Here is a 57,671-nt window from a genome sequence, read left to right on the forward strand (position 1 = left end):
CAGTTCGCCGCCCGGCTTCAGCACACGCACAAAGTCGTCAAGCGTCGCTTCCGGTTCGGGCACGGCGGTGACGACATATTGTGCGACCACGGCGTCGAACGTGCCGTCGGCGAACGCCAGATGCTTGGCGTCCATCACCGACAGCGCTTCCACATTGGTCAGATTGAGCGTGCGTGCACGTTCGCGGGCCTTGCGCAGCATCGGCTCCGAGATATCGACCCCGCAGATTTTCGTGGTCCGTGAATAGTCGGTGAGCGACAGTCCGGTGCCGATGCCGACATCGAGGATGCGTCCGCCGATCTGGTCGGCCAGCGCGATCGTGGCTTTGCGTCCGGCATCGAAAACCTGACCGAAGACGAGATCGTAGATCGGTGCCCAGGCGGCATAAGCCTTCGCCACTCCGGCGCGATCGATGTCGTTGCCCACGATGTGTTGAAATCCTAGATCGCGGCCGAGGCCGCAAGATTATGGGAATCTATTTTGTCGCCGTGATTGAAAGCGTGCGTGATGAAGCCTCCGCCGAGCACGCGCGCCTGTCCGGCGGGTGCATCGTAGAACACGCAGGCCTGCCCGGGCGAGATGCCTTCCTCGCCGGCGAGAAGCTCGACCTCGCACTGGTCGCCGTTCATTCGCAGATGAGCGGGTTGAGGCGGACGGGTCGAGCGCACCTTGATGTAGAGATCACGGCCTTCGGTTGCCGCGCGCTCGAACGAGCCGTCGCCTATCCAGTTGATGTCGCGAAGCGTGATGACGCTCTTGCGCAGCGCAGTGCGCGGGCCGACGATGACCCTGCGCGACGCTGCATCAAGTGCAACGACATATAATGGTTCGGCAGCAGCGATACCGATGCCACGCCGCTGGCCGACCGTGAAATTCACGATGCCCTGATGATGGCCGAGGACGCGGCCGCGCAGATCGACGATGTCGCCCGGCTGCAGTGCGTTTGGCTTCATGCGCTCGATCACGTCGGTGTAGCGTCCGGTCGGCACGAAGCAGATGTCCTGGCTGTCGTGCTTCTCGGCGACCGGCAGATCGAAGCGGCGCGCCAGCTCGCGGGTCTGGGCCTTGGTCATGTCGCCAAGCGGAAAACGCAAATCGTTGAGTTGATCCTGCGTCGTCGCAAACAGGAAATAGCTTTGGTCGCGGTCTGCGTCGGCGGCGCAGACCATGGCGCGCGTGCCGTCCGGCTGTCGGCGCGAGGCGACATAATGGCCGGTGGCCAGAGCTTTGGCGCCGAGCTCGCGGGCAGTGGTGAGCAGGTCACGGAATTTGACCGAACGGTTGCACTCGATGCACGGCACCGGCGTTTCGCCGAGCACATAGCTTTCGGCGAAACGGTCGATCACCGATTCCCGGAAGCGACTCTCGTAATCGAGGACGTAATGCGGAATGCCGATGCGTTCGGCAACATCGCGTGCGTCGTGAATGTCTTGTCCCGCACAGCAGGCGCCCTTGCGGTGGGTCGCGGCGCCATGATCGTAAAGTTGCAGCGTGATGCCGATGACATCGTAGCCCTCGGCCTTCAACAGGGCAGCCGTGGTCGACGAGTCGACGCCACCGGACATGGCGACGACCACACGCGTGCCGGACGGCGGCCCTTCGAGGTCGAGACTGTTGAACATCACATTGATCCAAAGGTGCGAAAGCCGCACCCTTTCCGTACTTTATTATAGTTGGGGAGGATGGGTGGCAATTAGAACGGTTTTGTCCGGCAAAACTTGCCCGGAGGGCAGAAAGGGAAGGGTAAAACGGCGCGGCGGAGGGCTGTTGTTTGACGTAAGATACTGTTTTTACTTGATATATTTGAGTTATGAGATTGGCCCGGTCCTTGCTCAGAGTGATGCAGGTACCTTTGCGAGAACCAGTCCGTGTTGAACGTCGCGCACGATCCAGCCGTCAATTCCCCGGTTTACAGCCACCGTGCTCCGCCCAAGGCGGATCAGGGAGGGTCTGCGGACGATTTCGGTTCCCTGGTCGATAGCAATACGACGGCGGCCGACCGCGATGTTCCAGCGCCGTCGCCTCAAGACAAGCCGGTTCGGCAGGCCGACAATAATGATCGTTCTGCCAGGCGCGACGACAGGAACGATGCCGACAATGCCGCGGATGCGCAGCAGGCTGCGCCGCGCACGGGCGTCGTTACTCAAAAGCCGAAGAAGTCATCCGGGCACGCAGAGGCCGGTACAACAAAAGCCGGCCTGACCGAAGGAAAATCGAAGCTCAAGGCGAAAGACGAACCAACTGACGGCGCGTCGGTCGATCCAAGCCAGTCTCAGCAGGCGGCTGGCGATGTGACCAATCCGAACGTGGTGGTCACGACGTCTGCGGCGGCGGCGATGACGGCAACCAAGTCTGATGGTGCATCCGATACGCCCGCCGAGACGGCGACGCCTGCCACGGGCATCTCCGTTGCGGTTGCGATGGCTTCGACTCAAGACGCCGCAGCCGGCACGGACGCAAAGGCGGTCGCGCTCGCCACCCAGACGGCCGCAGATCCTGCAGCCGGACAGGCTTTCTCCGAAAAATCGAAAACCGGTCAGGCACAGATTGCCGCCGATGGCGCAGCGTCGGCGACAGCAGGCGGCGGCGCGGACGAGACTGCGCTTTCCACCGGCATCGTCGTGCCGCAACAGGTCGCCGCAGCCGGTATGTCTGCAACCTCGACCGGCGTTGTGAAGACGGACGCGGTTGACGGCGTCGCCAAAGGCAAGTCCGCAAAAGCTCCGGCCACAACGACCGAGACAGACGGGACAGGTGTGAAGCCGGGCGGGGATATCAAACCCGACCCAAGCAAAAGCGACGCGTCTTCCTCGGCTGAGGTGGCGGACAACAATGGCCGCGCTGGTGTAGCTTCGGCGAAGACGGATGCGCCATCCGCCGTTCCAAGTCATGAGCGGCAGGGGACCGACACCCAGACTCTGAAGCCGGACGTCAGCTTCCAGGCGGCACTCGACCTGCAGACGCCTGTCTCGCAGCAGCCGCAGGCACAGCAGCAGTTCACGGTGACGGTGGCGGGACCGACCGCGTCCACGCAAGCCGCCAGCGTTCCCGTGCCGGTCAATGCGCTTGCGGTTGATATCGCGACACGCGCGGCAGCCGGCAACACCAGCTTCCAGATCCGTCTCGATCCGGCTGAGCTTGGCCGCATCGATGTGCGGCTCGACGTGGATAAGCATGGTCGGGTGACCTCGCACCTCACGGTGGAGCAGCCCGCGACGCTCGACATGCTGCGCAAGGACGCGCCGCAACTGCAGCGCGCGCTGGAGGATGCCGGCCTTAAGACCGGCGATGGCGGATTGCAGTTCAGTCTGCGTGATCAATCGCCGCAGGGTGGGCAAGGCGACGGCGGGCAGGGCCGCCATTCGCAGCGCCTGGTCGTCTCAGAAGAGGTTTCAACCACGCCGCAGGCTGTGGGCGCGAGCTATGGCCGGTCATCCGGTTCGAGTTCCGGCGTCGATATCAGCATTTGAGGACAAGCCATGTCGGTTGACGCAACAACGCCAAACCCCGTTACATCGGCTCCCGCGTCGGGGACGAATAACAGTTCGTCGTCGAGCAGTAGTTCGAGTTCGAGCTCCACGACGGGTATCGCGGATAACTTTCAGACGTTCCTGACGCTGCTGACCACGCAGTTGCAGAACCAGAACCCGCTCGATCCGCTCGATACCAACCAGTTTACCGCGCAGCTCGTGCAGTTCGCGCAGGTCGAGCAACAGTTGAAGGCGAACGATCAGCTGAGCTCGCTGGTGGCGCTGCAGAAGACGGCGCAATCCACGCAGGCACTGAGTTTCGTTGGTCAGACCATTTCGGTCGACGGTTCGACCGCTGCATTCAACGGCTCGGCGACCTGGAATTTCAATGCCGCCGCCAACTGCAATGCCGTCGTCACGATTTCGGCCCCGAACGGTCAAACTGCTTATACCGGCAGTTATTCGCTGACGGCAGGCAATGCGAGTTTCGTGTGGGACGGCAAGGGCAATGACGGCACGCAATGGCCGGCGGGCAATTACAAGCTGACCGTGACCGGCAAGGACACATCGGGCAAGGATGTCACGGTGACGACGGAAGTGCAGGGTGTCGTAGACTCCGTGGATATGACGACCAGCCCGGCGCTACTCTCCATGGGTGGCAACAATTACACCATCGACCAGATCAAACGGGTGGTTCGCGGCAGCACCACTGATACCGGCAGCGGAAACAACAGCAACGGCAACGGAACTACTTAGATACCGATCGCTTTGGGTCGATGAGTCTTTTCCCCGCTTCCTCGGAGGCGGGGCTTTTCATTGGCGAGGGCGGTTTCAGGAGAATGGCATTCGAAGCTTAGGCTTAGGCAAATTTTAAGCGGCGCGGGGTACCTTGTTCCCATAAGTGCAGTTTGAGTTTGTGAGTACGCCATGACAGAACCCCACCGCCCGAGGGTGAAGTATGTCATCGGGCCCGATGGTAGCCCGTTGACGATTGCCGATCTTCCGGCGCCTGGTACTAAACGGTGGGTTATCCGCCGTAAAGCCGAAGTCGTTGCTGCCGTCCGTGGCGGCCTTCTTTCGCTGGAAGAAGCCTGCAGCCGCTATACGCTGACGGTAGACGAGTTCCTGTCCTGGCAGTTCTCGATCGACCAGCATGGTCTAGCCGGGTTGCGCACCACCCGAATCCAGCAATACCGCCAGTAACGTCAACCGCCCGCGGCCGGGATTTTCCGAAAATCCGCTTCATTTCGTGAAGCGGGGCTTGAGGATGTCTCAATTTATGCCAGGCGGTTAACCGGCGTTAACCATATGGAAACCATCCCTAGGCAAATTCTGCCCAGTCGGTCCGATTTGGCCGAATCTTCGGGGTGGGTCTTTGCAAGGGCTGATTTCATTCCTTCGCGGTATGGGTGCAGGGCGGCTCGCGGCGATGTTGGCCGTGACCATGGCCCTATTGGGCTTTTTCGGCTTCGTCATCCTGCGGGTGACGGCGCCGCAGATGGTCACCCTTTATACCGATCTGAGCTACGACGACGCGTCCGGCGTCATGAAGGAGCTCGACCGTCAGGGCATTCCTTATGAACTGAAGAACGACGGCGCCATCATCATGGTGCCGAAGGACAAGGTCACCCGCCTGCGGATGAAGCTCGCCGAGGGCGGGCTGCCGAAGGGCGGCGGCGTCGGCTACGAGATCTTCGACAAGTCCGATACGCTGGGTTCGACCAGCTTCGTCCAGAACGTCAATCATCTTCGCGCGCTCGAGGGCGAGCTCAGCCGCACCATCAAATCTATCGATCGTATCCAGGCGGTACGTGTCCATCTGGTACTGCCGGACCGCCCACTGTTCTCGCGCGAGAAGCCGGAGCCTTCGGCAGCGATCGTGGTTCGTGTCCGCGGGGCACTTGAGCCGCAGCAGGTGCGCGCCATCCGCCATCTCGTCGCGTCGTCCGTCAACGGCTTGAAGCCGCAGCGCGTCTCGATTGTGGACGAGAACGGTCAACTGCTCGCGGACGGCTCGGGTGACGCCAACGGCATGGGCGACGTCGGCGCCGACGAGCGCCGCATCGCCTACGAGAATCGGCTGCGCAAACAGGTCGAAAGCATCATCACCTCGGTCGTCGGCGCCGGGCGCGCCCGCGTCCAGCTCTCGGCCGATTTCGACTACAACAAGGTCACCGAGACGTCAGACAAGTTCGATCCGGAAGGGCGCGTGCTGCGTTCCAGCCAGACGCGCGAGGAATCCTCCGCGACCTCGAACGGGCAGAACGGTCAAGTCACCGTCAATAACGAGATGCCCGGCAACCAGCAGCAGAACGCGGCGAATGCGGGCAAGGACCAGAGCAAGAAGAGCGAAGAGATCAACAATTACGAAATCTCTCGCACCACCAAGACGGAAGTGACCGAAGCAGGCCGCGTGCAGCGTGTGTCGGTCGCCGTGCTGGTGGACGGTACCTATTCCAAGAATGAAAAAGGCGATCTGGTCTACGCGCCGCGCAGCAAGGAAGATCTTGAACGCATCGCCACACTGGTGCGCTCGGCGATTGGTTTCGAGAAGAACCGCGGCGATCAGGTCGATGTGGTGAATCTGAGATTTGCGGATGCGCCTGCGGCGGTGCCGCTGTCGGAGCCGACCGGCTGGCTGAGCGTATTCCAGTTCACCAAGGATGACGTGATGTACTTCATCGAGCTTGGCGTGATGTCGTTGCTCGGCATCGTCGTGGTCTTCATGGTGGTTCGGCCGCTGGTCAAGCGCGTGCTCGCCGAAGACCCGATAGTTCCCGCGCTGCAGCCGGCACTCCCCGAAGCTGAGAAGCCGGCTGCTGTCGCAGGCCCCGTCCACACGGCGGCGACCGCGCAGATGATCGACGTCGCGCAGGTGCAGGGACAGGTGCACGCGCAATCCGTCCACCGTGTCGGCGAACTGGCCGATCGCAATCCGAACGAGACCGTTTCGATCATCCGTCAATGGCTGACAGAGCAACCGGCGTAAAACATGGCATCCGTTCCCGCCCAACAGAAACCGGAAGACATCGCCAGCGTCGTCGCGACGCTCGCCAGCCGTCAGGGCGGCCGTACGGCGGCGGCGGCGCAACTGAGTGGCCCCAAGCGTGCGGCGATCATGATGCTGGCGCTGGGCGAGCAATATGGCAGTAAGGTCTGGTCGCTGCTCGACGACGATGAAGTGCGCGAACTGTCAGCTGTGATGTCGTCGCTCGGTACCATCGAAGCCAATGTTGTCGAGGATCTACTGCTCGAATTCGTTTCGCGGATGTCTGCATCGGGCGCGTTGATGGGCAATTTTGACGCGACCGAGCGGCTGCTGCAGCAATATCTGCCGGCCGAGCGCGTTAACGGGATCATGGACGAAATCCGCGGCCCGGCCGGCCGCAACATGTGGGAGAAGCTCTCCAACGTCCAGGAAGAGGTGCTCGCCAACTATCTCAAGAACGAATACCCGCAGACGGTTGCGGTGGTGCTGTCGAAGCTGAAGCCGGAACATGCCGCCCGCGTGCTGGCGATTTTGCCCGAGGACATGGCGCTCGACGTCGTCAACCGGATGCTGCGTATGGAGGCCGTGCAGAAGGAAGTCATCGAGCGTGTCGAGAGCACGCTGCGCACCGAATTCATGTCCAACCTGTCGCAGACCCGCCGCCGCGATGCTCACGAGGTGATGGCGGAAATCTTCAACAATTTCGACCGCCAGACCGAGACCCGCTTCCTCACCGCTCTGGAAGAGGAAAGCCGCGAGGCGGCCGAGCGCATCAAGTCGCTGATGTTCACGTTCGACGATCTCGTGAAGCTCGATGCAGGCTCGGCGCAGACCCTGATGCGCCATGTCGACAAGGACAAGCTCGGCGTTGCCCTGAAGGGCGCCAACGATGCCGTGCGCGAATTCTTTATGGGCAATATGTCGACCCGCGCGGCCAAGATGCTGCAGGACGATATGGCTGCCGCCGGTCCGGTGCGACTGCGCGACGTGGATGAGGCCCAGGCGCTTCTGGTGAATCTTGCGAAGGATCTCGCCGCCAAGGGTGAGATCATGCTGCAGAAGAACCGTGCTGACGACGAGTTGGTGTACTGATGAGCGCGCCCGCGAAATTCCTGTTCGATATGGACTTTGCCGCTCCGGCACATGCCGAGCGGCAGGCTTCGCGCGCGGAAATCGCCCAGCTGATTGCGGACGCCGAGGCGCGTGCGTTTCGCGACGGATTTCAGGCGGCGCAGAGAGAGGCGAGCGTGGAAAGCGATCGCCGCTCCGCGCTGGCGATGGAGGAAATCGCTATCGCCATGCGTTCGCTCGCCTCGAACTTCAAGGCGGTCGAGGGACGGGTCGAGACCGAAGCCGTGGACGTGGCGGTGGCGGTCGCGCGCAAGCTGTGCAGCGAACTAATCGCAGCCGAACCGCTCACGGAAATGATGGCGCTTGTCGCCGATTGCCTGCGTCATCTCACCTCGACGCCGCATATCGCGATCCGCGTCAACGACACGTTGTATGACCGCGCCCGTGAGCGGATCGAAGATCTTGCGCGCCGTAGCGGATTCGAGGGGCGGTTGGTGATTCTGGCCGAACCGGACATCGGCATTTCGGACTGCAAGATCGAATGGGCGGACGGTGGCTGCACGCTCGACCGTGCTGCGACGAACGACAGAATTGCTGAATTGGTGGAGCGCTATATGGCGGCTCGCAATCAGGCCGGATATTCGGCCGGGAGAGGCTCATGAGTGATACTGATGGACAGGGGCAGGTGCCGTTGCCGGACCTGAACGCGACCGAGGCTCCGCCGCTCGATCAGGCAGCTTATTCGGAAGACGAAGAGCGCGGCGCACGCATCGCCTCCGATCTCGAGGCGGTGTTCGACGTGCCGGTGCAGGTGTCGGCGGTGCTCGGCCGCTCGAAAATGGATGTCAGCAATCTTTTGAAGCTGGGTCCCGGCACCGTGCTCGAACTCGATCGCCGCGTGGGTGAGGCGATCGACATCTACGTCAACAACCGTCTGGTGGCGCGCGGCGAAGTGGTTCTCGTGGAAGACAAGCTCGGCGTCACCATGACGGAAATCATTAAGGCTGAACGCGCGTAGGCCGCGCGGAACATCAAACCGAACGCCGCAAATGGCGCGATACTGACAGGAGCAAATCATGCGGCTTCTCATCGTCGGAACCCTGAAGGGGCAGCTGACAACCGCAACCAAGATTGCGATGGACAACGGCGCGAGCGTGACGCACGCCGAGGACATCGAACTCGCGATGCGGGTGGTGCGCGGCGGCAAGGGTGCGGACCTGCTGCTGGTGGATGTCGCCATTGATATCCGCGATCTGGTAATGCGGCTCGAGGCCGAACACATCCACGTACCGATTGTGGCCTGCGGCATCACCAACGATGCGCGTGCCGCGGTCGCTGCGATCCACGCGGGGGCCAAGGAATACATCCCGTTGCCACCGGATCCGGAGTTGATCGCAGCGGTGCTGGCCGCGGTCGCCAACGACTCGCGCGACCTGATCTATCGCGACGAGGCGATGGTGAAGGTCGTCAAGCTCGCGCAGCAGATAGCGGGCTCCGATGCTTCGGTGATGGTGACGGGCGAGTCCGGTACCGGCAAGGAAGTGCTGGCGCGCTATGTTCACAGCCGTTCAGCGCGGGCGAAGAAGCCGTTTATCTCGGTGAACTGCGCGGCCATTCCGGAGCACCTTCTGGAATCCGAATTGTTCGGCCATGAGAAGGGCGCCTTCACCGGCGCGATCGCGCGACGTATTGGCAAGTTCGAGGAAGCGACTGGCGGCACGCTGCTGCTCGATGAAATCTCGGAAATGGATGTGCGGCTGCAGTCGAAACTGCTGCGCGCCATTCAGGAACGGGTGATCGACCGCGTCGGCGGCACCAAGCCCGTTCCGGTCGATATCCGCATCATCGCCACCTCCAACCGCAACCTTGCGGATGCGGTGCGTGAGGGCACGTTCCGCGAAGACCTGTTGTTCCGTCTCAATGTTGTAAACCTGAAAATTCCGGCCTTGCGCGAACGTCCGGCGGACATCCTGGAACTGTCGCAGCACTTCGCCCAGAAATATGCGAACGCCAACGGCGTGCCGGTGCGTCCCCTGTCGGCCGAAGCCAAGCGCGTGCTCACGGCAAACCGCTGGCAGGGCAATGTGCGCGAGCTGGAAAACACCATCCATCGCTCTGTGCTGATGGCACAGGGTGATGCGATCGGCGCTGAGGCGATCCTGTCGCCGGACGGTGATCGGCTCGATCTTGCCAAGACCGCTCCGGCGGTCGCCCACGCGACGCTCGCCGCCGAGCAGGTGACGCGTGCGCTGGTTGGACGCACGGTGGCTGATGTCGAGCGCGATCTCATTCTCGAGACGCTCAAGCATTGCCTCGGCAACCGCACCCACGCGGCGAATATTCTCGGCATCTCGATCCGCACGTTGCGCAACAAGCTCAACGAATATGCTGACGAAGGACAACCCATCCCGCCGCCAGGCAGCGGCGAAGCGCGCGGCGTGGTCGCGGCCTGAGCGTCGCATCCGACACTCTCAACGGTCCGATCAACGGCGGCCTTGGCCGCCGTTTTTTCGTTGGGTCCGGTCGGGAATGGGCCGCATCCCATGAGTGGGCACCGTTCATTGTGTTGCGGAGGATTGCGGATCTGGCGCATAATCGCTGCGATCTTGGGTGGTCTTTCCGGCGGTCATGATGCCGCGCCTGCCTGCCGGAGATGGCTGATCCAGCCATGATTAAAGTTGGCGGGATCGGATGCGGCAGATATCACACTGGCGACCTTAACGGCGGCTTTGCCTCGGCGGCGATGAAAACCCTCATCATCGATAACTACGATTCTTTCACCTACAACCTCGCCGACCTGATTGCGGACATCAATCAGTGCGCGCCGCGGGTGGTGATGAACGACGCAGCAACCTGGGACGAGATTGCGAGAGAGCCATTCGACAACATCGTGATCTCTCCGGGCCCCGGCCGGCCGGATCGCGCCTCAGATTTCGGATTGTCGCGCGATGTACTGCTCAATGCGAACGTTCCCGTTCTCGGGGTGTGCCTCGGTTTTCAGGGACTCGCGATGGCATCGGGCGGGCGGCTCGCTTACGCGCCGTCGCTGGTGCATGGCGAGGCGTCGCTGGTGCGCCATGATGACGATCCGCTGTTTGCGGGCGTGCCGTCGCCTTTTGCGGCGGGGCGTTATCATTCCTTCATGATCGAGCGGCCGTTGCCGCCGCATCTGAGGGAGATCGCCTGGACCGATGATGGTTTGTTGATGGGGATCGCGCATCGCGACAAGCCGCAATGGGGTGTGCAATTTCATCCCGAATCGATCTTGACGGAACATGGCAGGCGACTGCTCGAGAACTTTCGGGATTTGTCGCGCGGTACCGCACTTGCCCCGAAAATGGAGCGGCTCCCGCGTCAAGCCCCGGCACTCTCTGAAATAAGAAAAGCATTCTGGCGTGAATTGCCGCGCGCGATCGATACCGAGGCCGCGTTCTGCCAGTTATTTGCTTCGTCGCCTCATGCGTTCTGGCTCGACAGCAGCCTTGTTGCACGCAGCCTGTCGCGCTGGTCGTATCTCGGCGATGCTTCCGGGCCGAATGCGGAGATCGTCAGTTACGATTGCGTGGATGGGTTTGTTGTCGTCGAACGTGCAGGTGGACGTCAGCGCCATAACGGCAGCATCTTCGATTATCTAAAGGCTCAGCCACCAAGCGTGCCGCAAACGCCGCCGCCATGTCCGTTCAGGGGCGGATATGTCGGCTGGTTTGGTTACGAATTGCAGCAGGATTGCGGATCGAAAGTCCATCGCGATGTGTCAACCCCCGACAGCCTCCTGATACGCCCCGACCGCTTCATCGCCGTCGATCATGCGGAAGGCAAGAGCTATCTCGTCGCAATCGACGCGCCGGAGCGTGAGGCGCACGCCCGACAGTGGTTGGACGAAATGGAATCCGCGCTCACGCATCTCAGAACGCTCTCGCTTGTTGTGCCCCGTGCGATGCGGCCGCTCGATATCGTCATGGCCAAGGGCGAGCGGGCGTATCGCACCAGCGTCGAGGAATGTCTTCACGCGATCCGGGAAGGCGAGAGTTATCAGGTCTGCCTGACCAATGAGCTGTCATGCGAGGCCGATCTCGATCCGCTTGATGTCTATCGCGTGATGCGGAAAATAAATCCCGCGCCGTTTGCGGCATTCATGCGCTGGCCGGGCGGTGCGGTGCTGAGCGCATCGCCGGAACGGTTTCTGTCGGCGGACACAAAGGGTGAGGTTGAAACCAAACCTATCAAGGGCACGGCGCGGCGCGATGCCGACCCGCGCCGCGATTGCGAATTGCGCGAGACCTTGCGGCAGAGTCGCAAGGACCGCGCCGAGAATGCGATGATCGTCGATCTGCTGCGCAATGATTTTTCCCGTTGTTGTATGCCGGGCAGTGTGCATGTCAGCGAATTGTTTGGCGTGGAAAGCTATGAGACCGTGCACCAGCTTGTCAGCACGGTGCGTGGCGTATTGCAGCCCGATTGCTCGGTGCCCGACCTGTTGCAGGCTGCGTTTCCAGGCGGGTCGATGACGGGTGCGCCGAAATTGCGGACGCTGGAGATCATCGATCGGCTGGAGGAGCGTCCGCGCGGAATCTATTCGGGCGCTCTGGGATGGATCGGGGCAGATGGCGCTGCGGATTTATCGATCGTCATCCGCACCATTGTCGCGCAGCAGGGGCGCTTCACAATCGGTGTCGGTGGCGGCGTTGTCGCGGCGTCAACGCCGCAGGCGGAATATGCCGAAATGCTTTTGAAGGCGCAGGCGTCGATCAAGGCGCTCGTTGTGACAGCGTTCGGTCGCTTTGATGAAAGTCTTTATCGGCTCTCGGAGCGCGCTCAAGTCCAGGTCGAGGAGCACGCGTCGTGACGCAGGTCTGGTACAATGGTGCGTTTCTTGACGCGCAGGACGCGCGTCTGTCGATCGCCGATCGCGGTTTCACGCTGGCGGATGGAATCTTTGAAACGATTCTTGGTATTGGCGAAAAACCTGTCTGGTTTCCTCAACATCTGCATCGTCTGCGCGATGGCGCTTCCCAACTTGGCTTGCACGTCGCGTTCGACGATCAGGCGTTGGAGGCAGCAGTTGTCGGGCTTTTGCGCAAAAACGGATTTGTGCGCAGCGCAGTTCGTATCACGCTGACACGAGGTCCGGCAGCGAAGCGCGGCCTATGGGTGGATGATCAATCGTCACCGACCCTTCTGATGACGTGCGCCCCTTCGGCTCTTGTGACCGAACCGCAACGTCTTATCATCGCGCGCTCGACGCGTCGTAACGAATATTCTCCGTTATCGCGGATCAAGTCTCTCAATTATGGCGACAATATTCTGGCGCGGCGTGAGGCCTTGTCGCGCGGTGCAACCGATGCGCTGATGCTGAACGGGCACGGGTATGTCGTATGCGCGACCGTGGGAAATCTGTTCGTGCGGATCAACGGTGAATGGGTCACACCACCTGTCTCTGACGGCATTCTTCCGGGCATCGCACGCGCTAAAATCATCCCGTGCTTGCGCGCGCAGCAGACCTCGTTATCCGAGGCCGATATGCGCTCTGCGGATGCGGCCTTCATCAGCAACAGTCTCGGTAGCGTCGACATCGTGGAGATCGATGGGGTGAAGCTTCCCCCGTATCTCGCCGAATTGCCGGTTGAGGCACTTTATGAGTGACCAGTAAGTCGAAAGACAAGGAAACAAAAAAGCCGGCCTTAGGGTCAGCTTTTTCGTCTCAGAACTGTTCGCAAGATCAAAGGTTGCGCTTGGCCGCTGCCGCTGCCTTGTCCACGGCTTCCTTGGTGGCTTCCTTGGCATCGCCGACCGCCTTCTGGGCGTGGCCCTTCGCTTCCTGCAGCGCGCCTTCGCCTTGCAGGCGATCCGAGCCCGTGGCTTCGCCGATACCCTGTTTCGCCTTGCCGATAGCTTCGTTCGCGGTGCCTTTAATCTTGTCAGCGGTGCTACCCATTGCAAACTCCTTCATGTTGAGGTTCGTGGAGGAAACAATGGGATGCCGTGCACGTTCCTGCCTAAGAAGCTGAAATAAATGAAAAATCGGGGGAACAGGAAAAGTGCCTTCGGAATTTGCATGCACGACAATGGAGCGACCGCTGTGCTGACGTCGCAGGCAAGGAAGATCACCTGAAAGCGTTTCGGACTTCGTATAATCTCATTCACGATGTTGAGATTCGATGTCGTGTCAGGATCAATTCAGGATTGGTAGTGAGACTTTATAAGGACAGCCCAGTCCATCCTCGCATTGGTATTTTAAAGCCCCGCCTGCTTTCCTGCCGATGGGTCATGCGACCCGCACCGAAAAGGACGCTTCCATGAGCTTCTCTTTCCGCCGCGATGTTTTGACGCGTCCGATATTTGCGTGGGCTCACAAGGCGCTTCCAGCGATGTCTGACACCGAGCGCGAGGCACTGGAAGCGGGCGACGTGTGGTGGGACGCGGATCTGTTCACCGGCAATCCGGATTGGTCGAAGCTGCGGGCCTTCGCTCCGGCGAAGTTGACGGACGAGGAGCAGGCGTTTCTTGTGGGGCCGGTCGAAGAGCTCTGCGCCATGATCGACGACTGGAAGGTCAACTGGGAGTGGCGTGATCTGCCGCCGGACGTGTGGGCTTTCATCAAGGCGAACAAGTTTCTCGGCATGATCATTCCGAAGGAGTTCGGCGGGCTGGGTTTCTCGCCGTTCGCGCATTCGGAAGTGATCCGCAAAATCTCCTCACGCTCCATCGCTGCTGCGGTCACTGTGATGGTGCCGAATTCGCTCGGGCCGGGCGAACTGCTGATGAAATTCGGCACTCGCGCGCAGCAGGATAAGTGGTTGCCGGGGCTGGCAGCGGGCCGCGAAATTCCCTGCTTCGGCCTCACCAGCCCGGATGCGGGCTCAGATGCTGCGTCGATGACTGACACCGGCGTGATCTGCAAGGGCGTGTTCGAGGGGCAGGAGGTGCTCGGCATCCGCCTGAACTGGCACAAGCGCTATATTACATTGGGACCAGTGGCTACGTTGCTCGGCCTCGCCTTCAAGGCGCGCGATCCCGATCATCTGATCGGCAATCAGAATGAACTCGGTATCACGGTGGCGCTCATCCCAACCGATCTGCCCGGCGTCACCATCGGTCATCGTCATCTGCCTGCGATGCAGGTGTTTCAGAATGGCCCGAACTGGGGCAAGGACGTTTTCATTCCGATGGACTATGTCATCGGCGGGCAGGCCCGGATCGGCCAGGGCTGGAAGATGCTGATGAGCGCGCTCGCGGCGGGGCGCGGCATTTCGCTGCCGTCGCAGTCCGCATCCGGCGCAGCCTATTGCGCGCGCAGCGCGGGCGCTTATGCGCGTGTCCGTGAGCAGTTCAAGGTGCCGATCGGCAAGTTTGAAGGCATCGAGGAGCCGCTCGCGCGTATCGCGGGCACGGCCTATCAGCTCGACGCGGCACGACGCCTGACCTGCGCGGCGCTCAATCAGGGCAAACACCCCGCCGTGATCTCGGGTATCATGAAGCTGCATGCGACGGAGCGGCTGCGGATCGTTGTCGACGACGCGATGGATATTCACGGCGGCAAAGCGATCATCGACGGCCCGCAGAATTATATGGGCAATCTCTACCGCTCGGTGCCGGTCGCGATCACAGTGGAAGGCGCCAACATTCTGACGCGCAACCTGATCGTGTTCGGGCAGGGCGCGACGCGTGCGCACCCGTATCTGCTGCAGGAGATCAATGCCATTGGCAACCCGGACAAACAGGCTGGGCTGGAGGCATTCGATCAGTCGTTCTGGAAGCATGTCGGCCATGCCTTTACCAATCTGTTCCGTGCTTGGGGTCGAAGCTGGAGCGGCGGTCTGTTCGCGCCCGCGCCTGACGCGGGGATCGTGGCAGGCTACTATCGCCAGCTCTCCCGTTATTCCTCTGCATTTGCGCTATGCGCAGACATGGCGCTCCTCACGCTCGGCGGCGCGCTCAAGCGCAAGGAGATGCTCTCGGCGCGGTTCGGTGACATCCTCTCCGAGCTTTATCTTTTGTCGGCAGCGCTGAAGCGTTGGGAAGACGATGGCCAGCAGGACGCGGACTTGCCCGCGCTGCGCTGGGTGATGGCCAATGGCATTCGCACCATGGAGCAGCGCTTTGCCGAAGTGCTGGCGAATTTGCCGAACCGCCCCGTTGCGTGGCTTCTGAAATTTGTCGTTCAGCCGCTGGGCGCGAAGGCTCTGGGACCCTCCGACAAGGTCGTACATCAATGCGCGCAGATGATCTTGTCGCCATCCCCCGAGCGCGATCGTCTGACCGCAGGCCTTTATCACGCCGGCGCCAATGACGATGGGCCACTGTCCCGCCTTGAACGGGCCTTCCGTCTCGTCGTGGCAAACGAGCCGATTGAAAAGAAAATGCGCGCCGCTCATATTCGCGACTGGCAGGAAGCCGCTTCGCGCGGCATCATCACGGCGGCGGATGTGGAAGCGATCAAGACAGCGCAAGAGGCCGTGGCGAAGGTGATCGAGGTCGACGACTTCGCGCCGGAAGCCCTGTCTCCGATCTACCGTCAGAACCATCCTGCCACCGCAACCGCGGAAAGGGCCGCAAGCTGATGTCCCGTCCTGTCTATATTATCGATGGCAGCCGTACGCCGTTCCTGAAGGCGCAGGGCGGTCCGGGGCCGTTCACGCCGGTCGATCTCGCGGTGCAGGCCGGGCGTCCACTGCTCGCGCGGCAACCGTTCAAGTCGTCTGAATTCGATCAGGTCATTCTCGGCTGCGTCAATGTGATTGCCGACGAGGTTAATCCCGCGCGTGTTGCCGCGCTGCGGCTCGGCATGGGCGAGGACATGGTGGCCTTCGGCGTGCAGATCAATTGCGGCTCCGGCATGCAGTCGATCGACACGGCTTACCGCTACATTCAGGCCGGGCAGGCGGACATGATCCTTGCTGGTGGCGCGGAAGCGTTGAGCTATTCGCCGCTGGTGTTTCCGCAGGCCGGCGTGCGCTGGTTCGCGGGGATGGCGACGGCGCGCACCACGCTCGCGAAACTTGCGGCGTTCTTCAAATTGCGGCCCTCTTATTTCAAGCCGATCATCGGATTGGAGCGCGGGCTGACCGACCCAGTCACCGACCTCAATATGGGCCAGACCGCTGAAGTGATCGCGCATCTGATGGGTGTCACGCGCGAGCAGGCCGACGCCTATGCGGTGGAGAGCCACAGGCGGTTGGCCAATGCGCAGGCGCAAGGCTTTCTCAAGGGTGAAGTCGAGACGGCGTTCGACCGCAAGGGCAAATTCTACGATCACGATGACGGCGTGCGTCCCGATTCCTCGATGGACAAGCTCGCCAAGCTCAAGCCTGCGTTCGAGCGTCCGTGGGGACAGGTGACGCCGGGCAATTCATCGCAAATCACCGATGGTGCCTGCTGGACCATTCTGGCCTCGGAAGACGCCGTGAATAAATATGGCCTGAAGCCGAAAGCGCGCATCGTCGACAGCGCATGGTCGGGACTCGATCCGACCGTGATGGGTTTCGGTCCGGTACTGTCGTCGAACCGGCTATTGAAGCGCAACAACATGACGGTCCATGATGTCGAGACGTGGGAAATCAACGAGGCCTTTGCCTCGCAGGTACTCGCCTGTCTTGCGGCGTGGAAGGACGACAAATTCTGCCGCGACATCCTCGGCCTCGACGGTGCGGCAGGCGAAATCGACCAGACCAAACTCAATGTGGATGGCGGTGCGATCAGCCTCGGCCACCCGGTCGGCACCAGCGGCAACCGCATCGTGCTGCATCTGGTCAATGCAATGCATCGCCTTGGCACCAAGCGCGGCGTTGCGACGGAATGCATCGGCGGCGGCCTTGGCGGCGCCATGTTGATCGAGACGGTTTAGGAAACGGCGATGGACAGCAAAATCCTCAATGCGATGAAGGACCACGTCCTCGAACTCGGACCTGCGCCGTCGTCCGGGCCTTATCGTCATTTCAAGCTGACGCGCGACGAAGACGGCATCGCCTGGCTTTTGTTCGACCGTGAAGGCGCGAGCGCGAATACGTTGTCGACTGAGGTGCTGGAGGAATTCTCGCAAATTCTCGTGGCGCTGGAGAACGAGCGCCCCACGGGGCTCGTTATTCGCTCGGCGAAACGCTCCGGCTTCATCGCGGGCGCGGACATCAATGAGTTTCGCGGCCTGTCCGATACGAGCCTTGTCGAGCAGCAACTCGGCCGCGGTCATGAAATCCTGAACCGGCTGGAAAACATGAAGCTGCCGACGGTTGCCGTCATTCATGGTTTCTGTCTGGGCGGCGGGCTCGAAGTCGTACTCGCTTGCAACATGCGGATCGCCATCGACGGCGCGCGCTTCGGTTTTCCCGAAGTGCTGCTTGGCCTGCATCCGGGTTTTGGCGGCACAGCGCGCTCGACGCATCTGTTCAATCCGGTCGAAGCAATGACCATGATGCTGACTGGCAAAAATGTCGATGCGCGCAAGGCGAAGTCGCTTGGCCTCGTCGATGCGGTGACGCAGGAGCGTCATGTGCGCGGCGCGGTGAAGGATGCGATCTTCGGCCGTCTCAAGCGTAAGCGCTCGATGCTGACGACGGTGATGAACATCGGTCCGGTGCGCGGTCTGCTGGCCTCGCGCATGCGATCCGAGACACGCAAAAAGGCACCGCAGGAGAATTATCCCGCGCCTTACGCGCTGATCGATCTTTGGGAAAAGCATGGCGGCAACCGCTCGGACATGCTGTCTGCGGAGAAGCCGTCATTCGCTAAATTGATGGTGACGCCGACGGCGCAGAATCTCATTCGCGTATTCTTCCTGCGCGACGAGATGAAGAAGCTTGCCGGCGGCAGAAGCCAGATCAAGCATGTTCACGTCATCGGCGCGGGCGCGATGGGCGGCGACATCGCGTCGTGGTGCGCGCATCAGGGATTGCGCGTGACGCTGGCCGATATGCAGCCAGCGGCCATCGCGGGTGCGATGAAGCGCGCGTCTGACCTGTTTTCGAAGATCACTCGCAGCCGGATCGGTCAGCGCGATGAACTGGATCGCCTGATCCCCGACATGACAGGTGAGGGCGCGAAGCATGCTGACCTCATCATCGAGGCGGTACCTGAAAAGCTGCAGCTCAAGCAGTCGATCTATGCCGGGCTTGAGAAGGTGATGAGGCCGGAGGCGATTCTGGCGACCAACACCTCCAGCATTCCGCTGGAAGAGCTGCGCACATCGTTGCAGCGGCCGGAGCGGCTGCTTGGCATTCACTTCTTCAATCCGGTCTCGCGGCTGCAACTCGTCGAAGTCATCAGCCACGATCAGGTGGACCGCGAGGCGCTCGCGAACGCGATGAAGTTCGTCGGCGGCATCGATCGTCTGCCGTTGCCGGTGAAGAGCTCGCCGGGTTTCCTCGTCAACCGCGCGCTGATGCCGTATCTGATGGAAGCGCTGCTGATGCTCGACGAGAAAATCGACAAGCTCACCATCGACGAGGCGGCGGAAAAATTCGGCATGCCGATGGGGCCCATCGAATTGGCTGATCAGGTCGGTCTCGATATCTGCCTTGCGGTCGGTGACGAATTGCGGTCCAAGCTCGGCGATTCCATTCCATCCGCTCCCGACTGGTTGCGCGAGAAGGTCGCCAAGGGCGAACTTGGGCGCAAGACCGGCCGCGGCTTCTACGAGTGGAAGGACGGCCGTGTGCAGAAGGGGCATGCGCATGTTCATCCCACGCCCGACATGACCGACCGTCTGGTGCTGCCGATGTCGAACGTCTGCGTCGCGTGCCTGCGCGAAGGCATTGTCGACAACCCGGATACGGTGGACGGCGCGATGATCTTTGGCACCGGCTATGCGCCGTTCCGTGGCGGACCGTTGAATTACGCGCGCGAGCGTGGGCCGGAAAATGTCGCCAACGCGTTGGCGGCGCTGGCGGCGAAATATGGCGAACGTTTTAAGCCGGACGCCGGCTGGGCGACGTTTCGCTGATTTTCATGGAACAGAGCATCGCATGACAGACACGCCTGTGACCGGACATGAGACAAGATCGATCGTGCTGGACGATACGGCGCCGCAAGGCGAGTTGTGCGTCCGCACCATTGCAATGCCGGCCGACACCAATCAGAACGGCGATATCTTCGGCGGCTGGCTGCTAAGCCAGATGGACCTCGCGGGCAGCGTGTTCGCCTATAAGGCCACGCTGGCGCGCAACGTCACAGTCGCCATCGAGGCGATGACGTTCCGGAAGCCGGTGTTCGTGGGAGATCTGGTTTCGGTTTATGGCACACAGGTGCGTATGGGACACACTTCGATCACTGTGCGTGTAGAGGCGTGGGTGCAGCGGCGCAACGAGATGGGGATCATTCTCGTCACCGACGGCAACTTCACTTATGTCGCCATCGACGATCAAGGACGGCCGCATCCGATCGAACAGCAAACCACGTCGACATCGACCTGAAGAGGCTCAAGCGCCTCAGCGATGATGACGATGGTGCCGGTGGCGGATATGGCGCTCCGGCGTCAGGTACTGCACCGGGGTGATGTCCAGTGGCGCGCCGAAACCGGCGGTCGGCATCGCAGCGGCATTGGCTTCCATCAGGCGCTGACGCTTCGCGGCGTAGTAATAGCCACCGGCATAATAGGCGACGGCGCGGTTGTGATTACCGCCAGCGGCACGATAGGCACCTGCGAGATACTTCACCGCGTAAGTCAGATTGGTTTCGGGATCGAGCAGGCCTTGTGCGGTGCCGGTGTAGCCGAGGCCGCGTGCGGTCTGCAGCTTGATCTGCATCATGCCGTAATTGCCTGCATGAACGGCGCGCGGATTGTATCGGCTCTCGCGCATGATGACCCGGTGGACCAATTCCGCGGGCACGCCTTCGGCGGCGGCATGGCTTTCCACCATGGCGCGATAGGATTCGCCTTCGGCATGAGCAAACGGAATTGCCGACAGCACCGCAACGGCGGCGAGCGCAAATCTTTTCATGTCAAAATCCTTATTCGATAAATCTGGTTCGGCAGGCCCGCGGCCAAATGCGCGAACGATAGCGTCCCTCAAAGGCGACGCGCGGATGTGGCGTGATTGCTCTGATAATGTGGAAATATCATGTCATCGAAAACGGCTGCGGAGACAGGGATTTAGCTCCCCGGTCGCGATGATGGCAGCGCTACCGCTCAGAGTGACGGTAATTGGATGACGGTGACGTTGAGCGTGCCGGTCGCTTCAGCGACGACGCGCAGCGTCGAGGAATCGAAGGCGATTTCGCCGAGCCTCACGCTGGTCACGCGCGCATTCACCTTGGCGCCGTTCTGCTCGGTCTGAAGATCGCTGATGACGGCGGCAAGTTTTTGCTGCGCTCCGGACGATATCTGCTTCAGATCGATCGTCGCGTGCTCCTGCAGGGCCTGCTGCAGATACGGCGCAGAACGTTGCGCCAGAGCGCCGAACAGGCCGAAGGCGGCATCGGATGTGACGGCGACCGACAGATCGGTGAGGCGCAAGACCTGCGCATCCGCATCAAGCAAGGGGCGGCACCAGATTCGCACGGTGGCATCTGCGCCCAATCCGAACCAACTTGCCTTTTCCTTGGCATGCACCAGCAGCGACACCAGCAGCCGGTCGCCGCTGGCGTCGATGTCGACACTCTTGATGCGGACGGCGATCGCGCCATTGCCATCTTCCGGAAAGGTGCGACCTTTGAGACCGACTTCAGCGATCTTCGCGAGTTGCGCGAAAGGAATGTCGATCGGAACGCCGATGTTGACGCGCCCTTCGTTCAGCGCAGGCTGGATGTCGAGGGCGGCGGGGAAAGGACATTGTGGCGTCGTCTCGCGGTCGACGATCTTCGTTTCGGCCTCGAGGCCAACCGCGAGCCTCACCGCAGCGTTGTCGATCTGTGGTTGTGCCGCGATGGCTTTGACGGGCCGCATTTCGAGGAACAGCGGAGGCGTGCCCGGCGCAGGCGAGGGCAATGCGATCGATTTGCAGGCGCGCGCCCATTGCTGCTGCATCGCGCGGCGGAAGCTCTCATCATTGCGCAGCCGCTGCTGCAGGCGTCCGACCTGTTCGTTTACGGTCTTGTCGATGATCGGCTTTACTTGCGCGGGCACAGCGACCTTCGCGCCAGCAACGGACAGGCTGTTGTTGGTGAGCGCCACCTGGGCGGTGAGCTGCGGATCGAAGTGCCAGTCCGGCGTCAGGCGCGGTCGCGATGTCGCTGTCGCGCTGCCGGTGATTGCCGCGTTGGCATTAACCGACTTGATGGAGATGTTGCCGAGCTTCTGCGCGGTCTTTGCGCCGAACAGATTCCCGAGCGCATTGTTGAGTGGCGTGCCCGCGGCGGTGGAGAGCGAGCCGGTAACGGTGAGCTTTCCGTTCAGCGGCGTGGATATATTCAGCGCATTCTGTTCGCCACTTGCCGTGATGGCGCCACGCGTGATGTGCCAGTCGATATCGGCATTGGTGAGAATTTGACTTGCCGGATTGTCGGCCTTGCCGCCGAAGTCGCGCGGTGCAGAGCGATCGAGCGCAGATGCGATCACGGTGAGTGGAATCGTCACCGGTGCGATGAATTCGGAACGGCGTGTCGCGGGCGGTAGCGGCGGCAGCTTGACGAGCGTGGGTTTTGCTGCACGGGGCGGCCACATCCAGTCCATTGCCTCGAGGCTGATGAAGAATGAGCCAATCAGAATCAGGGTCGCAGCCGCGAGGGATTTGAAGCGCATGATGTTGAAGCCTTGCGGCCGTTGCTGATTGAAAGGATCCGTTCGCAGCGGGCTGCGGAACGCCCATCGTGGTTAAAAGAAAATGAAAAGCAAGGCGTTGATAAGTCCTTAAGTTTATTCACCGACTCTGCGCGCATGGCACGTGGAGTAAGTTTGTATCTCGTCGGCTCCCTTGCCCTCGTCTCTCTAGCAGGTTGCGGCCGTGGTTTCTTTCAAACCGCAGAGCGCGAGCCCTGGCGAGCCGAGGCGGAACAGGCATGCCTGAAGACTGGAGACGTCAAGGAAAGTGCGGAGGTCGTACGCATCAGTCCGATTTCCGGACCCGGAGTTTGTGGCGCGGAATTTCCTCTGAAAGTCAGTGCTCTCGGCGAAGCCAACAGTTCGCTCGGTTATGCCGACGATCTGAGGCCTCCCGGTTCGATCGCAGGTCAGCCGCGATGGCCGGTTTCGCAACCGTCGCCATCGTACCAACAGCCACGCCCGAGCTATTCATCCGCGCCCAACGGCTACGTGCCATCCGGCCAGCCGGTGCCTCTGAATGCGCAGGTGACGTCACCGTCCGATCGTGAGGACGACATGGCGCATGATGAGGGCGTGCACACTCATCCGGCAGGTTCGCCTGCGCCCTATCAGCAGGGTGTGCAACAGCCGCCGCCTTATTCGCAGCCGCGTCTCGGCCCCGTCGGTAATCCGGTATCATCCTTCGGGCCGGTTGGGTTGAAACCTGCCGCGACGCTTGCGTGTCCGATCGTGTCGGCGCTCGATCACTGGATCGCGGAAGCCGTGCAACCGGCTGCGATGCGCTGGTTCGGTGTGCGCGTGGTCGAAATCAAACAGATCTCGGCGTATTCGTGCCGCGGTATGAATGGCAATCCCAACGCGCATATTTCGGAGCATGCGTTTGGCAACGCGCTCGACGTCGCGGGATTCACGCTGGCCGATGGGCGCTACATCTCAGTGCAGAACGGCTGGAAGGGGCTGCCGGAAGAGCAAGGTTTCATGCGCGATGTGCAGGGTGCTGCGTGCCAGCGGTTCAACACCGTGCTCGCGCCGGGCGCCAACGTCTATCACTACAATCACATTCACGTCGATCTGATGCGTCGCGCGAGCGGACGCGTGATCTGCAAACCAGCGGCGGTGTCGGGCGAGGAGATCGCGGCGCGTGTGGGCGGCCGCAGCTACGCCAACCGCGATACCGGAATCACCGGATCGATCGGGCAAAAGGTGCGCCGCGCGTTCGCGCACGGGCCGCTGTCGAAAGAAGATCGCGATACGATCGAGGATGAAAGCCGTATCAGGTAGTGCGGCTCAAGGCCCGAATTGAATCATATTTCGGATCATCATCGTGGTCGGTGGCACGATGACGGGCGCGACCTGTGGCTCGGTCTGCGTCATCTCGGCCTGAGAGTAGCCTCCCAGCATAAGGTTGATGGCTACAGCCGTGATAAATGCCGCCACGAAGATGGCCAGGAATTCTGACCATTTCAGCGGTTTCGTCGGTTCTTCTTGCAAACGTCTGTGAGGCAAATTGTGAGGCATGTTCAATACTAATTCAGGTTCGTGCTCATTTGCAGAGCGGGTATTTTTGAATTCCTAGAAACTAGACAGTGTGACCGGCGCGAGCCGGTCCGGTCAGTGGCGGTAGGCCGCAAGGAACATGCGGACTCCACTGGCCACCACCTCCGCGATGCGCTCGCTGCTTGGCGCGGGCGTCACCTGGAAGATAAAGGGCAGAAACAGGCCGGCCTGGCATGACAGCATGAACTGCGCGGCCGCCAGATCGCAGTCCGGGATTTCAAGCACGCCGTCCGCCACCTGGGTCTTCAGATATTCTGCGAGCTTGCCAAGCCATGATGCCGGGACATGCTCGTAATAGCGACGGCCAAGCTCGGGCATGCGCTCGGCGATAGCCATCATGGTACGGATGGTGGAACCGCCAGTCGGGCGGCACAGCATTTCCATATAGCTTTGGCCGAATTTCTTCAACGTCGTCTCGACATCTTCGGCCGGATCGATGACGAGCTTGGTGATGCCCTGGTCGCGCAACTCGCAAGTGACGATGGCGCCGAAGAGGGCGAGTTTGTCGGCGAAATAGACGTAAAGGGTGCCCTTGGATACGCCGGCCGCCTTGGCGATCTCGCCCATGCTGGCGGCATCGAACCCCAGTTCCCGGAACACCTTGCGCGCACCCTCGACGATCTGGCGGCGCTTGGCGCTGTCCTCGTCGTTGGCGGGAAGGGGCTGGGTCGGAATCATGGGTCCAATTTTATCCATTTAATGGGGCACTCGCAAAAAGTTGTTCTCCTGAGCCTTTCCTACTATTGACCGAACGGTTCGGTCAATAGTAAATAAGCGCTGACCGAACCGTTTGGTCAATGAAAGGCTCCCAGATGGCCCCTCGTGAGCAATCTGCCGTCCGCAAGGCTGAAACCGACGCGAATGACACGGATGAAGGCGCAACGCCTGCATCAGGTTCTCCCGCGCGTCCCCGGTTGGAGGATGTGACCGCACGCCGCACCAAGGAAAGCCCCGACACCGTAGCCGATGCCCCGGCTGCGACGGGCTCTCGTTGGGCGCGGCTTGGCCGCCGTCAGAAAATCTTCGCGGGTTTAGGAGCCGTGGCCGTGATCGCGCTGGCCGCGTTCGGTACCCATTATTTTCTGGTCGGCCGTTACATGATCTCGACCGACGACGCCTATGTCCGCGCCAACAACACGATGCTCGGTGCGCGCGCGTCCGGCTATCTCGCCAAGATTGCGGTGGGCGACAACACCGAAGTGAAGGCCGGCGATCTTTTGTTCCAGATCGATGATGGCGATTACAAAATTGCAGTCGATAACGCCCGCGCCAAGATCGCGACGCAGGAAGCCACCATCAAACGCATTGCTCGTCAGGCGGTCGCGCAACAGAGCGCAGTGGAGCAGGCGCAGGCGCAACTCGAATCCACGCAGGCTGCGGCCAAGCGTGCCGAAGCCGATTATGTTCGCCAGAGCCAGTTGAGCGAGAAGGGTTTCGCCTCGAAGGCGACCTTCGACCAGTCGCTTGCGACCCGCGATCAGAGCAATGCCTCGGTGCAGGGTGCGCAGGCCAATCTTGACGCCGCGCAGGCGCAGATCGACGTCATCAAGGCGCAGCAGGCCGAAGCCGAGGGTCAGCTTGGCGAATTGAAGACCGCATTGGCGAAGGCCGAGCGCGATCTGTCCTTCACCACCATTCGCGCACCGATCGACGGCGTGTTCTCCAACCGTCTCGTCAACGAAGGCGACAATATTTCGGTGGGCCAGCGTCTCGCCAACGTGGTGCCGTTGGACGACGTGTATATCGACGCCAACTTCAAGGAAACACAGCTCGCGCGCATCCGGCCGGGCCAGCCGGTCTATATCAGCGTCGACGCTGTGAAGGGCCGCGACATCGTCGGCACCGTCGAGAGCCTGTCGCCCGCGTCGGGCTCGGTGTTCACGCTGCTGCCGCCGGACAATGCCACCGGCAATTTCACCAAGATCGTGCAGCGCCTGCCGGTGCGCGTGCGCGTACCGAAAGCTATCGCGCATGAAAACCTGCTGCGGGCGGGCATGTCCGTCGTGGTTGACGTCGATACCCGGCAGTCCGCCAAGCAGGCCCTTGCCAAGGTCGAATAAAAGGCGGGGCAATCCCCGCGGAGTTCGCGCATGAGCGCAACAGCTGGCACCGTAGGATCGATACCAGTCGCCACACCCGCTTCGGAGACAGTGGCGCCGCGCCGCATGATCGCGTTCCTGATCATGATCTTCGGCATGTTCATGTCGATCCTGGATATTCAGATCGTTTCGGCGTCGCTCGCAGAAATCCAGGCAGGCCTGTCGGCCTCCGCGACCGAAGTGTCGTGGGTGCAGACCGCCTATCTGATCGCCGAGGTGATCGCGATCCCGCTGTCGGGATTTTTGTCGCGCGCCTTCGGCACGCGGCTGTTGTTCGCGATCTCGGCGGCGGGCTTCACCGTGTCGAGCTTCATGTGCGGCCTGACCTCGACCATCGACGAGATGATCTTGTGGCGCGCGGTGCAGGGCTTTCTCGGCGCGGGCATGATCCCAACCGTGTTCGCCTCCGCCTATACGGTGTTTCCGCGCAGCAAGCTGTCGATCGTCACCCCTGCGATCGGCCTCGTCGCGACGCTCGCGCCGACCATTGGCCCGACTGTCGGCGGCTACATCACCGATGCCGCGTCATGGCACTGGCTGTTCTTCATCAACGTGGTGCCGGGTATCGCGGTGACGCTCGGCGTGCTGGCGCTGGTCGATTTCGACCAGCCGAATTTCGCGCTGCTGGATCATTTTGACTGGTTCGGTTTCGCTGCGATGGCGGGTTTCCTCGGCTCGCTCGAATATGTCCTGGAGGAGGGGCCGCAATATCAGTGGTTCGAAGACGAGTCGGTCGCGATCATGGGCGTCGTCTGCGTCATCTCGACGGTCGCATTCTTCTACCGGGTGCTGACCGCGAAGGAGCCGATCGTTGATATCCGCGCCTTCACCAACCGGAATTTTGCGATCGGCAGTATCTTCTCCTTCTGCGTCGGCATCGGCCTGTACGGCATGACCTATGTCTACCCGCGCTATCTGGCCGAGATTCGCGGCTATAACCCGCTGATGATCGGCGAGACCATGTTCGTCTCGGGCCTTGCGATGTTTCTGACCGCGCCGCTGGTCGGGCGGTTGATGAACAAGGTCGATCCGCGTTACATGATCGGAACGGGTCTGCTCATCTTCGCGCTCAGCACCTGGCAGATGACGTGGATCACCTCGCAATACGACTTCTACGAACTGCTGTGGCCGCAGATTTTCCGCGGGCTCGGCATCATGCTGGCGATGATTCCGGTGAACAACATCGCGCTCGGCACCCTGGCGCCGGAGCGCATGAAGAACGCGTCCGGCCTGTTCAATCTCACCCGCAACCTCGGCGGTGCGGTGGGGCTTGCGCTCATCAACACGGTGCTGAACGATCGTACGGATCTTCACATCTCTCGCCTGCATGACGTGGTGAATTGGGGCAACGCCAGCGCAGTCGACATGCTGAACTCGCTGACGCAACGCTTCCAGGGCTATGGCGATGCGCAATTGATGGCGCTGAAGGTGCTGTGGCAACGGGTGCATCAGCAGGCATCGGTGATGGCCTACGCCGATGCGTTCTATCTGCTGACGATTTTCTATATCGGCTTGAGCCTGCTTGTTGTCATGGTGAAACGGCCAAAACCCGGCGCCGGAGCGGGCGAGGCCCACTAAACGCGACCTGATATGGCGAAAGGTCCGGTGCAATTGTGCCGGACCTTTCCTTTCGGAAGGGATGGATTTTCTGGCTGCGACAACCATCGATGGCCGTGCACAGTTGAAAAATTGCCGCAATTGATTGGCACAAGGTGTGCTCGCTTTATGTTGCCGCATACTCAAACGTGGGAGGATCGCATGGTACGGAATTTCGCTTTGATCGCGCGTCCTCCGCTCATGGGCATTCGCGGTGCAGCCTTCGGTATCCCGCTCGGTTAACCCCGCGGTCCACCGAATGTAGCCGCCCCGTCGGCTTCATTATTGAAGCTAATCGCGGTCGCGGGTGTTCGGGCTCTTCAGCCCGTCTCGTTCGTCTTCAAAACTGAATTTCAGGGCATCGGGTCGCGCACATGCGCGTCGTCGCCTGTTTCCATGGAGCCGGTCTGCGGGAAGCAGCCGGAGTCTGTCATGACTTTACATCGCAAGAATGAAAAGAAATCCGCGCTCGGTGCGGTCCTGCCGTTCGTTTTCGGCCATTGGCGAAACCAGCCGCTGCGCGCAGCTATCGTGTGTGGGGGCCTGATCGGCGAAACGGTTGCGGATGTCTTCATGCCGTTGTTTGCAGGACGTCTGGTCGACGCGGTAACCCTTGGCCTCACCAACCGCGAGGCTGCGCAACAGGGAGCGTGGGTTGCGTTCGGTGCCATCGTGGCACTGGGCCTTGTCGCGCTTCTTTTGCGCTTCATTGGATTGCAGGCCATCGTACCATTCACGCTGCGCATCATGTCCGATGTTGCGCGGGAGGCGTTCCTGCGCGTGCAGCGCTTTTCAACCGATTGGCATGCCAACAGCTTTGCGGGATCGACCGTCCGCAAGGTCACCCGTGGCATGTGGGCGCTCGATCTTCTCAATGACACGTTGCTGATGGCGTTGTTGCCGTCGCTGGTTGTGCTGGTGGGATCGACCATCCTGCTGGGATGGCACTGGCCGGTGCTTGGCGCGGTGATCGCGTTCGGTTCAATCATCTATATCGCGATGACTGCACTCCTCACGACCCGATACATCGCGCCGGCGGGACGATTGTCGAATGCCTGGGACACCAAGGTGGGCGCGACGCTCGCCGATGCTCTGACCAGCAACGCGGTCGTCAAGTCGTTCGGCGCGGAGCAGCGTGAGGACGCGCGCTTGGCAGAGGTCCTGCGCCGCTGGCGCCGCCGTGCCAACAGAACCTGGTTCCGCTACAACTATGTGGGAACGGTGCAGCTTGTCGTGCTGCTTGGCATGCGGGCTTCGGTGATCGGCGGTGCATTGCTGTTGTGGGCGAATGGCCGTGCATCGGCTGGTGACATCACCTATGTGCTGGCCAGCTATTTCGTCATCCACGGTTACCTCGCGGATATCGGCCAGCACATCAACCACCTCCAGCGATCGGTGAACGACATGGAGGAGCTGGTCGCGATCCACAACGAGCCGATCGGTATTGCCGATGCGTCTGATGCTGTGCCGATCAAGGTCAGCGGTGGCGGTATCGTGTTCGACAACGTGACGTTTCACTATCGCGGGCACGATACGCCGCTCTATGACCGGCTGTCGGTCAATATCAGGCCTGGCGAGCGTGTTGGCCTCGTCGGCCGCTCCGGATCGGGCAAGACGACGTTCGTCAAGCTGGTGCAACGTCTTTACGATGCGACCGACGGTCGTATTTTGATCGACGGTCAGGACGTGACAAAGGCGACGCAGCAGTCGTTGCGCAATCAGATCGCGATTGTGCAGCAGGAGCCGATCCTGTTTCACCGCTCGCTCGCGGAGAACATCGCCTATGGCCGGTCCGGCGCTAGTCTGGCTGAAATCGAGGAGGCGGCGCGACTCGCCAATGCGCACGACTTCATCATGCGTTTGCCCAAGCGTTACGAAACGCTGGTTGGTGAGCGTGGTGTCAAGCTGTCGGGCGGCGAGCGTCAGCGTGTGGCGCTGGCACGGGCCTTCCTGGCTGATGCGCCGATTCTGATTCTCGACGAGGCGACATCGAGTCTCGATTCGGAGTCGGAAGCGCTGATCCAGGAGGCGATGGACCGGTTGATCGAAGGGCGCACCGCCATCGTGATCGCACACCGTCTGTCGACCGTGCGCAGCCTGGATCGGATTCTGGTGTTCGATCATGGCCGGATTGTCGAAGAGGGAACGCACGCCACGCTCACGCAGCGTCCCGACGGCATCTATCGTGGCCTGTTCGAACGGCAGGTGCTCGATCTGGATCGCATGGTCGCTGCGGAGTAGGCCTGCAACTGGTGAGGGGCCCGGTGTATTTCACCGGACCCCTCATTGTTCGCGCCAAGTGACGCGACGGATGTCAGCCAGCCTGTAAGCCGGGTTCTGTAGGGCCTGAATGGTTTGCACCACGCAGACGTGACGGCCATTCCTCTGGGACGCGGATTGCTCCGCGCCTCTAGCAACCTACCCGGACGGCGGGCTCGACATCGCCCCGCGGAGTTATCGTCCGGAGACGAACTGTCCGCTACGCCATCCCTATTCGGTCTTGCTCCCGGTGGGGTTTGCCATGCCGTTGCCGTTGCCGGAAACGCGGTGCGCTCTTACCGCACCTTTTCACCCTTACCCGCACCCCCTTGCGGCGGCGGGGCGGTTCGTTCTCTGTGGCACTTTCCCTGAAGTCGCCTTCGCCGGACGTTATCCGGCACCGTATGTCGATGGAGCCCGGACTTTCCTCCCTTGCGACCTTTCGATCCTGCAAGAGCGGCCGTCCGGCCGACTGACACCGACCACATGGCGGTTTCGCCTACCGGCGTCAAGCCGCGCGGTTCGAAGAGGGAGAGGCGCTCGGGCCGGCTCAGGCGACCTTGGAGGTGTCCGGCAGCGTTTCGAGCAGGTTCTGCAGCGTCGTCAGCGTCGACTGATCCGCGATGCCGTCGACGCGCTCGGGCCGGAAATGGCGCTGGAATGCCGCCACCCCATCCATCGTGACGCCATCATACTGGCCGGTCGGCAGCACGTTGTAGCCATAGCGGAGAAGCGCGCGCTGCAGCGCCATGATTTCCTCGCTCCTGGTGCCGAGGAGCTTGCGGTCGCCGTGTGCGATCGGTGCGGGTTCGACCCAGTGGCCGACGCCGGAATCGGCCAGCAACCGCCACGGGAATTTCTCGCCCGGATCCTTCTTGCGTGCGGGCGCAACGTCCGAATGCCCCAGCACGCGATGTTTAGGCACCTTCCGCCGCAACATGATGCCCTTGCATAACGCGATCACGGCGGCGACCTGCCGTAAGGGAAAATCCGGATAGCCGAGGTCATGGCCGGGATTGACGATCTCGATACCGATCGAGGCGGAATTGATGTCGCTGTCACCCGCCCAGGCTGAAGTGCCAGCATGCCAGGCGCGCTGGGATTCCCGGACGCACTGGATGATATTGCCGTCTTCCATCACGATATAATGCGCGGAGACTTCGGTGCCGGCGGTGCACAGTCGCTTCAGCGCGGTCGAAGCATCCGACATGCCCGTGTAGTGCAACAGGATCATATCGGGCTCGCGCCCGGCCTTGCGGTCATTGAAATTCGGAGACGGTCGTACGTCGAAGACGACGGACGAATCCGGAGTAAAGCTCATCATGTCGACTTGCGATCCGAGGGGGGATGCCAGCCGTTCGCGATGTGCGGCGATTCCGGCAGATGCGAACGACTCAAGCGACATGTGACAACCAAACGAGGCAAGACCACGACGTCCTTAACGGTACCGTCCTCGCAACGCGCGGCGCAATCTGCGGGTTCCCCTTATCCACATCCGCGCTGAATTGATGGTGGAACGCCGATCGACGATCATCGTGACGGTCATCAACCATTCCTTAACGATAATTACCGCTACTGAAGGGTGAAGAACCGCGTCCGATTTGTACCCAATCGCGGTTCCCCGGTGCGCTCGACCTATGGCAAATCCCCGCCATCCAGACGGAACTCCGCTCATGACGACGCTTGGCCAGCGCGGGCTTCCGGCGGGCAAACCGTCGCGCGTGTGCATGGAAACACGTGGGCGTTTCGACCGTTATGGTGCAGGAACCAATGGGTTCCGGGTGAGGAGTGCGGCATGAGCAACGCCGATTCCCGCCATATCTCCGTTCTCGGCCGCGAAGCGGTGGAGTTCCTCGCGCCGCACGGCGGCGGCGTTTATGTTGACGCGACGTTCGGTGCAGGCGGCTACAGCAAACGCCTCCTCGACATCGCGGGCACGCGTGTGATCGGCATTGATCGCGATCGCACGGCAATCGCCGAAGCGTTCAATCTGGTTGAACGGGCGGAGGGCCGCCTCACGCTGGTGCAGGATCGTTTTTCCAATCTTGCTGACGTGTGCGCTGCGGAAGGCGTACCGCAGGTCGATGGCATCGTGATGGATATCGGCGTCTCGTCGATGCAACTCGACCGTGCCGAGCGCGGCTTCTCGTTCCGTCATGACGGCCCGCTCGACATGCGCATGGGACAGGATGGAGCGAGCGCCGCCGATGTGGTCGCGGCGGCTTCGGAAAAGGACCTCGCCAACATCATCTATATTTTCGGTGAGGAGCGGCACTCCCGCGCGGTGGCGCGCGCCATCGTCAAGGCGCGGCAGGAGAAACCGATCGCCACCACCAAGGCGTTGGCCGATATCGTATCGAGCGTCGTGCGCGCGCGTCCCAATGAAATTCATCCCGCGACCCGGACGTTTCAGGCGCTGCGGATTTTCGTCAATGAGGAACTCGACGAGCTCCAGACTGCGCTGCATGCCTCCGAGAGCGCGCTCAAGCCGGGCGGACGGCTGGTCGTCGTGACCTTTCATTCGCTGGAAGACCGCATCGTCAAGAATTTCCTCGCGTCGCGCGCGAAGCAAAGCGGCGGCTCGCGCCATCTGCCCGAGGTCGAACAGGCTGCGCCGAGCTTCGAGATTCTGACCAAGCGCCCGGTGGTCGCCAACGACAACGAGACGGCCGTCAACCCGCGCGCCCGCTCGGCCAAGCTGCGCGCGGCTGAGCGTACCGCCAACGCCTCGCACCACGAGGATACGACATTCGACTGGCCGACATTACGCTCGGTGATGAAGGGGGGGCGGTCTTGAGGATCATCCACTTCCTCGTCATCTGCGCGCTGGTGATATCGGCGGCTTACGTCTATCGCATCAAGATGGACTCGACGGTGCGCACCGAGCGCGTGCTGCGGCTGCGTGCCGATATCCGCGAGGAACGCAACAAGATCGCTGCGCTGCGTGCGGAATGGGCCAAGCTGTCCTCGCCTGCACGGTTGCAGGGACTGGTGGAGCGCCACACCCAGCTTCGGCCGGTCGACGCCAATCAATTCGATGCTCTGAAGAACCTGCCGGCGCGGCCGCCGAGCTTCATCAAGCCGAACGATCCCGATCCGATCGGCGCGATGATTGATGTCGTGAGCCCGGACGAGGCGACGGGCTCTATTCCGGCGCCGGTTTCTGCGCCATCCGCACCTGTAGCGACGGAGGGCGCGCAATGAGCGACAGCGCTTCCGCGACACCGGCCGAGCCGTTCCGCCAGCGGCTGATCCGCAAGTTGCTGTATGGCAATGTCGACCGCGCTGCCAAGGCGCGCGCGCGCGTCGGACTTGCGATGCTGGCGTTCACGGCGGTCTTTGCAATCATCGCGCTGCGACTCGTGATGTATGGCGTGATGGGTGACACCCATGGTGGTCGCCGTGGTGGCGCTCAGGATGCGGTTGCGACCGCACGGCCAGACATTCTGGATCGCAACGGCGAAATTCTTGCGACCGACGTCAAGGCTCCTTCGCTTTATGCCGAGCCACGCAAGCTGATCGACAAGGACGAGGCGATCGAACTCCTGACCGCGACACTGCCGGATCTCGATCCCGGCGAAGTGCGCGACCGGCTGTCGTCGCGCAAGGGCTTCGTCTGGCTCAAGCGCGAGCTGACGCCGAAGCAGCAGCATGATGTCTTCAAGCTCGGCCTGCCGGGCGTTGGCTTCCTGCGCGAGAACAAGCGCGTCTATCCGACCGGCCGCGACGTCTCCCACCTGATCGGCATCGTCAATATCGATAATCAGGGTATTGCCGGTATGGAGAAGTGGCTCGATGGCAACGGTCTCGCCGATCTGCATCGGGCGGGCTTTGCTACCGATCGCCAGCAGGAGCCGATCGAACTGGCAGTCGACCTGCGCGTCGAGCACGCGCTGCGCGACGAGCTGATGAAGGCCAAGGAAAAATTCCGCGCCAAGGCGGCGTCAGGCATCGTCAGCAACGTCAGGACCGGCGAGATCGTTGCGATGGTGTCGCTGCCCGATTTCGACCCGAACAATCCGAAGGAAGCCAACGATCCCGATCGCATCAACCGTCTGACCACCGGCGTGTATGAGATGGGCTCGACCTTCAAGGCGTTCACGCTGGCGATGGCGCTGGATTCCGGCAAGACCACGCTGAACTCGATGTGGGATACGCGCACGCCACTGCAGTATGGTCGCTTCCGGATTCACGACGACCATCCGCTTGGCCGTGCGATCAATACCAAGGAGGTCTTTACCTATTCCTCCAACATCGGCGCCGCTCGCATCGCGCTGTCGCAGGGCATCGAGGCACACAAGGCGTTTCTCGCCAAGATGGGCCAGTTGACACGGCTGCGCACCGAACTGCCGGAAAGCGCGTCGCCGATCCTGCCGCGGCATTGGGGCGAGTTGAACACCGTGACCATCGCCTTCGGTCACGGCATCGCGGTCGCGCCGCTGCAGGCGGTGATGGGTATCGATGCGCTGGTCAACGGCGGCTATCTCATTCCGCCGACCTTCCTCAAGCGCACCGAAGCGGACGCGATGAAGCTCGCCAAGCGGGTCATCAAGCCGGAAACCAGCGACAAGATGCGTTTCCTGATGCGCCTCAACGCCGAGGTTGGCACCGCGCGCAAGGCGGACGTGGCGGGCTATTATATCGGTGGTAAGACCGGAACCGCCGAGAAGGTCATCAATGGCCGCTATGCCAAGAAGAAGGTGCTGAACGCGTTCACCGCGATCATGCCCGCCGACAATCCACAATATCAGTTGCTTGTCATGCTGGACGAGCCGCAGGCGCTGCCCGAGACCCATGGATTCATCACTTCGGGCTGGAACGCCGTGCCGACTGGCGGCAAGGTGATCGCGCGAATCGCGCCGCTTCTGGGAATCAAGCCGCGTTTCGATTTGCCGCCGTCCGACCGCCTTATTCTTGCGACATCGAGGGAGAATCGGTAAGCGCATCGGGCTGCCGCCCGTCTTCGGCTGGAGGCGTGGATTTGACATCCGCTACTCTCGGACCACCAGGACCCCATGAGACTACGCGAACTTTTCAGCGGTGATACCACTTTTGACCCGCAAACGGGTGGGCTTGCGGTGGCGGGGCTTGCTGCGGACAGCCGCACGGTGAAGCCGGGCGATGTGTTCTTTGCGCTCGGCGGCAGCAAGACCGACGGTGCGCGTTTCATTGGGGCCGCCGTCGCGGCCGGGGCCATCGCGGTCGTGGCCGGTCATCCTCGTTCTGCCTCTGTCCCTGTCATCGTGACATCAAATCCGCGCCGGGCGCTGGCGCTTGCAGCGGCGGCCTTCTATCCGCGCCAGCCGCAGACCGTTGCGGCCGTGACTGGCACCAGCGGCAAGACCTCGGTTGCTGCCTTCACGCGGCAATTGTGGGAGAGCCTTGGCCATGACGCCGCGAGCCTCGGCACCATCGGCATCGTTTCGCGCCACCGCAATGTCTACGGCTCGCTGACGACGCCCGATCCGGTGGCGCTGCATCGCGTGCTCGATGAACTGGCAGGCGAGGGCGTGACGCATCTTGCGCTTGAAGCCTCATCGCATGGCCTCGACCAGCATCGGCTCGATGGCGTGCGGGTCACTGCGGCTGCCTTCACCAATCTGTCGCGCGACCATATGGATTATCATCCGACCGTCGAGCATTATCTCGCGGCGAAGCTGCGGCTGTTCACGGACCTTGCGCCTGAGGGCGGACCTGCGGTGATTGCCGCCGATCATGAGCATTCCGCTGCAGTGATCGCCGCGGCTCGTGCGCGCAAGCTCGACGTCATGAGTGTCGGGCGGCACGGCGAGGGCATCCGGCTTGTCGACGCTGCGATCGACGGCTTCGGGCAGAGGATGACGATTGAACATCAAGGGCAGACGTATCGGTTACGCCTGCCGCTGGTCGGCGAATTCCAGATCGAGAATGCGCTGGTTGCCGCCGGTCTTGTCATCGCGACCGGTGGCGACGCGGCGAGGGCGTTCGCGGCACTGGAAAAGCTGGAAGGCGCTAAGGGGCGGCTGGAATTGATTGGCGAGCGCAACGGCGCGCCGGTGTTTGTTGACTACGCCCACAAGCCCGATGCGCTGATGAAGGCGCTCGAGGCGCTGCGGCCTTACGCGAGGGGCCGCCTCGTCGTAGTGTTCGGAGCGGGCGGTGATCGCGACGCGGGCAAGCGGCCTCTGATGGGCGCCATCGCTGCGCAACACGCCGATGCGGTGATCGTCACCGATGACAATCCGCGTAGCGAAAAGCCTGCCGCGATCCGTGCCGAGATTTTGACGGCTGCAAAGGGTGCGACAGAGATCGGCGACCGGGCGGAAGCGATCCGCTCCGCTGTCGCCTCGCTCCAGCCCGGCGACGTGTTGCTGATCGCGGGCAAGGGACACGAGACCGGGCAGATCGTGGGAGACAAGGTGTTGCCGTTCAGCGATCACGAAGCAGCGTCCGCTGCGTTGGCGGAGCATGCCGCATGACGAAGCCCCTGTGGACCATTGCCGCGATGGCGGAAGCGATGAAGGCGGAACGCGTCGGTGCCTTGCCGGAGGGCATCACCGGCATTTCCATTGATAGCCGCACCATCGTGCCGGGCGAAGCCTATTTCGCCATCAAGGGCGACGTGCATGACGGTCACGATTTCGTCGAGGCCGCGTTGAAGAACGGCGGCGGGGTCGCGGTGATCGCGCAGTCGCATCGCGCGCATTTTTCCGATGGCCTGCCGTTGCTGGTGGTGCCGGACGTGCTCGAAGGTCTTGTCGATCTCGCGAAAGCCTCGCGGGCCCGCTCGCATGCGAAAATCATCGCGGTGACGGGATCGGTCGGCAAGACCTCGACCAAGGAAGCGCTGCGTACGGTGTTGCAGGGGCAGGGCGAAACCCATGCCTCGGCGGCATCCTTCAATAATCATTGGGGCGTGCCGCTGTCGCTCGCGCGGTGCCCGTCGAGCGCGCAGTTCGCGATCTTCGAGATCGGTATGAACCATGCAGGCGAGATCGAACCGCTGGTGAAACTGGTGCGTCCGCATTTTGCGATCATCACCACGGTCGAGCCGGTGCACCTCGAATTCTTCGCCGGTGTCGAAGCGATTGCCGACGCCAAGGCGGAAATCTTCACGGGACTTGAGCCGGATGGCGCGGCGATCCTCAATATCGACAATTCGCAGTTCGCACGTCTGCGCGACAAGGCGAAGGCCTATGGCGTCTCCCGCATCGTGACGTTCGGCGAGGACGCCAAGGCGGATGCGCGCCTGCTTGATGTCGCGCTGCACGGCGAATGTTCCGCCGTCCATGCGAACCTGCTTGGCCACGATGTCACGTATAAAGTCGGCGTGCCGGGACGACATATGGCGATGAACTCGCTCGCGGTGCTTGCGACGACGACGCTTGCCGGGGCCGATCTCGCTTTGTCGGCGCTGGCGCTTGCAGACTTTCGTCCCGCCGCCGGGCGCGGCGTTCGCCAGATGCTCGAACTTCCGGGCGGAACAGCGACGCTGATCGACGAAAGCTATAACGCCAATCCGGCCTCGATGACTGCGGCCATGACCGTGCTCGGCCAGACCGCTATCGGTCCGCAAGGTCGTCGGATCGCGGTTCTTGGCGACATGCTCGAACTCGGCCCGAAGGGCGAGGAACTTCATGCCGGCCTCGCGACGTCGGTCGCGGCCAATAAAGTCGATCTGGTGTTTTGTTGCGGTCCCCTGATGCGTGCCTTGTGGGATGCCCTTCCCTCGGCGAAGAAGGGGGGCTATGCCGAGACATCGGCAAAGCTGGAATCACAGCTCGTTGCGGGAATTCGCGCGGGCGATGCGATCATGGTGAAGGGGTCGCTCGGCTCGCGCATGAAACTGATTGTGACCGCGCTTGAGAAGAATTTTCCGAGTGGCGCGGATGCTGACGATCTCACGGTATAGGCGGTTTGCATGTTTTATTGGTTGACCGATCTCGCAGGCACGATTCCGGGCATCAACGTCTTTCGCTACATCACCTTCCGCACCGGCGGCGCGATGGTGACCGGCGCGCTGTTCGTGTTCATGTTCGGCCCCTGGATCATCGATCATCTGCGGCTCGCGCAGGGCAAGGGTCAGCCGATCCGTGTCGATGGCCCGCCGACGCACCTCGTCACCAAGAAGGGCACGCCGACCATGGGCGGGCTGATGATCCTCTCAGGTCTCGTGGTCGCGACGCTGTTGTGGGCTAATCTGCGCAACCCCTATGTGTGGGTGGTGCTGATGGTCACGCTCGGCTTCGGTTTTGTCGGCTTCTATGACGACTATCTGAAAGTCACCAAGCAGACCCACGCCGGATTTTCAGGCCGGTCGCGCCTTGCGGTGGAAGGGCTGATTGCTCTGCTCGCCTGCGCCGCCATCGTCTGGTCGGCGCGCGATGCTTCAGTGACGCAACTCGGTATCCCCTTCGCCAAGGATTTCGCCTTCAACCTTGGCTGGTTCTACGTGATCTTCGGCGGCTTCATCATCGTCGGCGCAGGCAACGCGGTGAATCTTACCGATGGTCTTGACGGCCTCGCTATCGTGCCGGTGATGATCGCGGCGGCGAGCTTCGGCATGATCTCCTATCTCGTCGGCAACGCGGTGTTCTCCGAATACCTGCAGATCCGTTACGTCGCGGGCACCGGCGAACTCGCGGTGCTGTGCGGCGCGGTGCTCGGCGCGGGACTGGGCTTTCTGTGGTTCAATGCGCCGCCCGCTTCGATCTTCATGGGCGACACCGGTTCGCTCGCGCTTGGCGGCATGATCGGCAGCATCGCGGTCGCGGTGAAGCACGAGATTGTGCTCGCCGTGATCGGCGGCCTGTTCGTATTCGAGGCGCTGTCGGTGATCGTGCAGGTCGCATCCTTCAAGCTGACCGGCAAGCGCATCTTCCGTATGGCGCCGATCCATCATCATTACGAGCAGAAGGGCTGGACCGAACCGCAGATCGTGATCCGCTTCTGGATCATCGCGGTAATGCTGGCACTCGCCGGTCTGTCCACGCTGAAATTGCGGTGAGCACATGATTCCCGTCACCTGTTTTGAGGGGCAGACCATTGCCGTGTTCGGTCTCGGTGGTTCGGGTCTCGCCAGCTGCCATGCCCTGAAAGCGGGCGGTGCAGAAGTCATCGCAGGTGATGACAGCCCGGAACGGTTGGCGCAGGCCGCGAAGTCGGGTTTCATCACGGCCGATCTGCGCAGCGTCTCGTGGGAGAATTTCGCGGCCCTCGTGCTGACGCCGGGAGTGCCGCTGACTCATCCGGCACCGCACTGGACTGTCGAGATGGCGCACAAGGCGGGCATCGAAGTAATCGGCGATGTAGAACTGTTCTGCCGCGAGCGGCGGCGTCACGCGCCGAGTGCGCCGTTCGTCGCGATCACCGGCACCAACGGCAAGTCCACCACGACGGCGTTGACGGCGCATCTGATGCGCGAGGCGGGATTCGACGTGCAGATGGGCGGCAATATCGGCACCGCGATCCTGTCGCTGGAGCCGCCCGCGGCTCGGCGTGTGCACGTCATCGAGATGTCGTCATACCAGATTGATCTCACGCCATCGCTCGATCCGAGCGTCGGTATCCTGCTCAACGTTACGGAAGATCACATCGATCGCCACGGCACCATCGAGAACTACGCCGAGGTGAAGGAGCGGCTCGTTGTCGGCGTGCAGCGCGGCGGCACGGCGATCGTCGGTGTCGATGACGATTTCAGCGCCAAGGCGGCACGCAATGCGGAGCAGGCGGGCAAGCATGTCGTCACCGTCTCGGTGCAACGCAGGCTTGAGAACGGAGTGTTTCTCGATGGCGAAATCATCGTGCGGGGATCAGCGGGAGGCACCGCCAAGCTGGTCGATCTGCACGGCATCGGTTCGCTGCGGGGGCGACACAATGCGCAGAACGCAGCCTGCGCGGCGAGCGCCGCGCTCGCGCTCGGCGTGCCGTTCGATGTGGTGCAGCGGGGACTGCGCAGCTTTCCCGGTCTCGCTCATCGCATGGAGCAAGTCGGACGCAAGGGCGATGTGCTGTTCGTCAATGATTCCAAGGGCACCAACGCCGATGCGGCGGCCCGTGCGCTGTCCTCCTTCAGCGACATTTACTGGATTGCCGGCGGCAAGCCGAAAACCGGCGGCATCGAATCCCTGCGCGAATTCTTCCCGCGCATTCGCAAGGCCTATCTGATCGGCGAGGCGGCGCAGGAGTTCTCCGAAACGCTCAAAGACGTGCCGCAGGAAATGTCGGGCACGCTCGACGTCGCCGTGCCGCATGCCGCACGCGATGCGGAGGCGGCTGGCGGCAATGCCGTGGTGCTGCTGTCGCCGGCCTGCGCCTCGTTCGACCAGTTCCCCAATTTCGAGGTGCGGGGCGACCATTTCCGCAAGCTGGTGATGGCGCTTCCCGGCATAGCGCCGGTGAAGCCGTAAAAGTTTTTACACCTCGTTAACCCTCCCGAAACCATGATCGGCGACCAATGGCGGATAACCGCCTGAAGGACTGCCGCCATGATGTCACGCGAACAACGCACGCCCCTGAGCGAGTGGTGGTGGACCGTCGACAAGCTGTTGCTGGCGGCGATCATGGCACTCATCCTGGCGGGTGTGATCCTGTCGCTGGCGGCAAGCCCGCCGGTCGCGACCCGCATCGGCCTCGATCCGTTTCATTTTTTTAATCGCCACGTTCTGTTTTTGGTGCCGTCGATTATCGTGATGATCGGGACATCGTTCCTGTCGCCGAAGCATGTTCGCCGTAGTGCGCTGATCGTTCTGGCGCTGAGCATGGCGCTGATTGTGGCGACGCTGCTGTTCGGCCCCGAGGTGAAGGGTGCACGGCGCTGGATCACCATCATCGGCGTCAACATTCAGGCGTCAGAAGCCGCCAAGCCTGCGTTCGTCGTCGTGGTGTCGTGGCTGTTCGCGGAATCGACACGGCGCCCGGAAATGCCCGCGACGTCGATGGCGCTGGCGCTGCTCGTCATGTTGCTGACGCTTCTGGTGCTTGAGCCGGATTTCGGCCAGACCATGCTGATGGCGACCGTGTGGGGCGCGCTGTTCTTCATCGCCGGCATGCGGATGGTGTGGGTGTTCGGCCTTGCCGGCGTCTCTGCTGTGGGACTTTTTACGGCCTACCTCACGGTGCCGCATGTCGCCGCGCGCATTCAGCGATTCATGAATCCGGCCTCCGGCGACACCTTCCAGGTCGATCTCGCGGCCGACTCTTTCATGCAAGGCGGCTGGTTTGGTCAGGGACCGGGCGAGGGTACCGTGAAACGGTTGCTGCCGGATAGCCATACCGACTTCGTGTTTGCGGTCGGCGCGGAGGAATTCGGCATCGTGCTGTGTCTCGCGCTGCTCTCGCTGTTTGCCTTCATCGTGCTGCGCTCGCTGTCGCGCGCCTATGCGAGCGAGGATCTGTTCACGCGCTTCGCCGCGTCCGGACTTGCCATCATGTTCGGCACCCAGGCGTGCATCAACATGGCGGTGAACCTGCATCTGATGCCCGCCAAGGGTATGACATTGCCGTTCATCTCCTATGGTGGCTCATCGATGGTGTCGCTGGCTTATGGCGTCGGGATGTTACTGGCACTGACGCGGCAGCGGCCGACCGTCGGGATAGATTCGATGGGCGCTGCGAACGCGGTGCGCGCCTACGCCTGAGCGCACGATATGATATGATGGCGCGATGACTGAATCCCCCCTCATATTGCTCGCCGCTGGCGGCACCGGCGGACATCTGTTCCCTGCCGAAGCGCTGGGCGCCGTGCTGATGAAGCGCGGCTATCGCGTGCGCCTCGTCACCGACGAACGCGCCATGCGCTACAGCGGCCTGTTTTCCAGTGACATGATCGACGTGGTGCCGAGCGACACCGTGCGCGGGCGTAATCCGCTGTCGCTTGCGCGTACGCTGGCGATGCTGTCGGCGGGCGCGGCCAAGGCGGCATTGCTGATCCGTAAATTGAAGCCAGCCGCCGTCGTGGGCTTCGGTGGTTACCCGACGTTGCCGCCGCTGATGGCGGCAAAGATGCTCGGCGTACCGGCTCTCATTCACGATTCCAACGCGGTGCTTGGCCGCGCCAATCGCCTGCTGTCGTCGCGCGTCAATGCGATTGCGACCTCGCTGCCGGGTGTGCTGGATCGCGATCCCGCACTTGCCGCCAAGGCGACGACCACCGGCACGCCGATGCGTTCGAACATCCTGGCGGCTGCTGCGGTGCCTTATGCTGCGCCGGAGCGCGCGGGATCATTCCGCTTGCTCGTGGTCGGCGGCAGTCAGGGCGCGCGCGTGATGTCGGACATCGTGCCCGGCGCGATCGAGCAGTTGGAGCCTGCGTTATGGAACAGGCTGTCGCTGATCCAGCAGGTGCGCGAGGAGGACATGCCGCGGGTTCGCGCGGTCTATGAGCGCCTCAAGATTCAAGCGGAACTGGCGCCGTTCTTCAGCGACCTGCCGTCCCGGCTGGCGGCGAGCCACCTCGTGGTGTCGCGCTCCGGCGCGGGCACGGTCGCCGAGCTTGCGGCCATCGGCCGGCCTTCGATTCTGGTCCCGCTGCCGGGCGCCATCGATCAGGACCAGTTCGCCAATGCCGGTGTGCTGGTGGACGCAGGCGGCGCGATCCGGATTCCGCAATCCGAATTCACGCCGACACGGCTCGCCGCGGAAATTTCCGCACTGGCGGCGGAACCGCAACGGTTGGCCGAGATGGCCGCGAATGCGCGCAAAACGGGGCGGCTGGACGCCGCCGATCGGCTGGCCGATCTGGTCGTGAAAGTCGCCGGAATCTAGCGTTCCGAGGCCGATTTAACCCTTGTCAGGGACCGCCGAAGCAAGGCATCCAAGAGGGCTATGACAAGGATATTTGCATGAGACTGCCGCGCGAAATCGGGCCTATTCACTTCGTCGGTATCGGCGGCATCGGCATGAGCGGCATCGCCGAGGTGCTGTGTAATCTTGGCTACACCGTGCAGGGCTCGGACGCTGCCGAAAATGCCAACGTCGTGCGGCTGCGCGATAAGGGCATCAAGGTGTCGGTCGGCCACAAGGCGGAGAACGTCAACGGCGCGGATGTGCTGGTCGTCTCCACCGCAATCAAGCGCGCCAATCCCGAATTGATGGCGGCGCGCGCGCAGCGCATTCCCGTGGTGCGCCGTGCGGAAATGCTCGCCGAACTGATGCGGCTGAAAAGCTGCATCGCTATCGCCGGAACCCACGGCAAGACCACCACGACCTCGATGGTTGCGACGCTGCTCGATGCAGGTGCCCTCGATCCGACCGTCATCAACGGCGGCATCATCAACGCGTACGGCACCAACGCGCGGCTCGGCGAGGGCGAGTGGATGGTGGTGGAGGCCGACGAGAGCGACGGCACGTTCCTGAAACTGCCGGTCGATGTCGCCATCGTTACCAATGTCGACCCCGAACATCTCGATCACTTCAAGACGTTTGAGGCCGTGCAGGAAGCCTTCCGGCATTTCGTCGAGGGCGTGCCGTTCTACGGCTTCGCGGTGATGTGCATCGATCACGCCGTGGTGCAGGCGCTGGTCGGCAGGATCGAGGATCGCCGCATCATCACCTACGGCGAAAATCCGCAGGCCGATGCGCGGCTGGTCGATTTGCACCCCTTTACGGGTGGTTCGAAATTCAAGGTCGAAATCCGCCGCCGCAAGGCGGGCCCGGCGCATGTCATTTCCGATCTGGTGCTGCCGATGCCGGGCCGCCACAACGCGCTCAATGCGACGGCGGCGATCGCGGTCGCGCACGAGATCGGCATGACGGACGAGGCCATCCGTAAGGCGCTCGCGGGCTTCGGTGGGGTCAAGCGGCGCTTCACGCGCACCGGCGAATGGAACGGCGTCACGGTCATCGACGATTACGGCCACCATCCGGTGGAGATCGCGGCGGTGCTGAAGGCGGCGCGCGACTCGACCAAGGGTCGGGTGATAGCCGTGGTGCAGCCGCATCGCTTCACGCGGCTGCAATCGCTGTTCGAGGAGTTCTGTACCTGCTTCAACGACGCCGATGCCGTGATCGTCGCCGATGTCTATCCGGCAGGTGAGGCACCGATCCCCGGCATCGATCGCGATTCCTTCGTGCTCGGCCTGCGCGCGCATGGCCATCGCGAGGTGATCCCATTGGAGGGCGCGTCGCAATTGGCCTCCATCGTGCGCCGCATCGCGCAACCGGGCGATTTCGTCGTCTGTCTCGGCGCGGGCAGCATTTCGCAATGGGCCTACGCGCTGCCGGGTGAACTGAAGGCGCTCGACAAGTGAGCTTCCCGGATATCAGCGCCGATCTGAAAGCTGCGATGCCCGATTTGCGCGGGCGTCTGCTTGCCAATGAATCGCTGGGTCCGCTGACATGGTTTCGCGTCGGCGGTCCGGCGCAGGTTCTGTTCACACCGGCGGATGAGGACGATCTCGCATATTTCCTCAATCATCTGCCGGCGGAGATTCCCGTCTACGTCATCGGCGTCGGCTCGAATCTGATCGTGCGCGATGGCGGTGTGGAAGGCGTCGTCATTCGCCTGTCTCCGCGCGGCTTCGGTTCTGTCATGGCGGAAGGTGACACGGTTCGTGCGGGCACCGCGGCGCTCGACAAGCGCGTGGCGGAAGCGGCGGCCGCAGCGAATATCGGCGGGCTCGAATTCTATTTCGGCATTCCCGGCTCGATCGGCGGTGCGTTGCGCATGAATGCGGGCGCCAACGGCGGTGAGACCAAGGACGTCCTGGTCGAGGCGCGTGGTGTCGCGCGCAGCGGCGACAAGGTGACGTTCAGCAATGCAGAGATGAAGTTTGTCTATCGCAGCCACGGCGTCGATCCCTCGATCATCTTCACCTCGGCGCTGTATCGCGGCATCATCACTGACCCAGAAGCGATCCGTGCACGCATGAATGACGTGCAGCAGCATCGCGAAACCGCGCAGCCGATCCGCGAGAAGACCGGCGGTTCGACCTTCAAGAATCCGCCGGGTCACAGCTCATGGAAGCTGATCGATGCGGCAGGCATGCGCGGCTTCCGCGTCGGCGGCGCGCAAGTCTCGGAGATGCACTGCAACTTCCTCATCAATACCGGCGATGCCACGGCCAGCGATATCGAGACGCTGGGCGAGACGGTGCGTGAGCGCGTAAAGGCGCAGTCCGGCATCGAACTGCACTGGGAAATCAAGCGGATCGGCGTTCCTGCGAAGTAACTGCCTATGATCCGCCTATCACGCGGATCGTCTCGACAATCGGCGCGGGCGAGAGATGGAATGCGCCGTAGAACGGATATTCCTGAAATGCCACCAGGCTGAGCGTGATGACCGCGGCGCTCGCAAAGACGATGAGCGCGGTCGTCATCGCGCGCCGCCGCTCGAGATGAACCAGCGCGATGGAGATTTCTGTGATCAGGCCGAGTACGATCACCACGATCCATTTCAGATCATTGGTGTGGTCGGAGGCGATCGCGAGGCGCTCGGTGCGTGCGTTGCCGGCGCGCACCGCCGCGTTCAGAAGTGCGGCATGGACCGCGCCGCCGGAGGATTTCGCAATGCTGGGATCGCTGATCTTTCGCAGCAATTCGTCATAGGCGGCCGAAGTGCGCGCGGAGCCGTGACCCTCCGTCATCGCGGGCCATTCGTCGACGGTCACGGATGTCGCATAGGTTTTCAATGCGTCGCGGATCGCGGCCATGTCGGCGAGTGCTGCGACACTCAACGTATAGACGTTGCGCAGTTCGCCGGCTTCGGTTTGCACCGCCTTGTAAGCTTGGCGGCTGCGGTCGGCGATGTCGTTAGCAAGGAAGCCCGCGAGCAACGCGAACAGGATGGCGGACGCATTGAAGAACGGCGCGACGATGCCGGTCAACGACTGCATCTGGCGACTGAGCGGCGAACTGAAAATGAGGATGCGCAAGGCAATGACAACGCCGAAATACAGCGCGGCGAGCGTCAGGAAAATGCCCAGGGGCGGCAGTTCGAGCCAGGCTCTAATCATGATGACAATCGCTGTTCGGCAAGCTGCGCGGCACGCGCCGCGAGGTGGAATCGGATGGCCGGAATCTACATGCAGAATGCGTTCGCGCGAACCCCTTCGCGCCGGCTTCCACCCCTTGGTCGCTTCCGCAAATCAGCGTAGTGAGGAGCAATCAAGGAGCTAAAATGGCTGCATCCAAACATGTCGCTGTCCTGATGGGCGGATGGTCTTCGGAACGGGAAGTCTCGTTGCGGTCCGGCGCGGCCTGCGCCGCTGCGCTCGAGAGCAGGGGATATCGCGTCACGCGCATCGACGTGCAGCGCGACATCGCAACCGTGCTCGCCGGATTGAAGCCGGATGTCGCGTTCATGGCGCTGCACGGGCGGCCGGGTGAGGACGGCACCATTCAGGGTGTGCTGGAGACGCTTGCGATTCCCTATACCCATTCCGGCGTGCTGGCGTCCTCGCTCGCCATGCAGAAGGATCTCGCCAAGACGGTGATGGCGACGGCCGGCGTGCCGGTTGCGGAAGGATTGACGCTGTCACGTGCCGAAATCGCCAAGGACCACGTAATGAAGCCGCCTTACGTCATCAAGCCGGTGGCGGATGGCTCCAGTGTCGGCGTTTTCATCGTCACCGAGGAGCACGCCCATCCGCCGCAGGAGCTTTTCCGGGACGACTGGCCACACGGCGACCGCCTGCTGGTGGAAAAATACGTCGCCGGGCGGGAACTGACCTGTGCCGTCATCAAGGGCGAGCCCAGCGAGGTCACTGAAATTGTTCCTCTGCTAAAATTCTATGATTACGAGGCAAAGTATTCAAAAGGCGCATCAAAACACGTTCTGCCTGCACCTATTTTACCCTTTGTTTACCAGGAAGTCCGAAGGTTGACGCTGGCCGCGCATGTGTCGCTTGGCTGCCGGGGTGTGAGTAGGGCGGACTTCCGCTACGACGATCGCATCGAGGGGACGGGGGGACTCGTCTGTCTCGAGGTGAATACCCAGCCCGGTATGACCGAGACGTCACTTGTTCCAGAGCTTGCAGGATATGCGGGCGTTGCATTTGACGAGTTGGTTCAATGGATGGTGGAGGACGCCTCTCTCGATCGGTGAGACAGACGCAATCGCGTTCTGCCCCGGTGCGGAAGGCTGCTGCCCCGTCCCGTGACGCCATGGCTTCGACGCGCCGCTACGTTTTCGAGCCGGAGCGCGAGGAAAATCCCAACGGCTTTTTCGCCAGACTGGAACGTCGCCTGCCGCGAGGTCTCGGCGTTACCGCGACGGTAGTGCTGCTGATCGGCGCCGGCCTGTTCGGCGTCGTCCGGGGTGGTCATGCCGACAACGTCGTCACGGCTTTTCAGGATACCCGCAACGCACTTGCCAACGCCGTTGGTTTCCGAATCACGGACGTGGCGATCTCTGGCCGCAAGCAATTGACCCAGGACGAAATTCTCGCGGTCGGCGGCGTCAATGGCCGCTCCTCGCTGCTGTTCCTCGATGCCGCGACGGTGCGCGATCGCCTGAAGGGTGATCCGTGGATCGCGGATGCGACCGTGCAGAAGCTTTATCCCGGCCGCCTGCAGATCGATATCACCGAGCGTAAGCCCTATGCGTTGTGGCAGCAGGAAGGCCGTCTGTCCGTGATCGCGGAAGATGGTACCGTGCTCGAGCCTTATGTCGCCAACCGCTTCAATCTTCTGCCGCTGGTGGTGGGCGATGGCGCACAGGAGCGCGCTCATGCGTTCCTCGATCTGCTCGCGAACTATCCGAACATCCGCAACCAGACCCGCGCCATCATTCTGGTCGGCGATCGGCGCTGGAACCTGCGCCTGACCAACGGAATTGACGTGCGGCTGCCGGAAACCGGCACCGAGACGGCGCTTGCCACGCTGGTCAAGCTCGACAGCGACGAACAGCTCCTTTCCCGCGATATCACCTCCATCGATATGCGTCTGCCCGACCGGGTGACGGTGCGGCTGTCGGAAGATGCTGCCAAGGCCCGTGCGGACGCGATCGCCGCCAGCAAGTCGAAGCGCAAGGCAGGTGACGCATGAGCGGCTTCGATCGCACCCAGACGCCGAAGACACGCCAGATGCCGCCGAACAAGACGGCGCTGGTGGCGGCGCTCGACATCGGATCGAGCAAGATCGCCTGCCTGATCGCACGGCTGAAACCCTGTTCGCCGAGCGAGACGTTGCGCGGCCGCACCCATGCGATCGAACTGATCGGCATGAGCCACATCCAGTCGCGCGGCATTAAGGCTGGCGCGGTGTCCGACCTCAACGAATGCGAACACGCGGTCCGCCATGCGGTGGCGCTGGCCGAGCGGATGGCGCGAGTCCGTGTCGAATCGGTTCTGCTGTCGATGTCGTCGGGCCGCCTTAGCGGACAGTTGATGGAAGCGGCGGCCGAACTGCGCCAGGGCGCGGTGACGCAATCGGATATCGACCGCATCGTCTGTGCCGGCATGCATCACGCGACCGGGGAGGGACGGACTGTCCTTCACACGTTGCCGGTCGGCTATTCGCTCGATGGCGTGAAAGGCGTGCGTGATCCGCGCGGTATGATCGCCCGTCATTTTGGCGTCGACATGAATGTCGTCACCGCCGACCTCTCGGCCGCGCGCAACCTGATGCTTGTCGTCGAGCGCTGTCATCTCAACGTCGAAGCCGTGGCTGCCGCGCCTTACGTCGCGGGTCTTGCCGTGCTGACCGATGACGAGAGCGATCTCGGCGCTGCCGTGGTCGACATGGGTGCGGGTACGACAACCATTGCAACCTATTCCAACGGACAGTTCGTGCATGCGTCGGGCTTCGCGCTCGGCGGGCAGCATGTCACCATGGATCTGGCGCGCGGACTTGGGGTCTGCATTGCGGATGCCGAGCGAATCAAGACGTTATATGGCACGGTACTGACCGGTGGCGTCGACGCGCGCGAGACGCTGAGTGTTCCGGCTGCGGACGATTACGAGCGCGATGCGCCGCAGATTGTCACCCGCGCGACGATCGCGAACATCGTCAAGCAGCGGGTCGAGGAGATTTTCGAGATGGTCCGCGATCGGCTGGCACAGTCCCCGTTTGCAGGCGAACCTCGCGCGCAGGTCGTGCTGACCGGCGGTGCTTCGCAACTGACCGGACTTCCCGATCTGGCAGGCCGCATTCTCGGCCGTCCCGTGCGCATCGGCCGCCCCCTCGGATTCGGCAAGGTGCCGGGCGAGGCGAAGAGCGCGTCGTTCGCGGTGCCGGCAGGTCTGCTGGTTTATCCGCAATTCGCACACCTCGAATATATCGAACCGCGGCACACGCGGCACCTCATGACAGGGACCAACGGTTATTTCGGAAAGGTCGGACGATGGCTTCGCGAGGGCTTCTGATGACACCGAACGACTTCATTCCATCAACGTCTTCGGCGCTGCGCCGAAGTGAAAGCGCGCACGCGTAACGAGAGGCATCCCATGACCATCAATCTTCAAAAACCCGACATTCGCGAGCTGAAGCCGCGAATCACTGTGTTCGGCGTCGGCGGCGCGGGCGGTAATGCCGTCAACAACATGATCACGGCTGGCCTCGAGGGTGTCGACTTCGTCGTCGCCAACACCGATGCGCAGGCGCTGACGATGTCGAAGGCGGAGCGCCTCGTGCAGATGGGCACGCAGGTGACGCAGGGCCTCGGCGCAGGTTCGCAGCCGGATGTCGGTGCGGCCGCGGCACAGGAAGTGATCGACGAGATCAAGGATCATCTGTCGGGCGCAAACATGGTGTTCGTCACCGCCGGCATGGGCGGCGGCACCGGCACCGGCGCTGCTCCGGTGATCGCGGCGACTGCGCGCGAGATGGGCATCCTCACCGTCGGCGTCGTCACCAAGCCGTTCCACTTCGAAGGCCAGCGCCGCATGCGCACGGCCGAGCACGGCATCATCGAGTTGCAGAAGGTGGTGGACACGCTTCTGATCATCCCGAATCAGAACCTGTTCCGGGTGGCCAACGAAAAGACCACCTTCGCCGACGCCTTCGCGATGGCAGATCAGGTGCTGTATTCGGGCGTTGCCTGCATCACCGACCTGATGGTCAAGGAAGGCCTCATCAATCTCGACTTCGCCGACGTCCGCGCGGTGATGAAGGAGATGGGCAAGGCGATGATGGGCACCGGCGAATCGACGGGCGAGAAGCGCGCGCTGGCCGCCGCCGAAGCCGCGATCGCCAATCCGCTGATCGATGATTCCTCGATGCGTGGTGCCCGTGGCCTGCTGGTCTCGATCACCGGCGGCAAGGACCTCACGCTGTTCGAAGTCGACGAAGCGGCGACCCGCATCCGCGAGGAAGTCGATGCCGACGCCAACATCATCGTCGGCGCGACCTTCGACGAGGCGCTCGACGGCCTGATCCGCGTCTCGGTGGTCGCCACCGGTATCGACAAGGAAGTCGCGTCCAAGGCGACGCCTGCTACGGCCCCTGCGGCCGCTGCCTCGACCGGCAGCCCGGAAAACCGTCTCGCCGAACTCACCGCGCGTCTGCGTGCCGATAACATGCGCGTCGCAGAGCGGATCCAGAAGGCCGAAGCTGCTGCTCCGGCCGCAGCTCCTGCACCAGGGACCCGTGCGACGGCCGAGCAGATCGACCGCGCCGCGCTCGCTGCGATCGCGGAAGCTGTGTCGCCTGCGCCGCCGGCCGCGCCTGCGGCTGCGTCCTACGGCGATGTCAGCATCCGCCCGATCCCGCCGAAGCCGTCGCTGTTCCCGGAAAAGGAAGAACCGATGGAACTGCATGAGCCGGCTCCTGCGGCCGCGTTCATTCCGCCGTCCGCTGAGCGGGTTCCGCTTCGCGCACCGCGCATGCCGAATTTCGATGAGCTGCCGATGCCGGCCCAGAACGAGATTCGCAAGGCTCGCGGTGACATCCGGGAGGAGCATCCTCACAAGACCCGAACCTCGCTGCTGCAGCGCCTCGCCAATGTTGGCCTCGGCCGCCGCGACGAGGCGCATGAGGCTCCGATCGCCGCCCGCTCGTCCGGTCCGGCCATGCCGCAGATGCCGCCGCTGCCTGAGCGCAAGCAGCAGCGTCCGAATCCGGCGAGCATGGGCGAGCCGGTGTCCGAGTACGGACGCCGCCCGGCGCCTCAGGGCCTCGACCAGCATGGTCGTCCGGCTCCGGCGGCTCCCGCTTCTGTGGATGACCACCTGGACATCCCGGCGTTTCTGCGTCGTCAGGCCAACTGATTTTTGTAACAATCGACCCTTGCGAATGCCCCGGCCGAAAGCCGGGGCATTTTCGTATCGGGGCGGGATGCTCTCACATCAGTTTCACAACCTTTTGATTCGGAAAGGGAAAAAGATGTGATCGAACAGAAGGCCGGGTAGCGGGGACTTGTTCAATTGTGGCAGGATCGCGCGTCAGATGCGGCGTCTTTGGGGTAACAATCGGTAAACAACCGTGAGTGGCGCCGGTCGCTGCAATGAGTAAGGTCCAAACCACGTTGGGGGGACTTCGGGAATCACTGGCCGGTTTTCTGGCCTCCATGCCGCGAAATCGAGACCTGCGGGGATGTAGGTCTCATGTGCGCATTTCCTGGGGTCTGTTAAGTTAGGTGAAGGCGGGGATGAAATTCAGCCGGCAAAAGACGCTCCGTTCGCACGTCTCGTTGACGGGCGTCGGCGTTCATTCGGGTGAGCCCGTCAATCTCGTTCTTGGACCGGCGGACGTCGATGCCGGGTTTGTTTTCATCCGTACCGACGCCGACGGCACCGAGCGCGAGGTTCGCGCGCTGGCCGCATCCGTTTCCGCCACTGCTTTCGCGACCGTGCTCGGCGACAAGGCCGGCGCCGTGGTGTCCACCGCCGAGCATGTGCTCGCCGCGCTCCGCGGCATGGGCGTGGACAACGCCACCATCGAGGTCGATGGTCCCGAAATTCCGATCATGGATGGCAGCGCCGCGGCATTCGTCGCGGCGATTGACCGTGCGGGCATCGTCGAGCAGTCGGCGCCCTCCCGGTTCATCGAAGTCCTGAAGCCGATCCAGGTGACACTCGGCGAATCGTCCGGCGAGTTGCGGCCTTACGCAGGCGGTTTCCGCGCCGAAGTGGAGATCGATTTCGACAATCCGCTGATCGGCCGTCAGGCCTACAATTTTGATATGACGCCGGATACCTTCCGCCGCGACATCGCGCGTGCCCGTACTTTCGGCTGCATGAAGGACGTCGCCCAGCTCTGGAAGGCGGGTTATGCTCGCGGGGCCTCCTTCGATAATTCCGTGGTGTTCGACGAAGACCGTCTGCTGAATACCGAAGGCCTGCGCTACGCCGACGAATGCGTCCGCCACAAGGTTCTGGACGTGATCGGTGATCTGGCGCTCTCGGGCCTGCCGCTGATCGGCCTGTATCGCTCGGTTCGCGGCGGTCACAAGCTCAACCATGCCGTTCTGACCGCGTTGATGGCCGATCGCCATGCTTGGCGGGTGGTCGAGGCCGAGCCGGTGGCGGCACGCCGCGCCCGTGCTTCGGTGTCGGATGCGGTTGGCAGTATGCTCGGCGGTGGCATGGTCGCGCCGGCCTTCGCGCCCGACGTCTCCTGACGTCCCTGGTCCTGGCGCCTTCGGGGCACAGGCATCTCGTCCAAATCGTCTCTGGACGTTGTAAGAACCGCCTTAATGCGGGCGAAATGTCTCCCTATCCGGTTGGTTGGGAACGCGATTTCAGCTACATAGGCCGGCGAGAATTCGGGCTTAGGGGTTCCGGCGACGCCGGACAGGTTTTCCGTTCCGGTCGATTTACTCAGGTCTTGCGAAACACATGACGACGCCTTTGCGCCATTCGCCCAAGCGGCCTCTTATCGACCGACTGGGTCGCCAGCTTTGCTTCGCCCTCGGTGTGGTTGCGCTCGCCGCGCCGCTCGGCGGTTGCGGCACCGGCAACCTGTGGGACAAGTACTTCGCCAAGGACGAGACCTTTGTCGATCAGCCCGCCGACAAACTCTACAATGAGGGCCTCTATCTTCTGAACGAGAAGAGCGACCGCAAGGGTGCGCTCAAGAAGTTCGAGGAAGTCGATCGTCAGCACCCGTATTCCGACTGGGCGCGCAAGTCGCTCTTGATGTCGGCCTACGCCGCCTACCAGAGCGGCGACTATGACGAGTGCATCGCCTCTGCCAACCGCTACATCAGCCTGCATCCCGGCAGCCCGGACGCGGCCTATGCGCAATATCTCGTGGCGGTGTCGAACTACGACCAGATCCCCGACGTCAGCCGTGACCAGACCCGCACCGAAAAGGCCATCGCTGCGCTGGAAGAGGTGATTCGCAAATATCCGAACTCGGAATATGCGACCACTGCGAAGAAGAAGATCGAGGGCGCGCGCGACCAGCTTGCCGGCCGCGAGATGACCATCGGCCGCTATTACATGGACAAGCGCGATTACACCGGCGCGATCAACCGCTTCAAGGTCGTGGTGACGCAGTATCAGACCACCCGTCACGTCGAGGAAGCGCTGGCGCGCCTGACCGAAGCCTATATGGCGATCGGCGTGGTGAGCGAGGCGCAGACCGCCGCCGCCGTGCTTGGCCACAACTTTCCGGACAGTCGCTGGTACAAAGACGCCTACAATCTTGTAAAGTCGGGCGGCGTCGAGCCTCGTGAGAACCAGGGCTCCTACATCAGCAAGGCCTTCAAGAAGCTGGGCCTCGGATAGGATTTCACCGCAATGCTGGCCCGCCTTTCGATCCGTGACATCGTCCTGATCGAGCGGCTCGATATCGACTTCGCCAGGGGCCTCGCCGTGCTGACCGGCGAGACCGGCGCTGGAAAATCCATTCTTCTCGATGCTTTTGCGCTGGCGCTTGGCGGGCGCGGCGATGCGAGCCTCGTGCGCCACGGTGCGGAGCAGGGGCAGGTGACGGCGGCTTTCGATCTGCCGAAGAAGCATCCGGCATTTGCGATCCTGCGCGAGAACGGCTTCGACGATCCCGAATCGGGCGAGATGATCCTGCGCCGCGTGCAGCTTGCGGACGGCCGCACGCGCGGCTTCCTCAACGACCAGCCGGTCAGCGTTCAGACTCTGAAAGCCATCGGCGCGACGCTGGTGGAGATCCACGGCCAGCACGACGAGCGCGCGCTGGTCGATGCCGCGACGCATCGGCGGCTGCTCGACGCCTTCGCCGGGCTCGACGACAGCGTCAGCGATGTCGAAACGTTGTGGGACGCGCGCCGCACCGCGCGCGATGCACTTGAGGAGCATCGCGCCGGGATGGAACGCGCCGCACGGGACGCCGACTATTTGCGTCACTCCTCTGAGGAGTTGATGAAACTCGCGCCGGCGGAGGGCGAGGAGACCCACTTGGCCTCGCGCCGCACCGCGATGATGCAAGGCGAGAAGATTTCCGAGGACCTGCGCGACGCGCTGTCGGCTGTTGCCGGACCGCAATCGCCGGTGACGTCATTGGCTGCGGCCGTACGGCGGCTGGAGCGCCGCGTCGCAAGCGCGCCGAAGCTTGTCGAGGATGCCGTCCGCGCGATGGATGCCGCGCTGAATTCGCTCGCCGAGGCCGAGCAGAATCTCAACGCCGCGATCAATGCCGCCGATTACGATCCCGCCGAACTCGAGCGGATCGAGGAGCGGCTGTTCGCGCTGCGGGCGGCGTCGCGTAAATATTCCACGCCGGTAGACGACCTCGCGGCGCTGGCGGAGAAATTCAAGGCCGATGTTGGCCTGATCGATGCGGGCGCGCAGAAGCTGAAGGTTTTGGAGAAGGCGGCGAGTGCGGCGGATGCCGCTTATTTGGAGACCGCGAAGAAACTTTCGGCCGCGCGCGCCAAGGCGGCGGAGAAGCTCAACAAGGCCGTCAACGCCGAGCTTGCGCCGCTCAAGCTCGAGCGCGCGAAGTTCTCGACCCAGATCGAGAGCGAGCCGCAATCGCCGGGGCCGCAGGGATTTGATCGGGTGCAATTCTGGGTGCAGACCAACCCCGGCACCAAGCCGGGGCCGCTGATGAAGGTCGCCTCCGGTGGTGAGTTGTCGCGCTTCCTGCTGGCGCTGAAAGTGGTGCTGTCGGATCGCGGCTCCGCGCCTACACTGGTGTTCGACGAAATCGATACCGGCGTCGGCGGCGCTGTGGCGGATGCGATCGGCGCGCGGCTCGCGCGACTGGCGGAAAAGGTGCAGGTGATGGCCGTGACGCATGCACCGCAGGTGGCCGCGCGCGCGGACCAGCATCTGCTGATTTCCAAGGAGGCGCTCGATAAGGGTAAACGGGTCGCCACCCGCGTCGCACCGCTTGTGAAGGAGCACCGCCGCGAGGAGATCGCCCGCATGCTGGCCGGCGCGGAGATCACGCGCGAGGCTCGCGCGGCGGCCGAGCAGTTGCTCAAGGCCGCGACGGCGTGACGATTGTCTATGGCTGTTAAGGCAAAAAAGGCGGTAACGCCGGTCGACAAACTCACCAAGGCGCAGGCCAAGGTGGAGCTGACGCGTCTTGCGCTCGAAATCTCGATGCATGACGAGCGCTATTATCAAAAAGACGCGCCGACGATTTCCGATGCCGACTACGACAAGCTGCGCCTGCGCCTTAACGCTATCGAAGAACGCTTTCCGGAACTGGTGGCGAAGGATTCGCCTTCGCAGACGGTCGGCGCGCAGCCGTCGCGTGCATTCGCAAAAATCCGCCATGCCGTGCCGATGCTTTCGCTTGGTAACGCCTTCAGTGACGAAGACGTCGCGGAGTTTGCCACGCGCGTGCGTCGCTTTCTCAACCTCGGTGCCGATGAGCCGCTTGCGATTGTTGCTGAGCCGAAGATCGATGGCTTGTCGCTGTCGCTGCGCTACGAGAACGGCGAGCTTGTGAATGCGGCGACGCGTGGCGATGGTTTCGAAGGCGAGGATGTCACCGCCAACGTCCGCACCATCAAGGACGTGCCGCACACGCTGAAAGGCAAGGACGTCCCCGCGGTCTGCGAGGTGCGTGGCGAGGTCTACATGCTGCGCGAGGATTTCATCGCGCTCAACAAGAAGCAGGCCGAAGCTGAAGACACCATCTTCGCCAATCCGCGCAACTCCGCCGCCGGATCGCTGCGGCAGAAGAACGTCGCGATCACCGCATCGCGGCCGCTGAAGTTCTTCGCCTATGCGTGGGGCGAGATGAGCGAGATGCCAGCGCCGACGCAGTTCGAGATGGTGAAATGGCTGGGCAAGGCCGGTTTCGTCGTCAATCCGCGCATGGTCTTGTGCGGCGATGTCGAGGCTTTGCTGAAATATTACCGCGAGATCGAGACCGAACGCGCGGCGCTGCCCTATGATATCGACGGTGTCGTCTACAAAGTCGACCGGCTCGACTGGCAGAACCGGCTGGGCTTCATCTCGCGCAGCCCGCGCTGGGCAATCGCGCACAAATTCGCCGCCGAGCAGGCGACGACCGTGCTGGAGAAGATCGACATCCAGGTCGGACGCACCGGCGCGCTGACGCCGGTGGCGCGGCTGACGCCGGTCACGGTCGGTGGCGTCGTGGTGCAGAACGCGACGCTGCACAACGAGGACGAAATCGCCCGCAAGGATATCCGCGAGGGCGATACCGTAGTGATCCAGCGTGCGGGCGACGTCATCCCGCAGGTCGTCAGCGTGGTGACGGAGAAGCGGCGGAAACATTCGAAGCCTTATTCCTTTCCGCATGTTTGCCCGGTTTGCGGCAGCCATGCAGTGCGCGAGGAGGGCGAGGCGGTGCGCCGCTGCACCGGCGCGCTGATCTGCCCGGCGCAGGCGGTGGAAGGATTGAAACATTTCGTCTCGCGGCTCGCCTTCGACATCGAGGGGCTCGGCGACAAGCAGATCCAGGAATTCTACGACGACGGCCTGATCATGCATCCCGTCGACATTTTCACGCTCGCGAAGCGGGACGCACGAGCGTCAAAGAAGCTGAAGGATCGCGAAGGCTATGGCGAAACTTCGGTGCGCAACCTGTTTGCCGCGATTGATGTGCGGCGCAGGATCGAACTCAACCGTCTGATTTTCGCGCTCGGCATCCGCCATGTCGGCGAAGGCAACGCCAAGCTGCTGGCGCGTCATTATGGCACTATCGAGAATTTCCGTGCGGCGATGGCGGAAGCGGCTGCGGTGCAGACCGAAGAAGGCAACGCATCCGAAGCTTATATCGATCTCAACAATATCGGCGGCATCGGCGATATCGTGGCGGATGCCGTGGTCGAGTTCTTCGCGGAGAAACGCAACGTCAAGGCGCTTGGCGAATTGCTCGACGAAATCGATGTGCTGCCCGCAGAGCAGGCGCGCACGGATTCCGCCGTCGCCGGAAAGACGGTTGTCTTTACCGGCTCGCTGACGAAATTCACCCGCGACGAAGCCAAGGCGCAGGCCGAACGGCTGGGCGCGAAGGTGTCGGGCTCGGTGTCGAAGAAAACTGATTATGTTGTCGCGGGTGAGGAGGCGGGTTCCAAGCTCACCAAGGCGCGCGAGCTTGGGGTCGCGGTGCTGACCGAGGATGAATGGCTTTCGCTCACCGGGGGCGGCGAAAGCGCTACATAATTCCGGCTTCGCTTTCTTCCGCCTCGATCATCTCCTCGGTGCTGACCGGGTTGGTGTTGCGCGGAAGGATGAAGACGATAGCCGCCGCACAGGCCATCGAGGTCAGCAGGATCGCGATATTGACCGGCAAGGGCGTGGCGAAATCGCCGCCGAGATAAGCGCCGAGTTCGGAAAACAGCGATCCGCAGCCGAATTGCAGAAATCCCATGATGCCTGCCGCCGTGCCTGCCGCTCGCGGGCGAACGCTGAGCGCGCCCGCCGCGGCATTTGCCATCGCGAATGCATTTCCGACCATCACGATCATGTGGGTGCCGAACAGCCACGTTGGCATCTGATTGATGCCAAGGACGCCCCAAAGCACGTTGATGATCGAGCCCGCAATTTGCAGGACAAGGCCGATCCGGATCATGCGGTCGATGCCATAGCGCGGCGAGAGCCGCACCGAGACCAGGTTTCCGGTCATATAGGCGACGCCAGCGGTGGCGAACCAAAGTCCATATTCTGCGGTGGAGC

At 62.4% G+C, this 57,671-nt stretch carries 47 protein-coding genes and 1 other RNA gene (2 of these 48 cut by a window edge); 37 read left to right on the top strand and 11 right to left on the bottom strand.

The annotated features are described in order from the left end of the window. Together HMPREF9697_RS19035 and mnmA are read right to left on the bottom strand one after the other, a co-directional pair. Positions 1-426, bottom strand: partial view of a class I SAM-dependent methyltransferase gene (locus HMPREF9697_RS19035; protein ID WP_002718889.1) — the 5' portion only. Its footprint begins 213 nt before the window's first position; only the first 426 of its 639 coding nucleotides appear in the window; its start codon is at positions 424-426; its stop codon lies beyond the left edge, outside the window. 14 nt (positions 427-440) lie between these two features. Continuing rightward, positions 441-1,622 carry a tRNA 2-thiouridine(34) synthase MnmA gene (mnmA, locus tag HMPREF9697_RS19040; RefSeq protein ID WP_002718890.1) on the bottom strand — a complete coding sequence of 394 codons (1,182 nt, stop codon included), beginning with the start codon at positions 1,620-1,622 and terminating at the stop codon, positions 441-443. Between the two features lie 246 nt (positions 1,623-1,868). Here mnmA and HMPREF9697_RS19045 point away from each other — a divergent pair, with 246 nt between their 5' ends. The 10 genes from HMPREF9697_RS19045 (at position 1,869) to HMPREF9697_RS19090 (ending at position 13,173) form a co-directional block, all read left to right on the top strand. Further along, entirely contained in the window at positions 1,869-3,470 is a 1,602-nt protein-coding gene (locus HMPREF9697_RS19045) for a flagellar hook-length control protein FliK (protein WP_002718891.1), read from the top strand. 9 nt (positions 3,471-3,479) lie between these two features. Continuing rightward, positions 3,480-4,226, top strand: coding sequence for a flagellar hook assembly protein FlgD (locus HMPREF9697_RS19050; RefSeq protein ID WP_002718892.1), 747 nt, complete (start codon positions 3,480-3,482; stop codon positions 4,224-4,226). 171 nt (positions 4,227-4,397) lie between these two features. Beyond that, positions 4,398-4,673 carry a CtrA inhibitor SciP gene (sciP, locus tag HMPREF9697_RS19055; RefSeq protein ID WP_002714638.1) on the top strand — a complete coding sequence of 92 codons (276 nt, stop codon included), beginning with the start codon at positions 4,398-4,400 and terminating at the stop codon, positions 4,671-4,673. 172 nt (positions 4,674-4,845) lie between these two features. Beyond that, positions 4,846-6,459: a flagellar basal-body MS-ring/collar protein FliF gene (fliF, locus tag HMPREF9697_RS19060; protein WP_040308040.1), complete on the top strand. Its 1,614-nt coding sequence runs from the start codon at positions 4,846-4,848 to the stop codon at positions 6,457-6,459. Between the two features lie 3 nt (positions 6,460-6,462). Further along, positions 6,463-7,551, top strand: coding sequence for a flagellar motor switch protein FliG (fliG, locus tag HMPREF9697_RS19065; RefSeq protein ID WP_002718894.1), 1,089 nt, complete (start codon positions 6,463-6,465; stop codon positions 7,549-7,551). Further along, entirely contained in the window at positions 7,551-8,192 is a 642-nt protein-coding gene (locus tag HMPREF9697_RS19070; RefSeq protein WP_002718895.1) for a FliH/SctL family protein, read from the top strand. Before fliG ends, HMPREF9697_RS19070 begins: the two co-directional genes overlap by 1 nt. After that, positions 8,189-8,548: a flagellar motor switch protein FliN gene (fliN, locus tag HMPREF9697_RS19075; RefSeq protein ID WP_002718896.1), complete on the top strand. Its 360-nt coding sequence runs from the start codon at positions 8,189-8,191 to the stop codon at positions 8,546-8,548. The genes HMPREF9697_RS19070 and fliN overlap by 4 nt, the downstream gene beginning before the upstream one ends. Positions 8,549-8,606: 58 nt before the next feature. Further along, positions 8,607-9,983, top strand: coding sequence for a sigma-54-dependent transcriptional regulator FlbD (gene flbD, locus HMPREF9697_RS19080; protein ID WP_002718897.1), 1,377 nt, complete (start codon positions 8,607-8,609; stop codon positions 9,981-9,983). Between the two features lie 290 nt (positions 9,984-10,273). Further along, positions 10,274-12,376 (top strand): aminodeoxychorismate synthase component I, encoded by a 2,103-nt coding sequence (gene pabB / locus HMPREF9697_RS19085; RefSeq protein ID WP_040308369.1) that lies wholly within the window; start codon positions 10,274-10,276, stop codon positions 12,374-12,376. After that, the gene (locus HMPREF9697_RS19090; protein WP_002718899.1) at positions 12,373-13,173 is read left to right on the top strand and encodes an aminotransferase class IV; all 801 of its coding nucleotides are present in this window, start codon (positions 12,373-12,375) and stop codon (positions 13,171-13,173) included. The genes pabB and HMPREF9697_RS19090 overlap by 4 nt, the downstream gene beginning before the upstream one ends. A 76-nt stretch (positions 13,174-13,249) precedes the next feature. Here HMPREF9697_RS19090 and HMPREF9697_RS19095 read toward each other — a convergent pair whose 3' ends face one another. Next, positions 13,250-13,465: a CsbD family protein gene (locus HMPREF9697_RS19095; protein WP_002718900.1), complete on the bottom strand. Its 216-nt coding sequence runs from the start codon at positions 13,463-13,465 to the stop codon at positions 13,250-13,252. A gap of 361 nt (positions 13,466-13,826) precedes the next feature. Between HMPREF9697_RS19095 and HMPREF9697_RS19100 the strand changes: the two genes are divergently transcribed. The 4 genes from HMPREF9697_RS19100 to HMPREF9697_RS19115 are packed head-to-tail and all read left to right on the top strand — an operon-like array spanning position 13,827 to position 19,934. Beyond that, positions 13,827-16,091, top strand: a complete 2,265-nt coding sequence (locus tag HMPREF9697_RS19100) for an acyl-CoA dehydrogenase (RefSeq protein ID WP_002718901.1) — start codon at positions 13,827-13,829, stop codon at positions 16,089-16,091. Next, positions 16,091-17,374, top strand: coding sequence for an acetyl-CoA C-acetyltransferase (locus HMPREF9697_RS19105; RefSeq protein WP_002718902.1), 1,284 nt, complete (start codon positions 16,091-16,093; stop codon positions 17,372-17,374). The genes HMPREF9697_RS19100 and HMPREF9697_RS19105 overlap by 1 nt, the downstream gene beginning before the upstream one ends. A 9-nt stretch (positions 17,375-17,383) precedes the next feature. Further along, positions 17,384-19,465: a 3-hydroxyacyl-CoA dehydrogenase NAD-binding domain-containing protein gene (locus tag HMPREF9697_RS19110; protein WP_002718903.1), complete on the top strand. Its 2,082-nt coding sequence runs from the start codon at positions 17,384-17,386 to the stop codon at positions 19,463-19,465. A gap of 22 nt (positions 19,466-19,487) precedes the next feature. Beyond that, on the top strand, positions 19,488-19,934 hold the full coding sequence (locus tag HMPREF9697_RS19115) for an acyl-CoA thioesterase (RefSeq protein WP_002718904.1): 447 nt from the start codon (positions 19,488-19,490) through the stop codon (positions 19,932-19,934). 15 nt (positions 19,935-19,949) lie between these two features. On the opposite strand, the gene HMPREF9697_RS19120 is transcribed toward HMPREF9697_RS19115, so the two are convergent. Continuing rightward, positions 19,950-20,462, bottom strand: coding sequence for a transglycosylase SLT domain-containing protein (locus tag HMPREF9697_RS19120; protein WP_002718905.1), 513 nt, complete (start codon positions 20,460-20,462; stop codon positions 19,950-19,952). Between the two features lie 188 nt (positions 20,463-20,650). Further along, a complete protein-coding gene (locus HMPREF9697_RS19125) occupies positions 20,651-22,201 on the bottom strand; it encodes a DUF4403 family protein (RefSeq protein ID WP_002718906.1) in 1,551 nt (516 codons plus the stop codon). 135 nt (positions 22,202-22,336) lie between these two features. Between HMPREF9697_RS19125 and HMPREF9697_RS19130 the strand changes: the two genes are divergently transcribed. Continuing rightward, positions 22,337-23,503, top strand: coding sequence for an extensin-like domain-containing protein (locus tag HMPREF9697_RS19130; RefSeq protein WP_040308041.1), 1,167 nt, complete (start codon positions 22,337-22,339; stop codon positions 23,501-23,503). A gap of 6 nt (positions 23,504-23,509) precedes the next feature. On the opposite strand, the gene HMPREF9697_RS19135 is transcribed toward HMPREF9697_RS19130, so the two are convergent. Together HMPREF9697_RS19135 and HMPREF9697_RS19140 are read right to left on the bottom strand one after the other, a co-directional pair. After that, the gene (locus tag HMPREF9697_RS19135; RefSeq protein ID WP_002718908.1) at positions 23,510-23,740 is read right to left on the bottom strand and encodes a hypothetical protein; all 231 of its coding nucleotides are present in this window, start codon (positions 23,738-23,740) and stop codon (positions 23,510-23,512) included. A gap of 93 nt (positions 23,741-23,833) precedes the next feature. Further along, positions 23,834-24,457: a TetR/AcrR family transcriptional regulator gene (locus tag HMPREF9697_RS19140; protein ID WP_040308043.1), complete on the bottom strand. Its 624-nt coding sequence runs from the start codon at positions 24,455-24,457 to the stop codon at positions 23,834-23,836. Between the two features lie 134 nt (positions 24,458-24,591). Between HMPREF9697_RS19140 and HMPREF9697_RS19145 the strand changes: the two genes are divergently transcribed. The 3 genes from HMPREF9697_RS19145 (at position 24,592) to HMPREF9697_RS19155 (ending at position 29,715) form a co-directional block, all read left to right on the top strand. Beyond that, positions 24,592-25,839, top strand: coding sequence for an HlyD family secretion protein (locus HMPREF9697_RS19145; protein WP_002718910.1), 1,248 nt, complete (start codon positions 24,592-24,594; stop codon positions 25,837-25,839). 30 nt (positions 25,840-25,869) lie between these two features. Next, the gene (locus HMPREF9697_RS19150) at positions 25,870-27,456 is read left to right on the top strand and encodes a DHA2 family efflux MFS transporter permease subunit (protein ID WP_002718911.1); all 1,587 of its coding nucleotides are present in this window, start codon (positions 25,870-25,872) and stop codon (positions 27,454-27,456) included. 450 nt (positions 27,457-27,906) lie between these two features. Next, positions 27,907-29,715, top strand: a complete 1,809-nt coding sequence (locus tag HMPREF9697_RS19155) for an ABC transporter ATP-binding protein (protein WP_002718912.1) — start codon at positions 27,907-27,909, stop codon at positions 29,713-29,715. Between the two features lie 69 nt (positions 29,716-29,784). On the opposite strand, the gene rnpB is transcribed toward HMPREF9697_RS19155, so the two are convergent. Next, positions 29,785-30,209, bottom strand: an RNA gene (rnpB, locus tag HMPREF9697_RS20220) — RNase P RNA component class A. Positions 30,210-30,283: 74 nt separating this feature from the next. Continuing rightward, the gene (locus HMPREF9697_RS19160; protein WP_002718913.1) at positions 30,284-31,057 is read right to left on the bottom strand and encodes an N-acetylmuramoyl-L-alanine amidase; all 774 of its coding nucleotides are present in this window, start codon (positions 31,055-31,057) and stop codon (positions 30,284-30,286) included. Between the two features lie 471 nt (positions 31,058-31,528). Between HMPREF9697_RS19160 and rsmH the strand changes: the two genes are divergently transcribed. The 11 genes from rsmH to murB all read left to right on the top strand — a co-directional run bounded on the left by rsmH (position 31,529) and on the right by murB (position 44,881). Next, entirely contained in the window at positions 31,529-32,530 is a 1,002-nt protein-coding gene (rsmH, locus tag HMPREF9697_RS19165; RefSeq protein ID WP_002718914.1) for a 16S rRNA (cytosine(1402)-N(4))-methyltransferase RsmH, read from the top strand. After that, positions 32,527-32,937 carry a cell division protein FtsL gene (ftsL, locus tag HMPREF9697_RS19170; protein WP_002718915.1) on the top strand — a complete coding sequence of 137 codons (411 nt, stop codon included), beginning with the start codon at positions 32,527-32,529 and terminating at the stop codon, positions 32,935-32,937. Before rsmH ends, ftsL begins: the two co-directional genes overlap by 4 nt. Continuing rightward, positions 32,934-34,673, top strand: a complete 1,740-nt coding sequence (locus HMPREF9697_RS19175; RefSeq protein WP_002718916.1) for a peptidoglycan D,D-transpeptidase FtsI family protein — start codon at positions 32,934-32,936, stop codon at positions 34,671-34,673. The genes ftsL and HMPREF9697_RS19175 overlap by 4 nt, the downstream gene beginning before the upstream one ends. A 75-nt stretch (positions 34,674-34,748) precedes the next feature. Further along, on the top strand, positions 34,749-36,191 hold the full coding sequence (locus HMPREF9697_RS19180; protein WP_002718917.1) for a UDP-N-acetylmuramoyl-L-alanyl-D-glutamate--2,6-diaminopimelate ligase: 1,443 nt from the start codon (positions 34,749-34,751) through the stop codon (positions 36,189-36,191). Further along, positions 36,188-37,624, top strand: a complete 1,437-nt coding sequence (locus tag HMPREF9697_RS19185; RefSeq protein WP_002718918.1) for a UDP-N-acetylmuramoylalanyl-D-glutamyl-2,6-diaminopimelate--D-alanyl-D-alanine ligase — start codon at positions 36,188-36,190, stop codon at positions 37,622-37,624. The genes HMPREF9697_RS19180 and HMPREF9697_RS19185 overlap by 4 nt, the downstream gene beginning before the upstream one ends. Before the next feature lie 9 nt (positions 37,625-37,633). Next, positions 37,634-38,719, top strand: a complete 1,086-nt coding sequence (mraY, locus tag HMPREF9697_RS19190) for a phospho-N-acetylmuramoyl-pentapeptide-transferase (protein ID WP_002718919.1) — start codon at positions 37,634-37,636, stop codon at positions 38,717-38,719. A 4-nt stretch (positions 38,720-38,723) separates the two neighbouring features. After that, on the top strand, positions 38,724-40,121 hold the full coding sequence (murD, locus tag HMPREF9697_RS19195; protein ID WP_002718920.1) for a UDP-N-acetylmuramoyl-L-alanine--D-glutamate ligase: 1,398 nt from the start codon (positions 38,724-38,726) through the stop codon (positions 40,119-40,121). Positions 40,122-40,199: 78 nt separating this feature from the next. Further along, entirely contained in the window at positions 40,200-41,351 is a 1,152-nt protein-coding gene (gene ftsW / locus HMPREF9697_RS19200) for a putative lipid II flippase FtsW (protein WP_002718921.1), read from the top strand. A gap of 25 nt (positions 41,352-41,376) precedes the next feature. Further along, entirely contained in the window at positions 41,377-42,477 is a 1,101-nt protein-coding gene (gene murG / locus HMPREF9697_RS19205; RefSeq protein ID WP_002718922.1) for an undecaprenyldiphospho-muramoylpentapeptide beta-N-acetylglucosaminyltransferase, read from the top strand. Between the two features lie 77 nt (positions 42,478-42,554). After that, on the top strand, positions 42,555-43,961 hold the full coding sequence (murC, locus tag HMPREF9697_RS19210; RefSeq protein WP_002718923.1) for a UDP-N-acetylmuramate--L-alanine ligase: 1,407 nt from the start codon (positions 42,555-42,557) through the stop codon (positions 43,959-43,961). Next, the gene (murB, locus tag HMPREF9697_RS19215; protein ID WP_002718924.1) at positions 43,958-44,881 is read left to right on the top strand and encodes a UDP-N-acetylmuramate dehydrogenase; all 924 of its coding nucleotides are present in this window, start codon (positions 43,958-43,960) and stop codon (positions 44,879-44,881) included. The genes murC and murB overlap by 4 nt, the downstream gene beginning before the upstream one ends. 4 nt (positions 44,882-44,885) lie before the next feature. Here murB and HMPREF9697_RS19220 read toward each other — a convergent pair whose 3' ends face one another. Next, positions 44,886-45,665, bottom strand: coding sequence for a bestrophin-like domain (locus HMPREF9697_RS19220; protein WP_002718925.1), 780 nt, complete (start codon positions 45,663-45,665; stop codon positions 44,886-44,888). Positions 45,666-45,829: 164 nt separating this feature from the next. Here HMPREF9697_RS19220 and HMPREF9697_RS19225 point away from each other — a divergent pair, with 164 nt between their 5' ends. From HMPREF9697_RS19225 to ligA, 8 genes are all read left to right on the top strand, one after another. Then, positions 45,830-46,756, top strand: coding sequence for a D-alanine--D-alanine ligase (locus tag HMPREF9697_RS19225; RefSeq protein ID WP_002718926.1), 927 nt, complete (start codon positions 45,830-45,832; stop codon positions 46,754-46,756). Beyond that, on the top strand, positions 46,723-47,697 hold the full coding sequence (locus HMPREF9697_RS19230; protein ID WP_002718927.1) for a cell division protein FtsQ/DivIB: 975 nt from the start codon (positions 46,723-46,725) through the stop codon (positions 47,695-47,697). Before HMPREF9697_RS19225 ends, HMPREF9697_RS19230 begins: the two co-directional genes overlap by 34 nt. Continuing rightward, positions 47,694-49,016, top strand: coding sequence for a cell division protein FtsA (gene ftsA, locus HMPREF9697_RS19235; RefSeq protein ID WP_002718928.1), 1,323 nt, complete (start codon positions 47,694-47,696; stop codon positions 49,014-49,016). The genes HMPREF9697_RS19230 and ftsA overlap by 4 nt, the downstream gene beginning before the upstream one ends. A gap of 81 nt (positions 49,017-49,097) precedes the next feature. After that, positions 49,098-50,858: a cell division protein FtsZ gene (gene ftsZ / locus HMPREF9697_RS19240; RefSeq protein WP_002718929.1), complete on the top strand. Its 1,761-nt coding sequence runs from the start codon at positions 49,098-49,100 to the stop codon at positions 50,856-50,858. Positions 50,859-51,238: 380 nt separating this feature from the next. Beyond that, positions 51,239-52,210 carry a UDP-3-O-acyl-N-acetylglucosamine deacetylase gene (gene lpxC, locus HMPREF9697_RS19245; RefSeq protein WP_002718930.1) on the top strand — a complete coding sequence of 324 codons (972 nt, stop codon included), beginning with the start codon at positions 51,239-51,241 and terminating at the stop codon, positions 52,208-52,210. 217 nt (positions 52,211-52,427) lie between these two features. Next, entirely contained in the window at positions 52,428-53,321 is an 894-nt protein-coding gene (locus HMPREF9697_RS19250; protein WP_002718931.1) for an outer membrane protein assembly factor BamD, read from the top strand. A 12-nt stretch (positions 53,322-53,333) separates the two neighbouring features. Further along, positions 53,334-55,013 carry a DNA repair protein RecN gene (gene recN / locus HMPREF9697_RS19255; RefSeq protein WP_002718932.1) on the top strand — a complete coding sequence of 560 codons (1,680 nt, stop codon included), beginning with the start codon at positions 53,334-53,336 and terminating at the stop codon, positions 55,011-55,013. A gap of 9 nt (positions 55,014-55,022) precedes the next feature. Then, entirely contained in the window at positions 55,023-57,158 is a 2,136-nt protein-coding gene (gene ligA / locus HMPREF9697_RS19260) for an NAD-dependent DNA ligase LigA (RefSeq protein ID WP_002718933.1), read from the top strand. On the opposite strand, the gene HMPREF9697_RS19265 is transcribed toward ligA, so the two are convergent. Beyond that, positions 57,151-57,671, bottom strand: the end of a protein-coding gene (locus tag HMPREF9697_RS19265; RefSeq protein ID WP_040308370.1) for a multidrug effflux MFS transporter. The gene runs 733 nt beyond the window's last position; only the last 521 of its 1,254 coding nucleotides appear in the window; its start codon lies beyond the right edge, outside the window — the gene reads right to left on this strand; its stop codon occupies positions 57,151-57,153. The genes ligA and HMPREF9697_RS19265 overlap by 8 nt on opposite strands.

Source organism: Afipia felis ATCC 53690 (assembly GCF_000314735.2).
GTDB lineage: Bacteria > Pseudomonadota > Alphaproteobacteria > Rhizobiales > Xanthobacteraceae > Afipia > Afipia felis.

Bases quoted from the DNA above. Each gene is read 5' to 3' on its own strand.
- HMPREF9697_RS19120 (WP_002718905.1), bottom strand. From the start codon at position 20,462: ATGAAAAGATTTGCGCTCGCCGCCGTTGCGGTGCTGTCGGCAATTCCG.
- HMPREF9697_RS19150 (WP_002718911.1), top strand. From the start codon at position 25,870: ATGAGCGCAACAGCTGGCACCGTAGGATCGATACCAGTCGCCACACCC.
- lpxC (WP_002718930.1), top strand. From the start codon at position 51,239: ATGAAATTCAGCCGGCAAAAGACGCTCCGTTCGCACGTCTCGTTGACG.
- fliN (WP_002718896.1), top strand. From the start codon at position 8,189: ATGAGTGATACTGATGGACAGGGGCAGGTGCCGTTGCCGGACCTGAAC.
- ftsA (WP_002718928.1), top strand. From the start codon at position 47,694: ATGAGCGGCTTCGATCGCACCCAGACGCCGAAGACACGCCAGATGCCG.
- mnmA (WP_002718890.1), bottom strand. From the start codon at position 1,622: ATGTTCAACAGTCTCGACCTCGAAGGGCCGCCGTCCGGCACGCGTGTG.
- HMPREF9697_RS19105 (WP_002718902.1), top strand. From the start codon at position 16,091: ATGTCCCGTCCTGTCTATATTATCGATGGCAGCCGTACGCCGTTCCTG.
- HMPREF9697_RS19110 (WP_002718903.1), top strand. From the start codon at position 17,384: ATGGACAGCAAAATCCTCAATGCGATGAAGGACCACGTCCTCGAACTC.
- HMPREF9697_RS19180 (WP_002718917.1), top strand. From the start codon at position 34,749: ATGAGACTACGCGAACTTTTCAGCGGTGATACCACTTTTGACCCGCAA.
- HMPREF9697_RS19225 (WP_002718926.1), top strand. From the start codon at position 45,830: ATGGCTGCATCCAAACATGTCGCTGTCCTGATGGGCGGATGGTCTTCG.
- recN (WP_002718932.1), top strand. From the start codon at position 53,334: ATGCTGGCCCGCCTTTCGATCCGTGACATCGTCCTGATCGAGCGGCTC.
- ftsZ (WP_002718929.1), top strand. From the start codon at position 49,098: ATGACCATCAATCTTCAAAAACCCGACATTCGCGAGCTGAAGCCGCGA.
- flbD (WP_002718897.1), top strand. From the start codon at position 8,607: ATGCGGCTTCTCATCGTCGGAACCCTGAAGGGGCAGCTGACAACCGCA.
- murD (WP_002718920.1), top strand. From the start codon at position 38,724: ATGATTCCCGTCACCTGTTTTGAGGGGCAGACCATTGCCGTGTTCGGT.
- ftsW (WP_002718921.1), top strand. From the start codon at position 40,200: ATGATGTCACGCGAACAACGCACGCCCCTGAGCGAGTGGTGGTGGACC.
- ligA (WP_002718933.1), top strand. From the start codon at position 55,023: ATGGCTGTTAAGGCAAAAAAGGCGGTAACGCCGGTCGACAAACTCACC.
- HMPREF9697_RS19175 (WP_002718916.1), top strand. From the start codon at position 32,934: ATGAGCGACAGCGCTTCCGCGACACCGGCCGAGCCGTTCCGCCAGCGG.
- HMPREF9697_RS19185 (WP_002718918.1), top strand. From the start codon at position 36,188: ATGACGAAGCCCCTGTGGACCATTGCCGCGATGGCGGAAGCGATGAAG.
- murG (WP_002718922.1), top strand. From the start codon at position 41,377: ATGACTGAATCCCCCCTCATATTGCTCGCCGCTGGCGGCACCGGCGGA.
- HMPREF9697_RS19130 (WP_040308041.1), top strand. From the start codon at position 22,337: ATGGCACGTGGAGTAAGTTTGTATCTCGTCGGCTCCCTTGCCCTCGTC.
- HMPREF9697_RS19220 (WP_002718925.1), bottom strand. From the start codon at position 45,665: ATGATTAGAGCCTGGCTCGAACTGCCGCCCCTGGGCATTTTCCTGACG.
- HMPREF9697_RS19135 (WP_002718908.1), bottom strand. From the start codon at position 23,740: ATGCCTCACAATTTGCCTCACAGACGTTTGCAAGAAGAACCGACGAAA.
- rsmH (WP_002718914.1), top strand. From the start codon at position 31,529: ATGAGCAACGCCGATTCCCGCCATATCTCCGTTCTCGGCCGCGAAGCG.
- pabB (WP_040308369.1), top strand. From the start codon at position 10,274: ATGAAAACCCTCATCATCGATAACTACGATTCTTTCACCTACAACCTC.
- HMPREF9697_RS19145 (WP_002718910.1), top strand. From the start codon at position 24,592: ATGGCCCCTCGTGAGCAATCTGCCGTCCGCAAGGCTGAAACCGACGCG.
- fliG (WP_002718894.1), top strand. From the start codon at position 6,463: ATGGCATCCGTTCCCGCCCAACAGAAACCGGAAGACATCGCCAGCGTC.
- HMPREF9697_RS19160 (WP_002718913.1), bottom strand. From the start codon at position 31,057: ATGATGAGCTTTACTCCGGATTCGTCCGTCGTCTTCGACGTACGACCG.
- sciP (WP_002714638.1), top strand. From the start codon at position 4,398: ATGACAGAACCCCACCGCCCGAGGGTGAAGTATGTCATCGGGCCCGAT.
- HMPREF9697_RS19155 (WP_002718912.1), top strand. From the start codon at position 27,907: ATGACTTTACATCGCAAGAATGAAAAGAAATCCGCGCTCGGTGCGGTC.
- mraY (WP_002718919.1), top strand. From the start codon at position 37,634: ATGTTTTATTGGTTGACCGATCTCGCAGGCACGATTCCGGGCATCAAC.
- HMPREF9697_RS19140 (WP_040308043.1), bottom strand. From the start codon at position 24,457: ATGATTCCGACCCAGCCCCTTCCCGCCAACGACGAGGACAGCGCCAAG.
- HMPREF9697_RS19050 (WP_002718892.1), top strand. From the start codon at position 3,480: ATGTCGGTTGACGCAACAACGCCAAACCCCGTTACATCGGCTCCCGCG.
- HMPREF9697_RS19125 (WP_002718906.1), bottom strand. From the start codon at position 22,201: ATGCGCTTCAAATCCCTCGCGGCTGCGACCCTGATTCTGATTGGCTCA.
- HMPREF9697_RS19070 (WP_002718895.1), top strand. From the start codon at position 7,551: ATGAGCGCGCCCGCGAAATTCCTGTTCGATATGGACTTTGCCGCTCCG.
- HMPREF9697_RS19250 (WP_002718931.1), top strand. From the start codon at position 52,428: ATGACGACGCCTTTGCGCCATTCGCCCAAGCGGCCTCTTATCGACCGA.
- HMPREF9697_RS19100 (WP_002718901.1), top strand. From the start codon at position 13,827: ATGAGCTTCTCTTTCCGCCGCGATGTTTTGACGCGTCCGATATTTGCG.
- HMPREF9697_RS19095 (WP_002718900.1), bottom strand. From the start codon at position 13,465: ATGGGTAGCACCGCTGACAAGATTAAAGGCACCGCGAACGAAGCTATC.
- HMPREF9697_RS19115 (WP_002718904.1), top strand. From the start codon at position 19,488: ATGACAGACACGCCTGTGACCGGACATGAGACAAGATCGATCGTGCTG.
- HMPREF9697_RS19230 (WP_002718927.1), top strand. From the start codon at position 46,723: ATGGATGGTGGAGGACGCCTCTCTCGATCGGTGAGACAGACGCAATCG.
- murC (WP_002718923.1), top strand. From the start codon at position 42,555: ATGAGACTGCCGCGCGAAATCGGGCCTATTCACTTCGTCGGTATCGGC.